Source organism: Aeromicrobium sp. Leaf272 (assembly GCF_001422865.1).
Taxonomy (GTDB): domain Bacteria; phylum Actinomycetota; class Actinomycetes; order Propionibacteriales; family Nocardioidaceae; genus Aeromicrobium.
On record NZ_LMMY01000008.1, the window covers coordinates 1 to 55,272 of the forward strand.

General features: G+C 72.7%; 64 protein-coding genes and 1 riboswitch (1 of these 65 only partly in view). Of the genes, 28 read left to right on the forward strand and 36 right to left on the reverse strand.

What is annotated here, in order from left to right:
• The 3 genes from ASF38_RS00995 to ASF38_RS01005 all read right to left on the reverse strand — a co-directional run.
• The coding region (locus ASF38_RS00995; RefSeq protein ID WP_156366743.1) for a helix-turn-helix domain-containing protein at positions 1–606 on the reverse strand (606 nt) is incomplete at its 3' end.
• Between the two features lie 45 nt (positions 607–651).
• Complete coding sequence (locus ASF38_RS01000; protein WP_200914362.1) at positions 652–1,605, reverse strand: DMT family transporter; 954 nt, start codon at positions 1,603–1,605, stop codon at positions 652–654.
• Between the two features lies 1 nt (position 1,606).
• Positions 1,607–2,266 carry an MBL fold metallo-hydrolase gene (locus ASF38_RS01005; protein WP_055968265.1) on the reverse strand — a complete coding sequence of 220 codons (660 nt, stop codon included), beginning with the start codon at positions 2,264–2,266 and terminating at the stop codon, positions 1,607–1,609.
• Between the two features lie 55 nt (positions 2,267–2,321).
• On the opposite strand from ASF38_RS01005, the gene ASF38_RS01010 reads away from it, so the two are divergent.
• Positions 2,322–3,230, forward strand: a complete 909-nt coding sequence (locus ASF38_RS01010; protein WP_056573118.1) for an alpha/beta hydrolase — start codon at positions 2,322–2,324, stop codon at positions 3,228–3,230.
• Between the two features lie 45 nt (positions 3,231–3,275).
• Positions 3,276–4,070 (forward strand): alpha/beta fold hydrolase, encoded by a 795-nt coding sequence (locus tag ASF38_RS01015; RefSeq protein WP_056573121.1) that lies wholly within the window; start codon positions 3,276–3,278, stop codon positions 4,068–4,070.
• A gap of 4 nt (positions 4,071–4,074) precedes the next feature.
• Here ASF38_RS01015 and ASF38_RS01020 read toward each other — a convergent pair whose 3' ends face one another.
• From ASF38_RS01020 to ASF38_RS01030, 3 genes are read right to left on the reverse strand one after another with little or no spacing between them, the layout of a single operon-like run.
• The gene (locus ASF38_RS01020) at positions 4,075–4,461 is read right to left on the reverse strand and encodes a low affinity iron permease family protein (RefSeq protein ID WP_055968271.1); all 387 of its coding nucleotides are present in this window, start codon (positions 4,459–4,461) and stop codon (positions 4,075–4,077) included.
• A 9-nt stretch (positions 4,462–4,470) separates the two neighbouring features.
• A complete protein-coding gene (locus ASF38_RS01025; RefSeq protein WP_055968273.1) occupies positions 4,471–5,634 on the reverse strand; it encodes an MFS transporter in 1,164 nt (387 codons plus the stop codon).
• On the reverse strand, positions 5,631–6,059 hold the full coding sequence (locus ASF38_RS01030) for a hypothetical protein (protein WP_056554675.1): 429 nt from the start codon (positions 6,057–6,059) through the stop codon (positions 5,631–5,633). The genes ASF38_RS01025 and ASF38_RS01030 overlap by 4 nt, the downstream gene beginning before the upstream one ends.
• 87 nt (positions 6,060–6,146) lie before the next feature.
• Between ASF38_RS01030 and ASF38_RS01035 the strand changes: the two genes are divergently transcribed.
• The gene (locus ASF38_RS01035; protein ID WP_056573124.1) at positions 6,147–8,501 is read left to right on the forward strand and encodes an excinuclease ABC subunit UvrA; all 2,355 of its coding nucleotides are present in this window, start codon (positions 6,147–6,149) and stop codon (positions 8,499–8,501) included.
• On the forward strand, positions 8,494–9,447 hold the full coding sequence (locus ASF38_RS01040; protein ID WP_056573127.1) for a DMT family transporter: 954 nt from the start codon (positions 8,494–8,496) through the stop codon (positions 9,445–9,447). Before ASF38_RS01035 ends, ASF38_RS01040 begins: the two co-directional genes overlap by 8 nt.
• On the opposite strand, the gene ASF38_RS18560 is transcribed toward ASF38_RS01040, so the two are convergent.
• Positions 9,431–11,191 (reverse strand): GNAT family N-acetyltransferase, encoded by a 1,761-nt coding sequence (locus ASF38_RS18560; protein ID WP_056573130.1) that lies wholly within the window; start codon positions 11,189–11,191, stop codon positions 9,431–9,433. The two genes, ASF38_RS01040 and ASF38_RS18560, sit on opposite strands and share 17 nt — an antisense overlap.
• Positions 11,192–11,334: 143 nt before the next feature.
• Here ASF38_RS18560 and ASF38_RS01050 point away from each other — a divergent pair, with 143 nt between their 5' ends.
• From ASF38_RS01050 to ASF38_RS01070, 5 genes are all read left to right on the forward strand, one after another.
• Positions 11,335–12,138: an alpha/beta fold hydrolase gene (locus ASF38_RS01050; RefSeq protein WP_056573133.1), complete on the forward strand. Its 804-nt coding sequence runs from the start codon at positions 11,335–11,337 to the stop codon at positions 12,136–12,138.
• 161 nt (positions 12,139–12,299) lie between these two features.
• On the forward strand, positions 12,300–13,004 hold the full coding sequence (locus ASF38_RS01055) for a hypothetical protein (protein WP_056573136.1): 705 nt from the start codon (positions 12,300–12,302) through the stop codon (positions 13,002–13,004).
• 158 nt (positions 13,005–13,162) lie between these two features.
• Positions 13,163–14,095 (forward strand): GNAT family N-acetyltransferase, encoded by a 933-nt coding sequence (locus ASF38_RS01060; protein ID WP_082480186.1) that lies wholly within the window; start codon positions 13,163–13,165, stop codon positions 14,093–14,095.
• Positions 14,096–14,255: 160 nt separating this feature from the next.
• On the forward strand, positions 14,256–14,795 hold the full coding sequence (locus ASF38_RS01065) for a putative immunity protein (RefSeq protein ID WP_235497338.1): 540 nt from the start codon (positions 14,256–14,258) through the stop codon (positions 14,793–14,795).
• Positions 14,796–14,878: 83 nt separating this feature from the next.
• Positions 14,879–16,150, forward strand: a complete 1,272-nt coding sequence (locus ASF38_RS01070; protein ID WP_056573144.1) for an HNH endonuclease signature motif containing protein — start codon at positions 14,879–14,881, stop codon at positions 16,148–16,150.
• Positions 16,151–16,170: 20 nt separating this feature from the next.
• Here ASF38_RS01070 and ASF38_RS01075 read toward each other — a convergent pair whose 3' ends face one another.
• The gene (locus tag ASF38_RS01075; protein ID WP_056573147.1) at positions 16,171–16,446 is read right to left on the reverse strand and encodes a hypothetical protein; all 276 of its coding nucleotides are present in this window, start codon (positions 16,444–16,446) and stop codon (positions 16,171–16,173) included.
• Positions 16,447–16,686: 240 nt separating this feature from the next.
• Between ASF38_RS01075 and ASF38_RS01080 the strand changes: the two genes are divergently transcribed.
• Genes ASF38_RS01080 through ASF38_RS01100 form a run of 5 tightly spaced genes read left to right on the forward strand, consistent with a single transcriptional unit; the run spans position 16,687 to position 21,724 of the window.
• Positions 16,687–17,409, forward strand: a complete 723-nt coding sequence (locus ASF38_RS01080; protein WP_255353795.1) for an MIP/aquaporin family protein — start codon at positions 16,687–16,689, stop codon at positions 17,407–17,409.
• A gap of 37 nt (positions 17,410–17,446) precedes the next feature.
• Complete coding sequence (gene glpK, locus ASF38_RS01085) at positions 17,447–18,967, forward strand: glycerol kinase GlpK (protein WP_056573150.1); 1,521 nt, start codon at positions 17,447–17,449, stop codon at positions 18,965–18,967.
• Positions 18,968–19,024: 57 nt separating this feature from the next.
• Positions 19,025–19,624 (forward strand): DUF1992 domain-containing protein, encoded by a 600-nt coding sequence (locus ASF38_RS01090; protein WP_056573154.1) that lies wholly within the window; start codon positions 19,025–19,027, stop codon positions 19,622–19,624.
• Positions 19,621–20,538, forward strand: a complete 918-nt coding sequence (locus tag ASF38_RS01095) for a DNA-3-methyladenine glycosylase (RefSeq protein ID WP_056573158.1) — start codon at positions 19,621–19,623, stop codon at positions 20,536–20,538. The genes ASF38_RS01090 and ASF38_RS01095 overlap by 4 nt, the downstream gene beginning before the upstream one ends.
• Before the next feature lie 34 nt (positions 20,539–20,572).
• The gene (locus tag ASF38_RS01100) at positions 20,573–21,724 is read left to right on the forward strand and encodes an MFS transporter (RefSeq protein ID WP_056573161.1); all 1,152 of its coding nucleotides are present in this window, start codon (positions 20,573–20,575) and stop codon (positions 21,722–21,724) included.
• Here the strand turns inward: ASF38_RS01100 and ASF38_RS01105 are convergent.
• Together ASF38_RS01105 and ASF38_RS01110 are read right to left on the reverse strand one after the other, a co-directional pair.
• Entirely contained in the window at positions 21,710–22,423 is a 714-nt protein-coding gene (locus tag ASF38_RS01105; RefSeq protein ID WP_056573164.1) for an alpha/beta fold hydrolase, read from the reverse strand. The genes ASF38_RS01100 and ASF38_RS01105 overlap by 15 nt on opposite strands.
• Positions 22,420–23,040 carry an L-threonylcarbamoyladenylate synthase gene (locus ASF38_RS01110; RefSeq protein ID WP_055968315.1) on the reverse strand — a complete coding sequence of 207 codons (621 nt, stop codon included), beginning with the start codon at positions 23,038–23,040 and terminating at the stop codon, positions 22,420–22,422. Before ASF38_RS01110 ends, ASF38_RS01105 begins: the two co-directional genes overlap by 4 nt.
• Positions 23,041–23,143: 103 nt before the next feature.
• Here ASF38_RS01110 and ASF38_RS01115 point away from each other — a divergent pair, with 103 nt between their 5' ends.
• The 7 genes from ASF38_RS01115 (at position 23,144) to ASF38_RS01145 (ending at position 30,176) form a co-directional block, all read left to right on the forward strand.
• Entirely contained in the window at positions 23,144–23,725 is a 582-nt protein-coding gene (locus ASF38_RS01115) for a winged helix-turn-helix domain-containing protein (protein ID WP_056573167.1), read from the forward strand.
• Positions 23,722–24,969 carry an MFS transporter gene (locus tag ASF38_RS01120; RefSeq protein WP_056573170.1) on the forward strand — a complete coding sequence of 416 codons (1,248 nt, stop codon included), beginning with the start codon at positions 23,722–23,724 and terminating at the stop codon, positions 24,967–24,969. Before ASF38_RS01115 ends, ASF38_RS01120 begins: the two co-directional genes overlap by 4 nt.
• Before the next feature lie 62 nt (positions 24,970–25,031).
• Positions 25,032–25,856, forward strand: a complete 825-nt coding sequence (locus tag ASF38_RS01125) for a phosphoadenylyl-sulfate reductase (protein WP_082480214.1) — start codon at positions 25,032–25,034, stop codon at positions 25,854–25,856.
• 37 nt (positions 25,857–25,893) lie between these two features.
• Positions 25,894–26,832, forward strand: coding sequence for a sulfate adenylyltransferase subunit CysD (gene cysD, locus ASF38_RS01130; protein WP_056573172.1), 939 nt, complete (start codon positions 25,894–25,896; stop codon positions 26,830–26,832).
• On the forward strand, positions 26,832–28,139 hold the full coding sequence (locus ASF38_RS01135) for a sulfate adenylyltransferase subunit 1 (RefSeq protein WP_055968323.1): 1,308 nt from the start codon (positions 26,832–26,834) through the stop codon (positions 28,137–28,139). The genes cysD and ASF38_RS01135 overlap by 1 nt, the downstream gene beginning before the upstream one ends.
• 2 nt (positions 28,140–28,141) lie before the next feature.
• Positions 28,142–29,326, forward strand: coding sequence for a uroporphyrinogen-III C-methyltransferase (gene cobA, locus ASF38_RS01140; protein ID WP_055968325.1), 1,185 nt, complete (start codon positions 28,142–28,144; stop codon positions 29,324–29,326).
• A 31-nt stretch (positions 29,327–29,357) separates the two neighbouring features.
• A complete protein-coding gene (locus ASF38_RS01145; RefSeq protein WP_056573175.1) occupies positions 29,358–30,176 on the forward strand; it encodes a hypothetical protein in 819 nt (272 codons plus the stop codon).
• On the opposite strand, the gene ASF38_RS01150 is transcribed toward ASF38_RS01145, so the two are convergent.
• Genes ASF38_RS01150 through ASF38_RS01160 form a run of 3 tightly spaced genes read right to left on the reverse strand, consistent with a single transcriptional unit; the run spans position 30,146 to position 31,626 of the window.
• Positions 30,146–30,580 (reverse strand): hypothetical protein, encoded by a 435-nt coding sequence (locus ASF38_RS01150; protein WP_056573178.1) that lies wholly within the window; start codon positions 30,578–30,580, stop codon positions 30,146–30,148. The genes ASF38_RS01145 and ASF38_RS01150 overlap by 31 nt on opposite strands.
• Positions 30,573–30,938 (reverse strand): hypothetical protein, encoded by a 366-nt coding sequence (locus ASF38_RS01155; RefSeq protein WP_056554721.1) that lies wholly within the window; start codon positions 30,936–30,938, stop codon positions 30,573–30,575. Before ASF38_RS01155 ends, ASF38_RS01150 begins: the two co-directional genes overlap by 8 nt.
• A 1-nt stretch (position 30,939) precedes the next feature.
• Positions 30,940–31,626, reverse strand: coding sequence for an alpha/beta hydrolase (locus ASF38_RS01160; protein WP_056573181.1), 687 nt, complete (start codon positions 31,624–31,626; stop codon positions 30,940–30,942).
• A gap of 149 nt (positions 31,627–31,775) precedes the next feature.
• Here ASF38_RS01160 and sigK point away from each other — a divergent pair, with 149 nt between their 5' ends.
• The 3 genes from sigK to ASF38_RS01175 all read left to right on the forward strand — a co-directional run bounded on the left by sigK (position 31,776) and on the right by ASF38_RS01175 (position 33,902).
• A complete protein-coding gene (sigK, locus tag ASF38_RS01165; protein WP_055968337.1) occupies positions 31,776–32,372 on the forward strand; it encodes an ECF RNA polymerase sigma factor SigK in 597 nt (198 codons plus the stop codon).
• Positions 32,369–33,073: an anti-sigma factor domain-containing protein gene (locus tag ASF38_RS01170; RefSeq protein WP_055968339.1), complete on the forward strand. Its 705-nt coding sequence runs from the start codon at positions 32,369–32,371 to the stop codon at positions 33,071–33,073. The genes sigK and ASF38_RS01170 overlap by 4 nt, the downstream gene beginning before the upstream one ends.
• Positions 33,074–33,137: 64 nt before the next feature.
• Positions 33,138–33,902 carry an alpha/beta fold hydrolase gene (locus tag ASF38_RS01175; protein ID WP_235497339.1) on the forward strand — a complete coding sequence of 255 codons (765 nt, stop codon included), beginning with the start codon at positions 33,138–33,140 and terminating at the stop codon, positions 33,900–33,902.
• A gap of 13 nt (positions 33,903–33,915) precedes the next feature.
• Here the strand turns inward: ASF38_RS01175 and gcvP are convergent, their stop codons facing one another.
• From gcvP to ASF38_RS01225, 10 genes are all read right to left on the reverse strand, one after another.
• The gene (gene gcvP, locus ASF38_RS01180; protein ID WP_235492988.1) at positions 33,916–36,681 is read right to left on the reverse strand and encodes an aminomethyl-transferring glycine dehydrogenase; all 2,766 of its coding nucleotides are present in this window, start codon (positions 36,679–36,681) and stop codon (positions 33,916–33,918) included.
• A 225-nt stretch (positions 36,682–36,906) separates the two neighbouring features.
• A riboswitch (glycine riboswitch) is annotated at positions 36,907–36,995 on the reverse strand.
• Between the two features lie 52 nt (positions 36,996–37,047).
• On the reverse strand, positions 37,048–37,638 hold the full coding sequence (locus ASF38_RS01185; protein WP_055968345.1) for a MerR family transcriptional regulator: 591 nt from the start codon (positions 37,636–37,638) through the stop codon (positions 37,048–37,050).
• A gap of 178 nt (positions 37,639–37,816) precedes the next feature.
• Positions 37,817–38,278, reverse strand: coding sequence for a bifunctional nuclease family protein (locus ASF38_RS01190; protein WP_055968346.1), 462 nt, complete (start codon positions 38,276–38,278; stop codon positions 37,817–37,819).
• A gap of 4 nt (positions 38,279–38,282) precedes the next feature.
• A complete protein-coding gene (locus ASF38_RS01195) occupies positions 38,283–38,999 on the reverse strand; it encodes a MerR family transcriptional regulator (RefSeq protein ID WP_055968348.1) in 717 nt (238 codons plus the stop codon).
• Positions 38,996–39,430, reverse strand: coding sequence for an FHA domain-containing protein (locus ASF38_RS01200; RefSeq protein WP_055968350.1), 435 nt, complete (start codon positions 39,428–39,430; stop codon positions 38,996–38,998). Before ASF38_RS01200 ends, ASF38_RS01195 begins: the two co-directional genes overlap by 4 nt.
• A gap of 128 nt (positions 39,431–39,558) precedes the next feature.
• Positions 39,559–39,936, reverse strand: coding sequence for a glycine cleavage system protein GcvH (gcvH, locus tag ASF38_RS01205; protein ID WP_055968352.1), 378 nt, complete (start codon positions 39,934–39,936; stop codon positions 39,559–39,561).
• A 61-nt stretch (positions 39,937–39,997) separates the two neighbouring features.
• A complete protein-coding gene (locus ASF38_RS01210) occupies positions 39,998–40,726 on the reverse strand; it encodes a DUF881 domain-containing protein (protein ID WP_056573184.1) in 729 nt (242 codons plus the stop codon).
• A complete protein-coding gene (locus ASF38_RS01215; protein ID WP_055968355.1) occupies positions 40,719–41,051 on the reverse strand; it encodes a small basic family protein in 333 nt (110 codons plus the stop codon). The genes ASF38_RS01210 and ASF38_RS01215 overlap by 8 nt, the downstream gene beginning before the upstream one ends.
• Positions 41,052–41,053: 2 nt before the next feature.
• Positions 41,054–41,866, reverse strand: a complete 813-nt coding sequence (locus ASF38_RS01220) for a DUF881 domain-containing protein (RefSeq protein ID WP_055968357.1) — start codon at positions 41,864–41,866, stop codon at positions 41,054–41,056.
• A gap of 9 nt (positions 41,867–41,875) precedes the next feature.
• Positions 41,876–42,451: a CDP-alcohol phosphatidyltransferase family protein gene (locus tag ASF38_RS01225; protein ID WP_235492973.1), complete on the reverse strand. Its 576-nt coding sequence runs from the start codon at positions 42,449–42,451 to the stop codon at positions 41,876–41,878.
• Between the two features lie 207 nt (positions 42,452–42,658).
• On the opposite strand from ASF38_RS01225, the gene ASF38_RS01230 reads away from it, so the two are divergent.
• Positions 42,659–43,276: a superoxide dismutase gene (locus ASF38_RS01230; RefSeq protein ID WP_055968361.1), complete on the forward strand. Its 618-nt coding sequence runs from the start codon at positions 42,659–42,661 to the stop codon at positions 43,274–43,276.
• A gap of 95 nt (positions 43,277–43,371) precedes the next feature.
• Here the strand turns inward: ASF38_RS01230 and ASF38_RS01235 are convergent, their stop codons facing one another.
• Genes ASF38_RS01235 through ASF38_RS01250 form a run of 4 tightly spaced genes read right to left on the reverse strand, consistent with a single transcriptional unit; the run spans position 43,372 to position 47,119 of the window.
• Positions 43,372–45,330, reverse strand: coding sequence for a cytochrome c oxidase assembly protein (locus ASF38_RS01235; protein WP_055968363.1), 1,959 nt, complete (start codon positions 45,328–45,330; stop codon positions 43,372–43,374).
• Positions 45,327–45,845 carry a copper resistance CopC family protein gene (locus ASF38_RS01240; protein ID WP_162237275.1) on the reverse strand — a complete coding sequence of 173 codons (519 nt, stop codon included), beginning with the start codon at positions 45,843–45,845 and terminating at the stop codon, positions 45,327–45,329. The genes ASF38_RS01235 and ASF38_RS01240 overlap by 4 nt, the downstream gene beginning before the upstream one ends.
• Complete coding sequence (locus ASF38_RS01245; RefSeq protein ID WP_056573190.1) at positions 45,838–46,560, reverse strand: YcnI family protein; 723 nt, start codon at positions 46,558–46,560, stop codon at positions 45,838–45,840. The genes ASF38_RS01240 and ASF38_RS01245 overlap by 8 nt, the downstream gene beginning before the upstream one ends.
• A gap of 52 nt (positions 46,561–46,612) precedes the next feature.
• Positions 46,613–47,119, reverse strand: a complete 507-nt coding sequence (locus ASF38_RS01250) for a hypothetical protein (protein ID WP_156366745.1) — start codon at positions 47,117–47,119, stop codon at positions 46,613–46,615.
• A 58-nt stretch (positions 47,120–47,177) separates the two neighbouring features.
• Here ASF38_RS01250 and rocD point away from each other — a divergent pair, with 58 nt between their 5' ends.
• Together rocD and ASF38_RS01260 are read left to right on the forward strand one after the other, a co-directional pair.
• Positions 47,178–48,389: an ornithine--oxo-acid transaminase gene (gene rocD, locus ASF38_RS01255; protein WP_055968371.1), complete on the forward strand. Its 1,212-nt coding sequence runs from the start codon at positions 47,178–47,180 to the stop codon at positions 48,387–48,389.
• 10 nt (positions 48,390–48,399) lie between these two features.
• Positions 48,400–48,819: a hypothetical protein gene (locus ASF38_RS01260; protein ID WP_055968373.1), complete on the forward strand. Its 420-nt coding sequence runs from the start codon at positions 48,400–48,402 to the stop codon at positions 48,817–48,819.
• 15 nt (positions 48,820–48,834) lie between these two features.
• Here ASF38_RS01260 and ASF38_RS01265 read toward each other — a convergent pair whose 3' ends face one another.
• Positions 48,835–49,647 (reverse strand): spermidine synthase, encoded by an 813-nt coding sequence (locus ASF38_RS01265; RefSeq protein WP_200914363.1) that lies wholly within the window; start codon positions 49,645–49,647, stop codon positions 48,835–48,837.
• Positions 49,644–49,916 (reverse strand): RNA-binding S4 domain-containing protein, encoded by a 273-nt coding sequence (locus ASF38_RS01270; protein ID WP_056554742.1) that lies wholly within the window; start codon positions 49,914–49,916, stop codon positions 49,644–49,646. The genes ASF38_RS01265 and ASF38_RS01270 overlap by 4 nt, the downstream gene beginning before the upstream one ends.
• A gap of 36 nt (positions 49,917–49,952) precedes the next feature.
• On the opposite strand from ASF38_RS01270, the gene ASF38_RS01275 reads away from it, so the two are divergent.
• Positions 49,953–50,321, forward strand: a complete 369-nt coding sequence (locus ASF38_RS01275) for an RNA-binding S4 domain-containing protein (protein WP_056573196.1) — start codon at positions 49,953–49,955, stop codon at positions 50,319–50,321.
• 11 nt (positions 50,322–50,332) lie between these two features.
• On the opposite strand, the gene ASF38_RS01280 is transcribed toward ASF38_RS01275, so the two are convergent.
• The 7 genes in view from ASF38_RS01280 to ASF38_RS01310 are tightly spaced (at most 55 nt apart) and all read right to left on the reverse strand, a layout consistent with a single transcriptional unit that may run on beyond the window.
• The gene (locus ASF38_RS01280; protein WP_235497340.1) at positions 50,333–50,761 is read right to left on the reverse strand and encodes an NUDIX domain-containing protein; all 429 of its coding nucleotides are present in this window, start codon (positions 50,759–50,761) and stop codon (positions 50,333–50,335) included.
• Positions 50,758–51,366 (reverse strand): TIGR00730 family Rossman fold protein, encoded by a 609-nt coding sequence (locus tag ASF38_RS01285; protein ID WP_056554748.1) that lies wholly within the window; start codon positions 51,364–51,366, stop codon positions 50,758–50,760. Before ASF38_RS01285 ends, ASF38_RS01280 begins: the two co-directional genes overlap by 4 nt.
• Positions 51,363–52,136 (reverse strand): inositol monophosphatase family protein, encoded by a 774-nt coding sequence (locus ASF38_RS01290; protein WP_055968380.1) that lies wholly within the window; start codon positions 52,134–52,136, stop codon positions 51,363–51,365. Before ASF38_RS01290 ends, ASF38_RS01285 begins: the two co-directional genes overlap by 4 nt.
• Before the next feature lie 42 nt (positions 52,137–52,178).
• Entirely contained in the window at positions 52,179–52,529 is a 351-nt protein-coding gene (locus ASF38_RS01295; RefSeq protein WP_055968382.1) for a YnfA family protein, read from the reverse strand.
• A 4-nt stretch (positions 52,530–52,533) separates the two neighbouring features.
• Entirely contained in the window at positions 52,534–52,971 is a 438-nt protein-coding gene (locus ASF38_RS01300) for a MarR family winged helix-turn-helix transcriptional regulator (RefSeq protein ID WP_056573199.1), read from the reverse strand.
• Between the two features lie 51 nt (positions 52,972–53,022).
• Complete coding sequence (locus ASF38_RS01305) at positions 53,023–54,249, reverse strand: endonuclease/exonuclease/phosphatase family protein (RefSeq protein ID WP_156366746.1); 1,227 nt, start codon at positions 54,247–54,249, stop codon at positions 53,023–53,025.
• A 55-nt stretch (positions 54,250–54,304) separates the two neighbouring features.
• Positions 54,305–55,272: the 3' portion of an AMP-binding protein gene (locus ASF38_RS01310; RefSeq protein WP_082480201.1), read on the reverse strand. Its footprint extends 487 nt past the window's final position; 968 of the gene's 1,455 nt are visible here — the last part of the coding sequence; its start codon lies off the right edge, out of view — the gene reads right to left on this strand; it ends in the stop codon at positions 54,305–54,307.

Consider the following 55,272-nt stretch of genomic DNA (forward strand, 5'->3'; position numbering starts at 1 on the left):
GTGGGGCTCGACGGTGCGCGTGCCGAGGTCGCAGCCGCCGGCGTAGGGCAGCTCGAACTGCTCCACGCGGTGCATGAGCGGACCGAGGAACATGATGATGCTGCGGGTGCGCCGGGCCGCGGCCTCGTCCATCGCGGCGAGGTCCAGCTCGGCCGGGACGACCAGCTCGAGGTCGCCGTCGTCACCCAGCCAGCGGGTGCGCACGCCGATGGAGGACAGCACCTCCAGGAGCCGGTTGACCTCCTCGATCCGCGCGACCTTGCGCAGGATCGTCGTTCCCTCGTTGAGCAGGGACGCGCAGAGCAGCGCCACACCGGCGTTCTTGCTGGACTTGACGTCGATCGAGCCCGAGAGCCGCGTGCCGCCCTTGACCCGCAGGTGGCTCGGGCCGGACGTGCCGACGCTGACGATCTCGGAGTCGAGCGCCGTGCCGATGCGCGCGATCATCTCGAGGGTCAGGTTCTGCTGGCCCTTCTCGATCCGGTTGACCGCGCTCTGGCTGGTGCGCAGCTGCGTGGCCAGCTCGGTCTGCGTGAGACCGCTGTGCTGACGCGCGTCGCGGATGAGGGTGCCGATGCGGGCGAGGTAGTCGTCTCGTGAAGTCACCTGACCACACTATCTCAGTTGTGAGATAAGACAACGACGGTCAGGTCACGTCCGCGGGGGCCGACGTGCGACGAGCGCCACGACCACGCCGAGCACGGCCAGGACCCCGCCGAGCAGGCCCAGAGGGGACACCGCGACGTCGGGATCGACCACCTCGACGACCTCCGCCGCGACGACCTGGCCGGCGATCGAGCACAGCCCCAGCACGAGGACACCGTGGATCTGCACGGCCACGGCGGAGATCGCGATGAAGCCGACCCCGAGGACGCCGCCGACGTAGTACCACCACTGCGTGGGGAAGCCGTCGATCCGGCCGGGGAGGGCCAGGCTCACCACGAGCAGCACCAGGAGAGCGGCCGTGCCGACGACGAAGTTGTTCCACGTCGTCGCGAGAGGACCGCCGATCGCCGAGACCCGACCGTTCAGCGCCTGCTGCACCGCCTGCAGGCACCCGGCCACCAGCGCCAGGGACGCCAGCAGCAGGGAGAGCCCGAGCTCGGTGCCGTCGAGGTCGCCGAGCACCTTGACCGTGACCGCGGCGACGGCGAACAGGGCGGCGATCGCCCGCGGTCGGGACGCGGCCTGCCGGCCGCCCGGTCCGAGCCCCACGTGGTCGACCACGAGCGACGCCACCGACTGACCGGCCGTGAACGCCACGATGAACAGAGCCACCCCGATGATGCCGACGGCGATGCCTTGGCTCGCCACGAAGAAGGCCCCGCCGAGGCCGCCGAGCAGCTCGACCGGCCGCAGCCTGCGGAGCCGCAGGGCGTCGCGCACCCGCAGCAGCCCGGCCCGTCGGCGCGGGTGCGACAGGACCACCAGCGTGAGCAAGAGGAAACCACTGCCGAAGCTCACGACCGCGGCCAGGGCGCCGGCCCGCAGACCGTCACCGAGCTGGCCGGCGAGCGAGCCGTTGACACGCGACTGCAGCGTGACGAGCGCACCGACCAGCAGCATCAGCGGGACCGTCATGGCCCGCAGGAGGGGGCGTTCCACCTCAGGCGTCGAGGGTGTCGCCGGGGGCGAGGCGGTGCGCCTGCTCGGCGTCGACCCCGCCGTGGTTCACGGCGTGGTTCCAGTACAGGTCGTAGGCGACGTCGGCGATGGTCGCGTCGTGGATGGGCAGGAAGCCGCGCGGCGCGACGCCGGACAGGAAGGCCACCGTGTCGCTGATCCTCGCCCAGGGGGCGCTGAGGGGCAGCGCCAGCAGGTCGACACCGGCCGGGGTCGACTCGTAGGAGTCGCCGGGGTGGAAGAGCGTGGTCGTCCCGCCGTCGCTGCTCGGGCCCTCCACGAGCACGCCGACGTTCGCGACCACCGGGATCGAGGGCAGGATCGTGGCGTGCCGGGCACCGACGCCGGTGAGGGTGATGTCGCCGACCTGCGTGACCACGCCGTCGGCGTGCGCGCGCCACGGTCCGCCCTGCTGCTCGGCGGTCTCGGGATCGGCCAGGAAGACCGCCCCCGGGCTGGCGGCCACGACCTCGGCGGCGCGCGCCGGGTGCAGGTGGTCCGGGTGCTGGTGGGTGACGACCACGGCGTCCAGGTCGCTCAGCTCGAAGGCGGCGTCGAGGCTGAACGCGCCCGGATCGACGAGCACCCTCGCCCCCGACGTCTCGAGCAGGAGGGCGGCGTGTCCGAGTCTCGTGATCCTCACACGCCCATGATGCACCTGCGCCGATCCGGACGCAGCGCGGTGTCGAATGACACACATGGGCTGGTACGCGGACGCCACGGCGCTCCTGATGAACCTCACCGCACCGCTGACGGTGCGCTACGGCGACGCCCTGCAGATCTCCGGCGCCGACGTCGAGGACCCCGAGACCTGGCGGGTGCCGACCCGGCACGGGACCGTCCGCTGCTACGTCTACCGACCCACGGCGGGCCGGCACGCGGCGCGCTCCGTGGACGCACCCTCGGCGCCAGGCGTCTACGTGCACCTGCACGGTGGGGCCTTCCTCATGCGGCACGCGGCGATGGACGACTTCTTCGCCCGGCACGTCGTCGCCACGACCGGTGCGGCCGTGGTGAACGTGGACTACGACGTGGCACCGCGGCACCGGTACCCGGTGGCGCACCACCAGGCGCACGACGTGGTCGAGTGGGTCGCCCAGAACGCCGGGACGCAGGGACTCGACGGACGCCGCCTGGTGGTCGGCGGCTTCAGTGCAGGCGGGAACCTCGCCGCGTCGGTCTGCCTGCAGGCCCGGGACCAGGGGCACCAGCCGGCGCGTCTGCAGCTGCTCGGCGTGCCGTCGCTCGACGTCTCGACCACCCACAAGCCCGCCACGGTCCCGCGACCGATGATCAGCGAACGGACGGTCCGGCTCGTCCGCGCGACGTACTTCAAGGACGCCTCACGCCGCAGCGAGCCGTACGCGTCACCCCTGCTCGCCGACGACCTGCACGGGCTGCCACCGGCGCTCGTCGTCACCGCCGAGCACGACGCGCTGCGGGCCGAGGGGGACGCCTACGCGCGGCATCTCGCCGACGTGGGCATCCCGGTGGAGCACCACGTCGTCCCCGGTCAGGACCACTACTTCCTCGACCCGGCGGACCTGCGCCAGGCGCGTCGCTGGATGGACCTCATGGCCGACGCGATCGCACGGGCACTCGTCTAGGACGGCACGTGCGGACGGTCCTCACCGCCGATCTACCCTGGGTCCGTGACCGACGCCATCTACGCCCGCGAGGTCGGCGACACGGGGGAGCGGGTCGTCTTCCTGCACGGACTCTTCGGCCAGGGCCGCAACTTCACGCAGGCCGCCAAGGCGCTGCAGCCCGAGCTGCGCTCGCTCCTCGTCGACCTGCCCAACCACGGCCACTCCGCGTGGACCGACTCCGTCGACTACGTGGACGTGGCCGACCAGGTGGCGGCGTTCCTGAGCGAGCGGTGGGCGTCGGGGGGTCGCACCCACGTCGTGGGGCACTCCATGGGCGGCAAGGTCGCCATGGTGCTGGCCCTGCGTCACCCGGACCTCGTGGACCGACTCGTCGTGGTGGACATCGCCCCTGCTCCGAGCGACGGCGCCGGGGAGTTCGAGCACCTGCTGGACAGCCTGGCCTCGCTCGACCTCGACACGCTCGCGCGGCGCGGCGACGCCGACGAGCAGCTGCGCGAGCGGATCGACAACGACACGGTGCGCGGGTTCCTCCTGCAGAACCTGCGATCGATCCCCCCGAGCGAGGGCGGAGGGTTCCGCTGGATGGCGAACCTCGCCCTCCTGCGCCGGGACCTGCCGGTCATCGGCGGCTTCCCCGAGATCGACGGGACCTTCGACCGGCCCGTCCTCTGGCTCGCGGGGGAGCGGTCGGACTACGTCGGCGACGACGACGCCGACCACATGCGCACCCTGTTCCCCCGCACCCGCCTCGTGACCGTGAAGGGCGCCGGCCACTGGGTCCACTCGGAGAAGCCGGACGCCTTCGCCTCGGCGCTGCGAACCTTCCTCCTGGCCTGAGCCGTCAGTGCCGGTCCTCGAGACCGACCGCGTCGCGCAGGCGCTGCACCGACTCGCCCAGCCGTTCGTCGTCGCGCGCCCGTGACTCCATCAGGTCGGCCAGCGCCTCGGCGATCACGTTGAGCTTCTCCTGCGACGCCTCCTCGGCCCGCCGCCCGGCGTTCTCCAGCAGGGCGAGCAGGAACAGCGACTGGACGCTCGCGACGGTGTGGATCGCGACCTGCCACGCCTTCAGGTCGGCCCAGAGCGGCAGGCTGACCGCCCACGCCACCACGATGCCGGCGCACACCAGGAAGAACGGAGCCCGGGTGACCACCGACTCCGCCGACTCCACGAAGCGGTCGAAGACGGACCGGTCGTCGCCGCCGCGGGCGGCCTCCTCAGTACCCATGACGGCACGCTAGGGCGTGCGGCGCTCCCGCGCAGCAGGAACGACGAGCGCGGACGGGACCAGCAGGGCGGCCACCACGAGCAGCGCCTGGAGCGTGCCGGAGTGCTCGCCGACGAAGCCGACCAGGGGCGGGCCGGCCAGGAAGGCGGTGTACCCGATCGTGGAGACCACGCTGACCCGGGCCGCGGCGCGGCGTGGGTCGTCGGCGGCGGCGCTCATGCCGACGGGGAACCCCAGCGAGGCGCCCAGGCCCCAGAGCAGGATGCCGACGACCGCGAGCTCGGGGACGGGCGCCAGGACGGTGAGCAGCACGCCGACGAAGGCCAGTCCCATCGTCGACCAGAGCACCGTCACCCGACCGTGGCGGTCGAGCAGCGCCGGGCCCACGACCCGGCCCAGCGTCATCGCCGTGACGAAGGCGCCGAAGCCGAGAGCACCGGCCCAGTCCGGCACGTCGTAGCCGTCGACCAGGGCCACCGCCAACCAGTCGTTGGCCGTGCCCTCGGTGAAGGCGAGAGCCAGCACCATCAGGCCGATGAGCAGCGTGCGCGGCTCCGTCCAGGCCGACGCGGACCGTGCGCCCTGCGGATCCTCGCCGTGGTCCTCGTGGCCGGGCAGGAACGCCCGGACCGCCGCGAGCGCGCCCACGAGACCGATCGTGCTGGTGGCCGCGAGATGGACGCGCAGGTCGAGGTCCAGCGCCGCGGCACCGGCGCCCAGCCCCGCACCGACCACGGTGCCGAGGCTGAAGCCTGCGTGGAAGCGGGGCATCACCGTACGGCCCATGTGCTGCTCGACACGAGCGCCGTGCAGGTTCATCGCCACGTCCCACGCACCGATGCCGAAGCCCATGAAGGCCATCGGCACCGCGGCGGCGAGCGCGACGCCCGACTCCGCTCCGGCGGCCGCGGCGGTCTGCGCCAGGGCGACGACGACCGCGGACACGGCGACCACGCGGGCGGCGCCGAACCGGTCGCACAGGGCTCCGGCGAGCGGGAGGCCGGTCAGCGACCCGGCGGAGATCGCGAGCAGGAGCAGGCCGAGCTGGGCAGGGGACAGCCCGAGCGCGTCACGGACCGCGGGGAGCCGCGCCATCCAGCTGGCGAACATGAACCCGTTGAGGGCGAAGACGACGGCGACGGCGTTGCGCGCCGCTCGGACGGCGGGCGTCACGTGTCACGCCCCGGGCGGGGTCGCGCCGCGCGGGGCCAGGCTCCGCAGGACCACAGCGCCCAGAGCACGAGCAGCGGCTGGAAGAGAAGGCGGACGAGCCGCGCGCGGTCCGTGTCGAGGCCGAACGCGTCGACCCCCTCCACGTACTGCGCGACGTTGCCCGGGAAGACCAGGACGAACAGGGTCGCGACGAGCAGCCCGACGAGCGCCCGCCGTGCCGCCGGTGCCAGCAGCACCGCCAGACCGAGGACCAGCTCCACCGCACCCGACGCGAGCACGGTGAGGTCCTCGTCGACCGGGAACCACGACGGAACCTGCGCACGGAACTCCTCGCGCGCCACGACGTGCGCCACCCCGGCGAGGACGAGGAAGGCGCCGAGCAGCACGCGGGCGACGTGCTGGACCACACGGTGGGGAGTACTCACCGCACGAGGATGCCAGGTGGCTCGCCACGGCTCCGACGCTGGGCGCGGACGGCAACCGGCGGTCCCGCGGATCGCTAGCCTGGGCCCATGGCCCACACCGCCGACACCCATGACGTCATCCGCGTGCAGGGCGCCCGCGAGAACAACCTCCAGGACGTGAGCGTCGACCTGCCCAAGCGTCGGCTCACCGTGTTCACGGGGGTGTCGGGCTCGGGCAAGAGCTCGCTCGTGTTCGGCACGATCGCCGCGGAGTCCCAGCGCCTCATCAACGAGACCTACAGCGCGTTCCTGCAGGGCTTCATGCCGTCGCTCGCGCGGCCCGAGGTGGACCACCTCGAGGGGCTCACGACGGCGATCATCGTCGACCAGGAACGCATGGGCGCCAACCCGCGATCCACCGTCGGCACCGCCACCGACGCCAACGCGATGCTGCGGATCCTGTTCAGCCGCCTCGGCGACCCCTTCGTCGGCCCGCCGACCGCCTTCGCGTTCAACGTGCCCACCCGCACCGCCAGCGGCGTCATGCAGACCGAGAAGGGCGGCCGGGTCGAGAAGCGCGTGGCGCGCAAGGAGGTCTACCTCGGCGGCATGTGCCCACGCTGCGAGGGGATGGGGTCGGTCAACGACTTCGACCTCACGGCCATCTACGACGCCGGCAAGACCCTCGCCGACGGCGCGCTGCTCGTCCCGGGCTACAGCATGGACGGCTGGTACGGCCGCATCTTCGCCGGCGCCGGCCTGCCGATGGACACGCCCGTGGGGGAGTTCACCCAGGACCAGCTGCAGACGCTCCTGCACGGCGAGCCCACCAAGATCAAGGTCGACGGGGTGAACCTCACCTACGAGGGCGTCCTGACCAAGGTCAAGAAGTCGATGCTGAGCAAGGACCTCGAGGCCATGCAGCCGCACGTGCGTCGGTTCGTGGAGCGTGCGGTCACGTTCACGACCTGCCCCGACTGCGGCGGCACCCGCCTCACGCCCGAGGCGCTCTCGTCCCGCATCCGGGGCAGGAACATCGCCGACCTCTGCTCCATGCAGGTCAGCGACCTGGCCGAGTGGCTGCGCGAGCTCGACGAGCCGTCGGTCGCACCGCTGCTCAAGGGCCTGCAGCACCTGCTCGACTCCTTCACCGACATCGGCCTGGGCTACCTCTCGCTGGAGCGCCCCGCCGGGACGCTGTCGGGCGGCGAGGCGCAGCGGACCAAGATGATCCGGCACCTCGGGTCGTCGCTGACCGACGTCACCTACGTCTTCGACGAGCCCACCATCGGCCTGCACCCCCACGACATCGAGCGGATGAACCGGCTGCTCGTGCAGCTGCGCGACAAGGGCAACACCGTGCTCGTCGTCGAGCACAAGCCCGAGACGATCGCCATCGCCGACCACGTCGTCGACCTCGGACCCGGAGCCGGCTCGGGCGGAGGGACCATCTGCTTCGAGGGCGACGTCGCCGGACTGCGGGCCAGCGACACCGTGACGGGTCACCACCTCGACGACCGCACCCGGGTCAAGGACACCGTCCGCCGGCCCTCCGGCCACCTGGAGATCCGCGGCGCCGACACCCACAACCTGCAGGGCGTCGACGTCGACGTGCCACTGGGCGTGCTCTGCGCGGTGACCGGCGTGGCCGGCTCGGGCAAGAGCTCGCTCGTGCACGGCTCGATCGCAGGGCGTGACGGGGTCGTCGTCATCGACCAGGGCGCCATCAAGGGGTCCCGACGCAGCAACCCCGCCACCTACACGGGCCTGCTCGAGCCGATCCGCAAGGCGTTCGCCAAGGCCAACGGGGTGAAGCCGGCGCTGTTCAGCGCCAACTCCGAGGGCGGCTGCCCCACGTGCAACGGCGCCGGCGTGATCATCACCGAGCTGGGCGTCATGGCGACCGTCGAGTCGCCGTGCGAGGAGTGCGGCGGCCGTCGGTTCCGCGCGGAGGTGCTCGAGCACACCCTCGGGGGCAAGGACATCGCCGAGGTGCACGAGATGTCGATCATCGAGGCGGAGGCGTTCTTCGCCGAGGGGGAGGGGCGCGTCCCCGCTGCCCAGAAGATCCTCGCGCGCCTCGTCGACGTGGGCCTGGGCTACCTGACGCTCGGGCAGCCGCTCTCCACCCTCTCCGGCGGTGAGCGCCAGCGGCTGAAGCTGGCCGCGCAGATGTCGGACGCCGGCGAGGTGTACGTGCTCGACGAGCCCACCACCGGCCTGCACCTCGCCGACGTCGAGAACCTGCTCGGGCTGCTCGACCGGCTCGTCGACGACGGTCGCTCGGTCGTCGTGATCGAGCACCACCAGGCCGTCATGGCCCACGCCGACTGGATCATCGACCTCGGTCCGGGCGCGGGCCACGAGGGCGGCCGCGTGGTCTTCGAGGGAACCCCGGCCGAGCTGGTCGCCGCCCGCGCCGGTCTCACCGGGGAGCACCTGGCCGGCTACGTCGATGCCTGACGGCGGACCCCGAGGGCGGGCCGTCGGCGCGATCGTCCTCGCCGCGCTGTGCTTCGCGACCACCGGGACCGCGCAGGAGCTGGCCGATGTGGCCGGGTCGCCCGTCGCCGTGGGGCTGGCCCGCATCGCCCTGGGCGGCACCCTCCTGGCCCTGGGAGCGACGTGGCTGTCCCGGGGCCGGGCGACCGGCGTCGCTCCACCGTCTCCCGCCGGCGCGAGGATGCCCACCTGGGTGGTCGTCGCCGTCGGCGCCGGAGGAGTCGTGGCCTACCAGCCCACGTTCTTCGAGGGCACGGCCCGCAACGGCGTCGCCGTGGGCACCGTCGTGGCGCTCGGGTCCGCACCGGTCGTGACGGGCGCGCTCGAGGCGGTGCTGCGCCGTCGCGTGCCCGGCGTCCGGTGGGGCGTGGCGACGACCCTCGGCATCGTGGGCGTGATGCTGGTGTCGGGCCTCGCGTCGGGGTCGGCGGTCGCGGGCTCCGCGGTGGGGTGGTCCGTCGGAGCCGGCGCCTCCTACGCGCTGTACACGCTCGCGGCGAAGGAGCTGCTCGGCCGCGGCTGGTCGTCGGGCCGGACCATGGGGGTCCTGTTCGGCACGGCCGGCGTCGTCAGCCTCCCCGCCCTCGTGCTGCTGGCCGGTCCATGGCTCTGGAGCGGGCCCGGGCTCCTGCTGGTGCTGTGGCTCGGCGTGGTCACCACCGCGGTCGCGTACCTGCTGTTCGGCTGGGGGCTGGCACGCCTGCCCGCCGCCGACGTCGCCACGCTGACGCTCGCCGAGCCGCTCTGCGCCACGGTGCTGGGTGTCGTCGTGCTGGGGGAGCGGGTCGGCGCCGTCGCGGGCCTCGGCCTCGTCGTGCTGGCGTGCGGCCTCGCGGTGCTCGCCACGGCACGCACCGACCCGTCACGCCCCACCCGGGGCCGGTCCGGTCTCAGAGCGGACGCTTGAGCCCCAGGTGGCTCGCCTCGTATCCGAGGCGCTCGTAGAACCGGCGGGCGTCGACGCGCGACGTGTCGGTCGTCAGCTGGCTCAGCACGGCACCGCGGGCACGTCCGTGCTCGTGCGCCCACTCCAGCAGGGCACCACCGAGCCCTCGGCCGCGCCACGCTGACGCCACCCGCACGGCCTCGATCTGCAGCCGTGTGGCGCCGCCCCGTGACAGCCCGGGGATGACGGTCAGCTGCGCGGTGGCCGCCACCGTGTCGCCGTCGCGCACGACCACGAGCAGCTGGGACGGATCGCGCACCAGGGCGTCGTAGGCGTCCTCGTAGGCGGTCGCGTCGGCCAGCTCGCGTGTCGCGCCGATCGGGTCGTCCGCGAGCAGCGCGAGGATCGCCGGCACGTCGTGCCGCTCGGCCCGTCCCACCTGGAGCAGCGCACCGTCGACCTCCAGCGTCGCCCCGGCGTCGCGCGCAGCGCGGCGGATCTCGTCGACGACCTCGTCCAGCCACCCTCCGACGCTCGCCCGCGCCTGCTCGGTGTCGGGGTAGCGGCACCGCAGGTGCATCCCCGCCTCGTCGAGCACGAACCAGACCATGACGCCGTCGGTGCGCCCGGCCGCGCTCACGTACTGGGCCTCGAGCCCCACGTGGTCGACGTGCACCGGCAGCCGCCGCAGGTCCAGCCACGAGATCGCGAACATCCCCGGCGACTGCGGCATGCCGCCCCAAGGCGCGAACACGTCCTCGAGCGGCCACGAACCGAGTCCGATGGCCTCCTTCACGGCCGCGGCGCACGCCACGGGGTCGGCGTCGGGGGAGTCGAGGACGGCGTTGGTGATGAACCACCCGACCGAGTCGTGCCACGTGTCCTCGTACCGGCTGTGGACCGGGAACACGGCGCGCAGGGGAGCGTCGGCCAGGTCGCGGGTGACCTGGGTCAGGGCCGAGGTCACGAGCGCGAGCGTCGACACGGTGCGGGCGCGCGCCCCTCGCGACAGCCAGGCGAGGGCGTCGACGTCGAGCACGTCGCGCAGCTCGACCCGCTCGGGAACCGGTCGCTCCACGTCGCCCAGCGGGAGCGGGAAGCGCGGCATGGTGTCGCCGCACGCCTCGATGACCTCGTTCCAGCGCTCGCGCACCGACTGCGGTGCGCGCTCACGCTCGACGAGCGCGGCGGTGTGGTCGGCGAACGGTCGCGCCGGAGCCGCGTCGTCGAGGGTTCCGGCGAGCGCGCGCTGCAGGTCCCGCACGACGACCAGCAACGACCACATGTCGACGTGTGCGTGGTCCGCGGCGACCACGACGGTGGGCCGGTCGTGCGACTCGACCACGCACAGCCGGTGCGAGGGCGACGAGAACGGCGTGCAGTGCTCGTCGAGCACCCCACGGATCGCGTCGCTGAGCCGCGTGCCGGGACCCACCGGGTGCTCCCGCCACCGCCCGGGACCCAGCTCGACCTCGTGCAGCGTGGGACCGGTGTCGGGCCCGTCGGAGGGGGCGGGGGAGAAGACCGTGCGGAGCGTGCCGTGGCGCCGGACCACCGACAGCCAGGCCGCCGCCAGCGTGTCGCGGTCCACGTCGGGCGGGCGGAAGGTGATCGCCATCCACGACCCGGCACGGTCGCCCAGGCCCACGTGGCGAGCCTGGTCGAACGAGATCGGCAGCTGCTCGCCGACGGGTCCGACGTCGAGGTCGTAGCCCACGATGCGACCGAACGGCAGCCGGAGGTGGGCCACATGGGTCAGCCGCATGCGGCTCACTCTAGGCCGATCGAGCCACCGGTCAGGGCAGGCGCGTGTCGGCTCGGTCACACGTGGGGTCGCGCCGGCGCTCCGAGCGTCCCGGTCGTCGTAGCCTGGGCCGTCAGGGGAGCCGAGCACGAGGAGCAGCCACCGTGTCGTCGTTCGCGGTACCAGGGGCCACGCTCGACTTCGACGTGACCGGTGCGGACGGGCCTGCGGTGGTGGCGCTGCACGGTCTCACGTCGAGCCGGCACCGCGAGGCGGCCCTGGGGCTCGACGTCGCCGGTGGGCTCGAGGGCGTGCGACTCCTTCGCTACGACGCCCGTGGGCACGGTCGGTCCACCGGGCGCGACCGCATCGGCGACTACTGCTGGCCGCAGCTGGCCGACGACCTCCACCTGCTCGTCGAACACGTGTTCGGTGGGGAAGTGGTGCACGGGATCGGGGCCTCCATGGGCACGGGGACGCTCCTGCACGCCGCCCTCGGCGACCCGGCCAGGTTCGCGACCCTCACGCTGTTGATCCCGCCGACCGGCTGGCGGACCCGCGCGTCGAAGGCGTCGGAGTACGAGTGGGCGGCGCGGCTCGTCGAGTCCAGCGGCGTGGCGGCCTGGATGGCCGCCGGCGCAGGCGCTCCGCAGCCTCCGGCGACCCGAGGACGTCCTGACACCCTGCCCGACGTGCCACCGAGCCTGCTCCCGACGGTGCTGCGCGGAGCGGCGTCGTCGGACCTGCCGTCCAGGTCGTCCCTGACGACGCTGGACGTCCCGACACTGGTGCTGGCGTGGACGGCCGACCCGGCGCACCCGCTGGAGACCGCCGACGAGCTCGGCGCCGTCCTGCCGCACTGTCGCAGCGTCGTTGCGGAGGATCCGGACGACGTGCGCCGGTGGGTGAACGAGCTGGCCGACCACGTCGGCGCAGTAGCCCCGACAGGCCACTCTCGCCCACTCTGACAATGCTCCGATAATGCACATTATGTCAAGTAGTGGACATCTTCCTCGACTTCGGCCCCCAGTGCGCTCCTCCACTCCCTGGCGCACCCCAACCACCCGGCGAAGCCGTGCTCGCTCGTTCCAGGCGGGCCGAGGACCGATCTGGCCCCTAGAGTCGCACGATGCTCAGGACAACGATCACCGTCGCGTTGCTGTCGCTCGCCCTCGCTGGCTGCACCGGGTCGAACGACCCGAGTGGGAGCTCCACGAACCAGCCCGCAGACGATGCGGTCGACCTGCGGTTCGCCTACTCCGGCGTCTCCGACGAGGGAACGATCGACCAGACGCTCACGATCACCAACTCGTCCAGGACCCTCTCCGCAGCTCCGACCCTCTCCTTCGTGGCACTTGACTCGGACTCGGAGCCGATGACCGAGGTCTCGGTGACCACGGTGTTCGGAAGCGATCGAGGTCTGGTCGTCGCGCCGGCGAACTACGAGGTGCTCGACATCCTGCGCTTCGAGGGCCCGGGGTCCGACGACGTGGAGGACGTCGAGGTCACGGTCGAAGGGATGCGCACCGCCGAGGACGCCGGGACGGCCTATCCCGAGGTCGACTTCCTGGATGCCCAGGGAGAGCCGGTCGACCTTCCGTACGAGGCTCGCACGGCCAGGGTGAGCAATCCCGGGAGGAGCGACTACGTGGTCCGCCTCGTCGGGATCACCTGGAACCGCCCCGCCGAGGGCGAGTCGCAACAAGCTCTCACGGTCACCGCTGTCGGCGAGCCGACACGCGTAGCTGGTCGCAGCGATGCCGACGTGCGTCTCGCACCGACGGACATCGGGACGTACGACAGCGTGAAGGTCTTCATCTCCGTCGAGCAGTGAGCTCCGCGAGCCGTCGCACCACCCCTGCCTGTGCTCGTCGCAGGCGCTGCGCCCGTCCGCTCCCCTGGCTCGACACCACTGCTCGGCCCTGGCAACGTCGACCGGTGCGGCAGTAGTGTGAGGCCCCGTCGACAGATCGGCCCGGGAAGGTTCGCGCGATGCGCATCGTCAGGCCTTCGGCCGCACAGCTGGTCTCTGCAGCGGCATCGAGCGGCTTGGCCCACACCGGCCCACCGGTCAGCGAGGTCGAGGCCGAGATCGAGGCCGGCCGCATCCGGCCCGAGTGGAGCGTGCTGGCGGTCGACGGGTCCGGCGCGGTGCTCGGGCGCGCGATGTGGTGGGGGCGAGACCCGGTCACGCCGATCGCGTTGGACGTCTGGGACGTCGACCTGCAGGCACCCGACCGCGGACGTCTGGCCGCGGCCCTTCTCGCTGCGGGACACGAGTCGCTGTCGAGTCGTGGAGTGGGCGTCCCACTCCCGCACACGATGCGACTGCCGAACGACTGGCGCGACGACGAGGCCCTGGTCGCCGAGGTCGACCTGAAGACTCACGCCGCCGCCGACGCGGGCCTGACGCGGGTCAACGAGCGACTCCAGTTCCAGTGGGACGCGGATCGACCCCTGCCGCCCAGACCCGATTCGCTCGAGTTCGCGCCGGCCGGCGACGAGACCTTCGTACGACTGTTCGCCGCCGCCGCCGAGGGCTCGCTGGACGTCATGACCCGCCGCGAGCTCGAGTCGAGCAGTCCCGGCGAACTCGCCCGCGCCGAGGTCGACTACTACCGAGCGTGCCCCGGCGACCGCTCCTGGTGGCACACGGCCACCGCCGCTGACGGCACCGTCGTCGGCGTCGCCATCCCGTCAGCGACCCCGAGGAACCGCAACGTCGGGTACCTCGCCGTGCTCCCCGAGCATCGAGGGCGAGGTCACGTGGACGAGATCCTCGCATTCGTCACCCGTTTCCACGCCGAGCAGGGTACCTCCTGCATCACCGCGACCACGGACGCCACCAACACACCCATGGCCGCGGCCTTCCGCCGTGCCGGCTACCGCTGCACCGAGACGCGCATCGACCTCGAGGGCCCGTGAACTCGGCACCATGCCTCGGTCGGGGCATGTCGCCTACACGTCGTCGACCTCCGACTTCGCTTGCGAGCTCCGGTACGACTCCTCCGGCCAGATCGCCATCGCCCACCGACTCCACTGGCGAGGCGCGCTCACGTGGACACCACCTGGGAGGATGCCTGACGTGGGAACGACGCCCGAGGACCTCGACCTCTCGCTCGAGGACCTGCGCGTCGTGGCCGCCTTCGCGCTCGACTCGGCGAGGCCGCTCCTGCCCCTCTTCGAGTCCGCCTCCCCCGGCGACCCGCGGCCGCGTGCTGCGATCGACGCGGCTCAGGCCTTCGTCGCTGGGGCGCCTCGATCGCGACTGCAGCGGATGACGTCGCTCGACGCCCACCGCGCGGCGGCCGACGCCGGAGAGGGTCCTGCCAGGTACGCCGCCCGCGCCGCCGGGGACGCCGCCGCCGCGGCCTACCTGCACCCGATCGCGAAGGCCTCCCAGGTCGGGCACATCCTGCGTGCGACCGCGTGCGCTGCCCATGCCGCGGCCCTGGCCGCCGACGACCCCGCCGAGGCCGACCGCGTCCTCGACGACGCTCGACACCTCGCCTCCCCCGCGCTCGTGGCGATCCTGCGCCGCTATCCCCCGGTGCCGACGGGTCGCACGCCGGTCGCCCGACTCATGACCCGCCTCGACGTGAGCCTGAGAAGCGCGGGCGGGTAGCTCCACTCCCCCGTCCCGATGCTCCTGGCACCGAGGCGAACGCGGCGAAACTCGATGTCGGGCGTCGAATGTATGTTCGTTGCATGACCTCGACGGACTCTCTCCTCGGCCTCGCGACGGATGCGTCGCGAGCGCTGTGGCGGGCCGAGGCGGCGCAGGCGGCGGCGGTGCTGGCGTTCGTGGACGGCCGACGGTCCGACGCGGTCGCGGCCGGGCGGAGCGCGGCTTCGGCCGAGGACGCCCGGCAGGTCGCGATCCTGGAGGTCACGGTCGAGCTCGAGGTCGCGTCGGGCTTCGTCGCGCACCTGGTCGCGGCGACCAGGACCCTCACGACGGACCTGCCGACGGCGTGGGCCGCGCACAGCGCCGGAGAGCTCGATCGGGCGAAGGCCCGCGCGATCGCCTCGGCCCGGTGGCGCCTGCACGAGGTCGCGTCGGTGGAGCTGCTCGACGAGTCCGTCGTCCCCTACGCCACGACCCACACCCTGTCCCAGCTCAAGGGCTGGCTGCGCCGGTTCGTGACCCGGGTCGAGGCCGACGATGCTGCACGGCGCCGCCGCGAGGCGACCGCCCAGCGCCACGTGACCATCACGGCCATGGACGACGGGATGAGCCTGCTCCAGGCGTTCATCCCCACCCACGACGCCCTGCTGATCGAGCGCGAGCTGTCCCTGGCCGCCAAGACCTCCCGCGCCGGCGACCCCGACGACGCACGCCGCCTCTCCCAGGCCCGCGCCGACGTCCTGACCGACCGGCTCCTCGCCCGCACCACCGACACCCCCGGCCGCGGCCGGTTCCACGTCGGCATCACCGTCCCCCTGGCCACCCTGCTGGGCCTGGACGACGAACCCGCCGTCACCGGCGACGGCCAGCACGCCGTCGACCCCACCCTGGTCCGCGAGCTCGCCACCACCCCCGGCACGCTGTTCAGTCGCCTCCTGACCGACGAGGCCGGCGGCATCCTCGACGTCACCGAGCTCGGCCGCTTCCCCACCGCCCCACTACGCCGCGCCCTCGAGCTCGTCGACGGCGTCTGCGACATCCCCACCTGCGACAAGCCCGCAGAAGCGTGCGACCTCGACCACCAGCGACCCTTCGACCCCGACCGCCCAGACCGCGGACCCACCACCGCAACGAACCTCCACCCACGATGTCGGTCCCACCACGGACTCAAGACCCGCGGAGCCCTCCCCGTCGACCACGACGAGGACGGCACCACCCGATGGCACCTGCCCACCCGCACCGTGCCCGGACGCACCGCCTTCACCCGCACCTGGACGAGGAGGGCCGAACCCGTCGTCGTGCTCGCCGAGCACTACCCCGCCGCGGGGGCCTTCGAGTACGTCGCCGCCTGACGAGGCGTCGACAGCCGACGTCAGCGCCGATGCCGACCGACGCCGCGCCGTGCCCCGGGGCGTGCCGGAGGACCCTCCCCCGGCGACGCTGCGTCCACGACTGCTGGGTGAGCCGTCAGCACGTGGTGCCGAAGGACTGCGACGTCGCTCTCGTCGCACTCCAGGCGCAGCACCAGGACGCCCTCGTCACCCTCGAGCCAGCACAGCTCGACCTCGGGGGCCCGCACGAGCAGTCGCGTCGACACGCACAGGCTCGCCCCGGAGTCCGCAGGCATGTCGAAGGTCAGGACGGGCAACGACGACCTCCTCGCGACCCCCGATCGATGTCATCACCCCCAACGAGCGCGGAACCCCGGAGGTCACGACCCGACGGCTCGACTCCCCCGACCTGGAGCACCCTCCCGGTCCCGGCGGCGCCGCACCCCCACGCGATGTGACGGGGGTCACGATAGGCTCGATGCACACCGACCGAGGCGTCTCGGGGGACGTCCGCACCGAGCGGGCGACGAGTCTGTCGGGTCGGCCGGGGGGACCACGTGCTCACAGACATCTTCCTGCCCGAGGTCATGGGCACCGCCACGCTCCTGCTGCTCGGCTGCGGCGTCGTCGCGAACGTCGCGCTGGCCAAGACGAACGGCAACGCCGGCGGCTTCCTCATGGTCAGCTTCGGCTGGGGCCTGGCGGTGTTCGCGGGCGTCTACGTCGCCTACAAGTCCGGCGCGCACATCAACCCCGCCGTGACCCTGGGGCTCGTCGCGTCCGGCGACGACCTCGGCGGCAACACCGCCGTCAAGGTGCTGGTGTACCTCGCCGCCCAGCTGCTCGGCGCCTTCATCGGCGCCACGCTGTGCTGGCTTGCCTACCGCGACCAGTTCGACGACCCGGAGAGCGATCCGGACGACAAGCTCGGCGTCTTCTGCACCGCACCGCAGATCGCGCGCACGTCCTCCAACCTCATCACCGAGATCATCGGCACCTTCGTCCTCGTGTTCGTGATCATCGCGTTCGGCAAGACACCCACCGAGCTCGGCCCCCTGGCCGTCGCGCTGCTCGTCGTCAGCATCGGCGCCAGCCTCGGCGGTCCCACGGGCTACGCCATCAACCCGGCGCGCGACCTGGGCCCACGCATCGCCCACTTCGTGCTGCCGATCAAGGACAAGCGCGACAGCAACTGGTCCTACTCCTGGATCCCTGTCGTCGGACCCGCCATCGGTGGCATCCTCGGAGGCCTCCTGGCCGCCGCCGCGAACTACGTCTGACCCGCACCCCGACCCCACACAGAATCGAGATTCGAGCATGGCCGACAACACGTACGTCCTCGCCATCGACCAGGGCACCACCTCGACCCGCGCGATGATCTTCGACCACGCAGGATCGGTGGTGGCCGTCGACCAGGTCGAGCACGAGCAGATCTTCCCGCGAGCCGGGTGGGTCGAGCACGACGCGCTCGAGATCTGGACCAACACGCGCGACGTCATCGGCGGCGCCCTGGCCAAGGCGAACTTCAACAGCAAGAACATCGCCGCGGTCGGCATCACCAACCAGCGCGAGACCGTCCTCGTGTGGGACAAGTCCAACGGACAGCCGATCTACAACGCGATCGTCTGGCAGGACACCCGCACCCAGAAGATCGTCGACGGCCTGGCAGCCGACGGCGGGCTCGACCGCTACAAGGAGACGGTCGGGCTGCCCCTGGCCACCTACTTCTCCGGGCCCAAGGTCCGCTGGATCCTCGACCACGTCGAGGGCGCCCAGGAGCGCGCCGAGGCCGGCGAGCTGCTGTTCGGCAACATGGACACCTGGGTGCTGTGGAACCTCACGGGCGGCGCGGAGAACGACGGTGTGCACGTCACCGACGTCACCAACGCGAGCCGCACGCTGCTGATGGACCTCGAGACCCTGCAGTGGGACGAGAGCATCGCCGCCGACATGAACATCCCGCTGTCGATGCTGCCGGAGATCAGGTCGAGCTCGGAGGTGTACGGCGAGTGCAAGCCCGGCATCCTCAACGGCACCCCGGTCGCCGGCATCCTCGGCGACCAGCAGGCCGCGACCTTCGGGCAGGCCTGCCTGGAGAAGGGCGAGGCCAAGAACACCTACGGCACCGGCAACTTCATGCTGCTCAACACCGGCACCGAGGCCGTCCCGTCGGAGAACGGGCTGCTCACCACCGTCTGCTACAAGATCGGCGACGAGCCCACGGTGTACGCGCTCGAGGGCTCCATCGCCGTCACCGGGTCCCTCGTGCAGTGGGTCCGCGACAACCTCGGCCTCATCGGCAGCGCGCCGGAGATCGAGGACCTCGCGAAGCAGGTCGACGACAACGGCGGGGCGTACTTCGTGCCGGCGTTCTCGGGCCTGTTCGCCCCGCACTGGCGCCCCGACGCACGCGGCGCCCTGGTGGGCCTGACGCGCTACGTGAACCGGGGCCACATCGCCCGGGCGGTGCTGGAGTCCACGGCGTACCAGACGCGCGAGGTGCTCGACGCCATGAACGCCGACTCCGGCGTCCCGCTCACCGAGCTGCGCGTCGACGGCGGCATGGTCGTCAACGAGACACTCATGCAGTTCCAGGCCGACATCCTCGGCGTCGACGTCGTCCGCCCGAAGGTCGCCGAGACCACCGCGCTCGGCGCTGCGTACGCCGCGGGTCTGGCCGTCGGCTACTGGGAGAACGAGGACGACATCCGCACCAACTGGGGCGAGGACAAGCGGTGGACGCCGCAAATGCCCGAGGACGAGCGCGAGAAGTACTACCGCAGCTGGAAGAAGGCCGTCACCAAGACCCTCGACTGGGTCGACGACGACGTCGACTGAGGATCGGCCGAGCGGCCGGTGTCGTTCCTCCTGCCTAGAGTGGTGGCAGGAGGAACGATGTCCGACGACCCGCGACGCCGAGCGGCGCACTACCGCCTCGGTGACGACCCGGCGCCCGACACGTCGCGCGCTCCCGACCCGGACGCCGCTGACGAGGGCGACGAGGGCGCGGGCCCCGCACGCGGGCGGCGCCCCGAGGACCAGGCTCTCTACGTCGACGGCCAGATCCGAGCCGCGATCGCCCGCGGCGACTTCGACGACCTGCCGCTGGCCGGCAAGCCGTTGCCGCCCCGGGTCTTCCGCCACGATCCCGACTGGTGGCTCAAGCAGCTGATCGAGCGCGAGAACGTCTCGGGCGTCCTGCCGCCCGCCCTGGCGCTGCGCAAGGAGGACGCCGAGCTCGACGACCTCCTCGACTCCACCGGCTCGGAGGAACGCGTCCGCGAGATGCTCGCGGACTTCAACCGTCGCGTCGTCGAGGCACGACGCCAGCTCCAGGGCGGTCCGCCGGTCATCACCCCGACCCGCGACGTCGACGACGAGGTGCGCGCCTGGCGCGAGCGCCTGCGCCGGCGAGCTGCGGCACGCCCCTCCCCTCCCCCGCCCCGGCGGGTGTCGTGGCGCGATCGCCTTCGCGCCCGACGCGGCGGCGCGTGACCGACGAAGGGCTGCGCCGCACCTGGCGCAGCACCGCACCCCTCGACGTCTGGCGCACGTTGTCGACCCTGCGCCGCGGCCCCGCCGACCCCGCCTTCCGCGGCCGGGGTGCCGAGATCTGGCGCGCCACGCGACCGCCGTCGGGCCCGGCCACGCTCCACCTGCGCCAGCTGGACGCTCACGTCGTGGAGGCCGTGGCGTGGGGTCCGGGTGCGGCCGAGGTGCTCGACGAGCTGCCTGCGTGCCTCGGCGGGGACCAGCCGCACCGCCCTCCCCTGGCCCACCCCGTGGTCGCCGACGCCCATCGACGACACCCCGGGCTCCGGGTACCCCGCACCCGTCGGGTGGTCGAGGCGCTCGTCCCGGCGATCATCGAGCAGAAGGTCCTGGGTGCCGACGCCTTCCTCTCGTGGCGCCAGCTGCTCACACGGCACGGTGAGGTCCCGCCGGGTCCGGCGCCGTCGGGCATGCGGCTGCCGCTGACGGCCGAGGCATGGGCGGCGCTGCCCTCGTGGGAGTGGCACCGGGCCGGGGTAGACCCCAAGCGGTACCGGACGGTGCAGGCCGTCACGCGTCTGGGCGAGTCCCTCGAGCGACTCGCCGACCGCGAGCCCACCGACGCCTCGGCCGCCCTGCGGTCGCTGCCAGGAGTCGGCGTCTGGACCGCGGCCGAGGTCGGCTCGCGGGCCTTCGGCGACACCGACGCGGTGCCTTTCGGCGACTACCACCTGGCCAGCACGGTCGGGACCGCCCTGCTCGGTCACCGGCTCGAGCACGACCACGAGGTGGCGGAGGTGCTGGAGCCGTTCCGGCCCCACCGCTTCCTGGCGCTGCGCCTCATGCAGCTGAGCCCACACGTCCGGGTCGAGCGGCACGGGGCCCGCATGTCACGCGTCGACCACCGCGCCCGCTGAGGGATCTCACCGACGCCGCGCGTAGCGTGGCGTCGTGCCGTCCTGGTTCCGAGCCGCGCTCGCGCTCTTCGCCGTGGGATGGGGCGCGAACCAGTTCGCCGCCCTGCTGCCGGTGTACCGGGAGGTCGACGGAGCCACCGCCGGTCAGGTCACCGCGCTGTTCGGCGCCTACGCGGTGGGGCTGGTCCCCGCCCTGCTGCTCGTGGCCCCGGTCTCGGACCGGATCGGACGCGGCCGCGTCCTGCGCCCGGTGCTCGTGCTGTCCTTCGTCGCCACCGTCGTCCTGATGGTGGGCGGGCACTCGCTCACCCTGCTGCTCGTCGGTCGCCTCCTGGCCGGCGTCGCGAGCGGCGCCGCGTTCGCACCCGGCACCGCGTGGGTCAAGGAGCTGTCCGACGCCGCGCCCGGCACCGGTGCGCGCCGGGCGGCGATCGCGCTGTCGGCCGGGTTCGGCACCGGTCCGCTCGTCACCGGGGTGCTGGCGCAGTGGGCACCGGCGCCCACGGTGCTGCCGTACGTGCCGCACCTGGTGCTCACCGTCGCGGTCGCGGTGCTCCTGCGTCCGGCGCCGGAGCCCGATCCGGACGACGTCGCCACCAGCGATCCCGACGCCGCGACCCTGCGTCAGGTGCTCGGCTCGCGCCGGTTCCTGACCCAGGTCGTGCCGACGGCCCCGTGGGTGTTCGGCACGGCGACCCTCGCCTTCGCCACGCTGCCTGCGGTCGTCGACGTCCCCGGCCCGGCCTACGCGCTGGTCGGGGCGCTCGTCTTCCTGACCCTCGGCACCGGGGTCGCGCTGCAGCCGTACGGCCGCAGGCTCGCCACCGGCGTCACGCTCGCCGTGGGCATGGGAGCGGGTGTGGCCGGGTTCGGCGTGGGGGCGCTCGCCGCCACCACCGGCGCGTCCTGGCTGGTCGTCCCGGCCTGCATGCTGCTGGGCACGGCCTACGGCTTCGTCCTGGTGGCCGGACTCCGGACGGTCGAGACGATCACCCCGGCACGGGACCTGGCCACGGTGAACGCCGTCTTCTACAGCCTCACCTACGTCGGCTTCGCGGCGCCGTACCTCGCGACCCTGCTGCTGTCGTGGCTGGACGGCACGCAGACGATGCTGCTGCTCGCCGGTCTCACCGCGGCCTCCGCGCTCGTCGCAATCGTCGGTCGACGCACCTCAGCGACCCGCTGAGCGGGCGATCCTCACCAGCTCCTCGGCGAGCTCGCTCGGTCGGGTCAGGGCGTTGAGGTGACCGCCCGGCACCTCGGTCACCCCCAGGCCGAGCCGCTCCTGTGCGACGCGTCGTTGGAAGTCGGGCGGGAAGAGCCGGTCGTCGTCGGCGACGAGCACGACCGTGGGGACGTCGGGCCAGGCGTCGGCCGGCCAGACGGACCCGAAGGAGGCGTCGGACTCGTCGCGGTCCTGGTCAGCGACCTCGGTCAGCACGTCGTCGGCGGCGTCGTGGAAGAAGACCGCGAGCGGGTCGAAAGGAGCCTGAGGATCGCGACCGGCCGCCGCCTCGGCCTCGCGCCGGGCGCCCGAGAGGCCCACGGCCGACCACCACGCGCCGCCGGACTCGCCCGGGGACGGGATCATCGCGTTCAGCAGCACCAGCAGGTCGACCGGCTCCCGCGCGGCGGCCGCCGACGTGCTGAACCCGCCGAAGGACTGACCGACGAGCACCACGGGTCCAGGCGTGTCCCGCGCCGAGTGGATGGCGTCGACGACCAACGCCACGTAGCCGTCGAGGTCGACCGTCGGGTCCGGACCGGGGAGGTCGACGACCACGCACCGGTGGCCGGCGGCCTCGAGCAACGGGGTGAGCCGGCTCCAGCTCCACGGTGCCCCTCCCGCGCCGGGGACGAGGACGAAGGTGGCCGGTCCGCTCATCGGAAGCGGTCGGGGTCGCCGGCGCCCTCGCGGACGATCTCGGGGACGCCGTCCACGAAGTCGACCACCGTGGTGGGCTCGGCGACCACGTCGCCGGACTCCACCACCGCGTCGACGAGGTGGTCCAGCTCCTCCTTCACCAGCCACCCCTCGGTCATGGGCTCGTCGTGGTCGGGCAGGATCAACGTGCTCGACAGGATCGGCTCCCCCAGCGACTCCAGGAGCGCGCGCACGACCACGTGGTCGGGGATCCGCACGCCCACCGTCTTCTTCTTCGGGTGCAGCATCCGCCGGGGAACCTCGCGGGTGGCCGGCAGGATGAACGTGTACGGGCCGGGCGTCGCGCTCTTGACGGCACGGAAGATCGCGTTGTCGACGTGCACCAGCTGGCCGAGCTGGGCGAAGTCCTTGCACACGAGCGTGAAGTGGTGCTTGTCGTCGAGCCGACGGATGCTGCGGATCCGGTCCAGGGCCTCCTGGTTCCCGGGCGCGGCGCCGAGGGCGTAGCCGGAGTCCGTCGGATAGGCGATCAGACCGCCGTCGCGCAGGATCGCGGTGGCCTGCTCGACCGCGCGGGGCTGGGGGTTCTCCGGGTGGATCTCGAGGTAGCGCGCCATGGCTCGACCCTACGAGCCCGGTGCCGTCCGGTCACCCCCGTCAGGTCGACCAGAATCGCCAAGAGATCTTTGCAAAGACTCCTTTGTGATCTAGCCTCGCGTCATGACCGACGAGTGCGACGCCCCGACCGCCGACAGCGTCACCCCGTCCCCGACGGGACTGCGAGCCCTCAGCCACCCGCTGCGCCTGCGCCTGCTCGGTCTGCTGCGGCTCGAGGGACCCGCCACCGCGTCCGAGCTCGCCGCGCGGACCGGGACGTCGTCGGGAGCGACCTCGTACCACCTGCGCCAGCTCGCGGTGCACGGCTTCGTCGAGGACGCCGGCGACGACGTCGACGCCCGGACCCGGCGGTGGCGTGCCTCGCACCGCAGCACGTCGACCGGCAGCCCCCGCGATTCCGACGAGCTCGCAGCCGTCGACGCCTTCGCCCAGGCGGTCGCGGTCGTGCACGCCGAGCAGATGCAGCGCGCCGTCGAGGAGTTCTCTCTGCTGCCCCAGGCCTGGCGCTCGGCCTCGACCCTGAGCGACTACGTGCGGCGCCTGCGCCCCGAGACGGCCCAGCGGCTCGTCGAACGGCTGGAGGCGGTGCTCGAGGAGGTGCAGGACGAGGACCACCCCGAGGCCCGTCCCGTCGTGGTGCGCCTGCACGCCAACCCCTGGCCCGGGAGCGTGACGGGAACGTGACCGGGCGTCCGCTCACCGACCGGGGTCGGCGGGTCCTGGCCGCCTGGCTGCTCGCCGACGCCCTCGCGCTCACCGGGACGCGGCTGGCCGCGGTCGCCCTCCCCTGGCTCGCCCTCACGACCACGGGATCCGCCACCGCGGCGGGCGTGGTGGCCTTCGCCGAGCTCGCTCCCCTCGTCGTGGCGAAGGTGCTGTCAGGGCCGGCCATCGACCGCCTCGGCGCCCGGCGCGTGGCGGTCGGCTGCGACGCCGCGAGCGCGTTCACGGTCGCCGCCATCCCCGCGCTGCACCATCTCGAGGCGCTCTCCTTTCCCGCGCTCCTCGTGCTCGTCGCCGCCACCGGCGCCCTGCGCGGTCCGGCCGACGCCGCCCGGCACAGCCTCGTCCCGGTGCTCGCGGAGTCCACGCGACAGCCCATGGAGCGCGTCACGGGGCTGGCGTCCACGGTCGAGCGCACCTCGAGCCTCGTGGGCGCGGCGCTGGCAGCGGGCCTGGTCGCCCTCGTGGGCGCCGCGGACGCCCTGGCCGTGAACGCCGCGGGGCTCGCGCTCGCGGCGGTCGTCCTGGGCCTCGGAGCCCGCTCGGTCGGCCGTGGCGTGCCGGCCGACGACGATCCTCACTCCTACCTCGCGCGGCTGCGCGCGGGGTGGCAGTTCCTGCGCCGCGACCCCGTGATCCTGGCGCTCACGGTCATGATCGCGTTCACCAACCTGCTGGACGTCGCGTTCACCGCGATCCTCCTGCCCGTCTGGGCCGTCGAGACCGGGTCCGGGGTCGGCGCGGTGGGACTGCTGCTCGCGGTCATGGCGGGGACGTCGGTCGTCGGCTCGCTCGTGGCGGCCGCGTGGGCCGACCGGATGCCCCGGTTCGCCGTCTACGTCGTCGCGTTCGTGGTGTGCGGCCTGCCCCGGTTCGCCGTGCTCGCCTGGTCCGACGTCACCTCGGCACCGGTGGTCGTCATGGCCGTGGCCGGACTCGCCTCCGGGTTCCTCAACCCGGTCGTGGGAGCCGTGTTCTTCGAGCGCATCCCGCGACACCTCGTGGGCCGGGTCGGCGCGATGTCGACCGCCGTGGCCTGGGGCCTGATGCCGTTCGGGGGTCTCGTGGGCAGCGCCCTGCTCGCCCTGCTGGACCTGCGGGCCGCCCTCCTGGTGGCCGGCGTGCTCTACCTCGTGACCACGCTGGCACCGGTCGTGGACCGTCGCTTCCGGGCCATGGACCGCGTGACCGTCGAGGTGTCCTAGCGCACCTGTCCACGATGCGGCGACCGCTCTCACCGCTCGGGACCGCCGCCTACGCTGGGACCATGTCCGAGACCATCCCGCCCGCGGGACCGACGCTCGCCGAGCGTCGCGCCCGTCAGGTCGCCCACGACGAGGCCCGCGTGGAGCACCACCGCACCCGCGAGGCCGTGCTCGGCCCGCGACGCGACCCGGCCTCCCTGCGCGCCGTCGCCGAGCAGGCCGAGGCCCGGTTCGCCGACCAGCCGGCCGGCCCGGACGGCACCCGCGCGGTGCTCGCCTGGGTCGCGGAGGAGTTCGGGTACCGCACGGCAGTCGCGTGCTCCATGGCCGACGCCGTGCTCCCCCACGTGGTCGCGCAGCACCTGCCCTGGGTCGACACGCTGTTCCTCGAGACCGGGTACCACTTCGCCGAGACGATCGGCACCCGCGACGCCGTCGAGTCGTCCATGGAGCTCACGATCGTCGACGTCAAGCCGCGCCAGAGCGTGGCCGAGCAGGACGCCGAGCACGGCAAGGACCTCTTCGCCCGCGACCCGGGCCTGTGCTGCCACCTGCGCAAGGTCGAGCCGCTCACCCGCACCCTCGGCGCGTACGAGGTGTGGATCACGGGCGTCCGCCGCGACGAGGGCCCGACGCGTGCCGACACGCCGCTCGTCACCTGGGACGAGAAGAACCAGCTGGTCAAGGTCAACCCGCTCGCGGCGTGGACCTTCGACGAGGTGCTCGCCTACGCCGACGAGCACGACGTGATCGTCAACCCGCTCGTCAACGACGGCTACCCCTCCATCGGGTGCGCGCCGTGCACGCGGCGGGTCGCCCCGGGCGAGGACCCCCGCGCCGGCCGCTGGGCCGGCGTCGACAAGACCGAGTGCGGCCTGCACACGTGAGCGCCCCCGCACGACCGCCGAGATCGAGAAGGAACGCATGACCGTCGTCGACGACGCGCCCGGCACGGCCGGCCGCCCGACCTACCGGCTCGACCAGCTCTCCTGGTTGGAGTCGGAGGCCATCCACATCATCCGCGAGGTGGCGGCGGAGTTCGAGCGGCCCGTGCTGCTCTTCTCCGGCGGCAAGGACTCGGTCGTCATGCTGCACCTGGCCACGAAGGCCTTCTGGCCGGCGCCGGTGCCGTTCCCGGTCATGCACGTCGACACGGGCCACAACTTCCCCGAGGTGCTCGCCTTCCGCGACGCCACGGTCGAGCGGCTCGGCCTGCGCCTCGAGGTCGCGTCGGTGCAGGACTACATCGACGACGGCCGTCTTCGCGAGCGCAGCGACGGCACCCGCAACCAGCTGCAGACCCAGCCGCTGCTCGACGGGATCACCGACCACAAGTTCGACGCGGTCTTCGGCGGCGGCCGTCGCGACGAGGAGAAGGCCCGCGCCAAGGAGCGGGTGTTCAGCCTGCGCGACGAGTTCGGCCAGTGGGACCCCCGCAACCAGCGCCCCGAGCTGTGGAACCTCTACAACGGCCGCCACCGTCCGGGTGAGCACGTGCGGGTCTTCCCGCTGAGCAACTGGACCGAGCTCGACGTCTGGCAGTACATCGCCGCCGAGGACATCGCGCTGCCGGAGCTCTACTACGCGCACGAGCGCGACGTCTTCGAGCGCGACGGGATGCTCGTCAGCGTCAGCGACGTCTCGCAGCCGCGGCCCGGCGAGACCGTCGAGCGCCGACTGGTCCGCTACCGCACCGTCGGCGACATGTCCTGCACCGGTGCGGTCGAGAGCGACGCCGCCACCGTCGACGACGTCGTCGTCGAGGTCGCGGCCACGCGTCTGACCGAGCGGGGAGCCACCCGGGCCGACGACCGCGCGTCCGAGGCCGCCATGGAGGACCGCAAGAAGGAGGGGTACTTCTGATGCGCACGCTGCCCACCAAGACGCTGCCCACCAAGACGCTGCTCCGCCTCGCCACGGCCGGCTCCGTCGACGACGGCAAGTCGACGCTCGTCGGTCGGCTCCTCTACGACTCCAAGTCGGTGCTCGCCGACCAGTTCGACGCCGTCGAGCGGGTCAGCCGCGACCGCGGCCTCGCCTCCGCCGACCTGGCGCTGCTGACCGACGGCCTGCGCTCGGAGCGCGAGCAGGGCATCACGATCGACGTGGCCTACCGGTACTTCGCGACCGCCGAGCGGTCGTTCATCCTCGCTGACTGCCCCGGGCACGTGCAGTACACGCGCAACACCGTCACCGGCGCCAGCACCGCCGACGTCGTGGTGCTGCTCGTCGACGCCCGCAAGGGGCTGCAGGAGCAGACCCGTCGACACCTCGCGGTCGCGTCGCTGCTGCGGGTGCCGCACGTGGTCGTGGTCGTCAACAAGATCGACCTGGTCGGCTTCGACGAGGCCACCTACGAGCGCGTCGCGCACGAGGTCGTCACCTCGGCGGCGTCCCTGGGTCTCACCGACGTCACCACGATCCCGGTGTCCGCCCTCGACGGCGACAACGTGGTGGAGCGGTCGGTGCGCACCCCCTGGTATGACGGACCGAGCCTCCTCACGTTCCTGGAGACGCTCTCGCCCGCGGGCGAGCCGCACTCCGAGCCCCTGCGCTTCCCCGTCCAGCTCGTCATCCGGCCTCAGGCGGCCGGCGGCGAGGAGCACCGCGACTACCGCGGGTACGCGGGGCAGATCGCGTCGGGTCTCGTCCGCCCGGGCGACCCGGTCACGGTGCTGCCGAGCGGCCGCACGAGCACCGTCGCCGCCATCGACACGGCCGACGGCGAGCTGACGGAGGCCTTCGCACCGCAGTCGGTCACCCTGCGGCTCACCGACGACGTCGACGTCGCGCGCGGAGACCTCATCGTCACCTCCCGCAGCGTCCCGTCGCTCACCCAGGACGTGGACGGCACGATCGCCTGGCTCGCCGACCACTCGCTGGCGCCGCGGACGAAGGTCCTCGTGAAGCACGGCACCAGGACGGTGCAGGCGATGGTCACCGAGATCACCGGCCGGCTCGACCTCGAGACCGCCAGCCTCGACGCGGCCGACCGCCTGGAGCTCAACGACATCGGCCACGTGCGCCTGAGGCTGGCCTCGCCCGTCCCGGCCGAGGAGTACCTGCACGCCCGCGCAGGTGGCTCGTTCCTGCTCGTCGACGCCCAGGACGGCACGACCCTCGCGGCCGGCATGGTCGGCGACGCGTTGCTCGCGACCGCCTCGGTCTGATCATGCCGCTGCCGCTGACCCTGCGCCCCGAGGGACGCCGTGTGGTGGTCGTCGGGGGTGGCAACGTGGCGACCCGACGGGTCCACGCCCTGCTGGCGGCCGAGGCCGACCTCGTGGTGGTCTCCCCCACGGTGAGCGCACGCATCCGGGAGCTCGCGGTCGAGGGCCGACTGGCCTGGATCGAGCGTGGGTACCGCCCGGGCGACCTCGACGGCGCCTGGCTCGTGCAGACCGCCACCGACACCCCGGTCGACGACCAGGTGGCCGCCGACGCCGAGCAGGCACGCGTGTGGTGCCTGAAGGGGGGCGACCCCGACGGGGCGACCGCCTGGATGCCGGCGGTCGCCGCGGTCGACGACGTGCACGTCGCGGTCAGCGGCGGTGGCGACGCCCGTCGAGCCTCCACGCTGCGCGACGCCGTCGCGGCGGCCCTGCAGTCCGGCGACCTCCCGCTGCGGCACCGGACCCACCACCCCGAGGGCTTCGTGGCCCTCGTGGGCGGGGGCCCCGGCAGCGCCGACCTCCTGACCACGCGCGGGCGGCGTCTTCTCGCCGAGGCCGACGTCGTGGTGGTCGACCGGCTCGCCCCGCTCGACGTGCTCGCGGAGCTGCCGGCCGACGTCGAGGTGATCGACGTGGGCAAGCTGCCCGACCACCACCCGGTCCCGCAGGACGAGATCAACCGGCTCCTCGTCGAGCACGCCCGCGCCGGCAAGGTCGTCGTGCGGCTCAAGGGCGGGGATCCCTACGTGCTCGGTCGCGGCGGCGAGGAGCGCCTGGCGTGCGAGGCCGCCGGGGTGGCCGTGGAGGTCGTCCCCGGGGTCACGAGCGCGATCGCCGTGCCGGCGGCTGCCGGCATCCCCGTGACCCATCGCGGCGTGGCCACGGGGTTCAGCGTGGTCACGGCCCACGACGAGCTCGGTGAGCTGCCCGTGTCCCCGGGCCACACGATCGTGATGCTCATGGGCGTGCGCCGGCTCGCCGAGAGCGCGCACAGCCTCGTCGCGGCGGGGCACGCGCCCGGCACACCGGTGGCGGTGGTCGAGCGTGGCTTCGCCCCCGACCAGCGCACGACCGTCGGCACCCTCGGCACGATCGCCGACCTCTGCGTCCAGCGGGGAGTCCGCTCCCCCGCCGTCACCGTCGTGGGCGAGGTCGTGCGGCTCTCCCCCGACTGGGCCTCCTGACACGACCCCCACCACACGTCACCATGACGACATGAGGTCCGCCCGCGTCGTCTTCGGTGGCGTCGCGCTGCTCGCCGCGCTCCTCCCGGCCTGCAGCCCTGACCCGCAGGACGCTCCACTGCCCGACGGCGTGAGCGCCCTCGTCGACCAGGGCCGCATGCAGCGTCAGGACCGTGGGGCGTTCGTGCGGATCAGCAACCGCAGCGACCGCGACCTGGTCGTCTCCGACCTGGTGCTGACCTCCAGCCGCTCCCGCGCCGTCGTCTGGACCGGCACCGAGACGGTGGGAGCGGGGTACGACACCGACGTGGTCGTCACGCTCCCCCGTGGGCGGTGCGGTGGCACGACGCGTTACACCGTGACCCTGACCTACCGGGTCGGTGACGACGGCGAACGACGATCCACCCTCGCCGTCGAGGACCGCTACGGGGCCGTGACGCGGGTCCTGGACGGCGACTGCGCCCGCGCGACGCTGGAAGGAGCCGCGCGGCTGGACGTCGGCCTGCCGGTGGAGGACGGCGGTGCACTGCGCATCCCGGTCACGCTCACGCCGCGCGATCGGGCGAGCGCGGTCCGGATCGTGGGCTACCGCCCCACGCCGCTCGTCCGGCCCACCCGTGGGTCCGCGACCGACGTGGCGGTCGGTGGCGCTCCGGTACGCGCCGACCTCGTCCTCGAGCCGGCGCGCTGCGACCCGCACGCGATCGCCGAGGACAAGGTGGGTCGCCTCGTCCCCGTCGAGGTCTCCGCTCCCGGTCTGCCCGACGGGACCACCTTCGTCCTGCCGCTCGACCGCCAGCGCCGGACCGCGATCCTCGACTACGTGCGGTCGGCCTGCGGCCTGGACTGAGCCTGGCCCGCGGTGCGGTGCAGCCACCACAGGCCCACGAACGGCAGCACCAGGGGGATGTACCCGTACCCGGCACCGAAGTCGGACCACACCGTCTGGTCGGGGAACAGCGCACCGTCGACGAGCGACAGCACACCGACGCCGAGCACCCCCACCAGCTCGAAGCCCACGGCGGCGACGGCCAGCCGGTGCCGGTCCGTCGCGAGCGCCACGGTCGCCACGACGTAGACGACGCCGGCGACGGCGGAGAGGGTGTAGGCCACCGGGGCCTCGTCCGCCTTCAGGAGGAGCTGGTAGACCGACCGTGCCGTGGCCGCGACGGCGAAGACCGCGTAGACGGCGACGAGGGCGCGGCCCGGCCCGGTGGACGTGCGACCCGGCGACGGGGCGGACGACTCAGACATAGGTTCCCTTCCAGATGCCCAGGAGCCGCACCATGAGGGCGGCCACGGTCAGGAGCGCCACCACGACGACCCCCGTGCCCCAGCGACTCTTCTCGGCGATCCCCCAGAGGACGGCCGCCGGCGGGATCACCACGACGGTCACGAGGTAGGAGACGAAGAGCCCACCCGCGACGTCGCGGTCCGTGCCGGCCAGCGCCACGAAGGCCCCGACCATCACCACGAGGAGCACGACCTCAAGCACGGCGACGGCGTAGAAGAGCGGGTTGCCGAACGGGGCGTCCCGGACCGTGTGGCCCGCCGCGAACACGGCCACCACGGTCGCGAGGAGTGCCACGCCGTAGGCGATCGTGTCGGTCACGTCAGGCTGGTCCTCTGGTGGCGTCGTCGTCGTGGTCGTGGCGGCCGTCCGCCCGTGCGCCGACGATCCGCAGGACCGAGTCTTCCACGAACGCGTTCCAGGCCCGCACCCGCCGGAACATGTAGTGCCCGGCGCCGGCGAGCGACTCCCAGGTGGCCTCGGTGGCCACCCGTCGAGCACGTTCCACGAAGTCGGCGCTGAGCCGTGCCGACGTCCACCGGTCCATCGTGCCGTGCAGGACGTGCAGGGCACGTCCGGAGAGCGCGCCCGCGGGCTCACCCTTCGGCAGCCACGGCGCCAGGGCCACGACACCGACCACCGAGGGGTCGTCGGCCGCGCGGCACGCGGTGCGCCCACCCATCGAGTGCCCGACGAGGACGACCGGCAGGTCGCCGTGCCGCTCGCGGAGCTCGGAGAGAGCCGAGCGCGCGTCGGCCACGGGCCACGGGCGGGCCGCGTCGTTCCATCCGCGTGCGCGGTACTGCAGCAGGTGCACCGCCAGGTGCTCACGGCGAGCGGTGCGCGCGAACGCCTTCGACAGCAGGGCCATCCGCCACCAGCTCGCGTGCCGGTTGCGCACCGGCTCCTCGCTCTGCTGCCGGCCTCCGTGCAGCATCAGCACGACGGCCCTCGGCCGCGGGGGGACGTGCACGTCGTCCAGGCGACCCGATCGCTGCTCGGCGTCCATGCGTCCACGGTGGCACAGCGGGACCACAGTCGCAGGGCGAGCAGAGGGTCCCGCCTAGGATGTTGTGAGAACTCCTCCCCTGCACCACCCATCCGACTCGAAGGCAGCCGCGAATGGCACGTAGAAGCTTGTTCGGGAAGGAGTCGCGCATGAGCCAGTCAGCAGCCGATCGGCTCGCCGCCGTTCCCGAGTCCCAGGAACCCGTCGAGCCCGACGACCTCTTGGTCCTCGTCGCACGAGGGGACGAGACGGCCTTCGCCGCTCTCTACGACGCCCTGGGTGCCACCGTGTTCGGGATGGCCCGCCGGGTCATCCGCGACCCCGCGCGGGCCGAGGAGGTCGCCCAGGAGGTCTTCCTCCAGGTCTGGCAGACCGCCGCCCGCTTCGACCCGGCCCGTGGCAGTGCCAAGAGCTGGGTGCTGACGCTGGCCCACCGCCGCGCGGTCGACGCCGTCCGGCACGACCAGGCCGCCACCAACCGCGAGAACAGCTATGACTGGTCCCCCGGCGTCGACCACGACCAGGTGCTCGAGACCGTCACGGTGCGGCTGGAGCACGAGCAGGTGCGTCGCTGCCTGGAGGGACTCACCGACCTGCAGCGCGAGGCCGTCAACCTCGCGTACTACCAGGGATACACGTACGCGGAGGTCGCCCAGGTGCTCGACGCCAACCCGGCCACCGTCAAGACCCGCATGCGCGACGGGCTGATCCGCCTGCGCGACTGCCTCGGGGTGGAGGCCTCATGACCACCGATCTGCACGGACTCGCCGCGCCGTACGCGCTCGACGCCCTCGACCCCCACGAGCGGGGCCGCTTCGAGGCCCACCTCGACCAGTGTGCCGAGTGCAGGCAGGAGCTCCGCGGCTTCCACCTGACCGCTGCACGCCTGGCCGAGGCCGAGGCCGACAGTCCGCCGCTCGCCCTGCGCGACCGGCTCCTGGCCGAGGTGGCCACCACCGCCCAGGAGCGGCCGGTGGTCACGTCGATCGCCCAGCACAGCCGGGTGCGGCGAGCCGTGCCCCGTCTGCTGGTCGCGGCGTCCTTCCTGGTGGCCGCGGTGTCCGTCGGTGGGTACCTCGTGGAGCACGACCGGGCCGAGGAGCTGCGGGCCGACACCGCAGGCATCAGCGCGGTCATGGTGGCCGACGACGCGACCATGCTGGACGGGAGCGTGCGCACCGGGGGCACGATGCGCATCGTCGCCTCCCCGTCGCACGACGCGGCCGTCGTCATGGGCACCGATCTCGAGACGCTCGACGACGACCACGTCTACCAGGTCTGGGCGATGCACGACGGGATCCCGCGCTCCGTCGGCGTCCTCGGACGCGGAGCCGGGATGATGTACGCGAAGTCGATCAGCGGTGCCGACGCGTTCGCCGTCACCGTCGAGCCCGACGGAGGGTCGCCGGCCCCGACGACCGACCCGGTCGCCGAGATGGACGCCTGAGGCTCGACGCCGCTGCTCGACCCTGGCGGTCGGCCGGTCGGCGCGGTACGTCACGATGACGTTCGTGTCCGACCCGATCGTGCTCGTCTCCCCCGCCATGGCCGTGCCGTCGCGCTTCTACCGGCCCCTCGTCGCCGCCTTCGAGGACGTGGGGTGGCAGGCGCGCGCGCTCGGCCGACGAGGTTTCGAGCCGGACACCCCGGTCGCCTCCCGCTCGGCCGACTGGTCCTACGGTGACGAGATCGCCGACCTCGCCGACGCGGTCTCGGCCGCGCGACGTGAGGACCCCGAGCGCCCCGTCCTGCTGATGGGCCACAGCCTCGGGGCCCAGCTCGCGATCGGCCTGCAGGGCAGCGCCGACCCCGGACGCACGGCCGACGGCCTCGTGCTCGTCGGCGCCTCCGTCCCGCACCACCGGTACTACCCCTACGGAGGGTTGCCGATGCTGGCGTTCGCCTCGGCCATCCCCGTCCTCGCCCGGGTCATGGGGCACCTGCCCAAGCCTGCGTTCGGCGCACCCGGTGCCGCCACGCTCATGCGGGAGTGGGCGCACTTCGTGCGCACCGGCGAGCCTCCGTTCGACGCCTCGGCCAGGGTGTCGACGCCGACCTTCGTCGTGCACCTCCAGGCCGACGCCTACGCCGTGTCGGCGGCCAACAAGCGCTTCATCGAGCTGTTCTGCGAGCCGTCGGCGGTCACCCGCTGGGTGTACACGCAGGACGCCACCCCCGAGGGCGGGACCACCGACCACGTGCAGTGGGTGCGTCACCCCTCCGTCGTGGTCGACCGGGTCGTCCGCTGGTGGGACGACGCGGCCGACCGACGCTGAGGTCCGGGCACCGTCAGGCGAAGGCCTCGATCGGCGGGCACGAGCAGGCCAGGTTGCGGTCGCCGTAGGCCTGGTCGATGCGGCCCACCGGCGGGAAGTACTTGTCCTGGGTGCTGCCGGTCGGGAACACGCCCGTGGCGATCGGGTAGGCGTGCTGCCAGTCGAGCAGCTCACGTGCGGCGTGCGGCGCCTGGGCGAGCGGGTTGTCGCCCTCGGGCCACTCCCCTGCCGCGACCTGGTCGATCTCGGCGCGGATCGCGAGCATCGCGTCGCAGAAGCGGTCCAGCTCGGCCAGGTCCTCGGACTCGGTGGGCTCGACCATCAGGGTGCCGGCCACCGGGAAGCTCATCGTGGGGGCGTGGAAGCCGTAGTCCACGAGCCGCTTGGCCACGTCGTCCACGCTCACCCCGGTCTGCTTGGCGATGCCGCGCAGGTCGAGGATGCACTCGTGGGCCACGAGCCCGGACCGTCCGGTGTAGAGCACCGGGAAGGCGTCCTTCAGCCGTGCGGCGACGTAGTTGGCCGACAGCACGGCCACCGACGTGGCGTCGGTCAGTCCCTGCGCCCCCATCATCGACACGTACGCGAACGGGATCGGCAGGATGCCGGCCGACCCGTACGGGGCGGCACTGATGGCACCGATCCCCTCACGGCGTGCCGCGACCGGGTGCAGCGGGTGGCTCGGCAGGAACGGGACCAGGTGCTCGGCCACCGCGACCGGGCCCACGCCCGGTCCGCCGCCGCCGTGCGGGATGCAGAAGGTCTTGTGCAGGTTCAGGTGCGACACGTCGCCACCGAACGTGCCCGGCTCGGCGTGGCCCAGCAGGGCGTTGAGGTTGGCGCCGTCGACGTAGACCTGGCCGCCGGCTGCGTGGACCACGTCGCACAGCTCGGTGATGCCGTCCTCGTACACCCCGTGGGTCGACGGGTAGGTGACCATGATCGCGGCGAGGTCGTCCGCGTGCTCGGCACACGTGCGGCGCAGGTCCTCGAGGTCGACCTCGCCCACCTCGGTGGCCTTGACGATGACCACGCGCATGCCGGCCATGACGGCCGAGGCGGCGTTCGTGCCGTGGGCCGAGCTCGGGATCAGGCAGACGTCGCGGGCCTCGTCGCCGTTGCTGCGGTGCCACGCCCGGATGGCCAGCAGACCGGCCAGCTCGCCCTGGGACCCGGCGTTCGGCTGCACCGAGACTGCCGCGTAGCCGGTGACGCTCGCGAGCCAGGACTCGAGCGTCTCGACCAGCTCGATCATGCCGGCGGCGTCCTCGGCCGGCACGAAGGGGTGGAGGTCGGCGAAGCCGGGCCAGCTGATCGGCTCCATCTCGGCGGTGGCGTTGAGCTTCATGGTGCACGAGCCGAGCGGGATCATCCCGCGGTCGAGGGCGTAGTCGCGATCGCTCAGCGTGCGGAGGTAGCGCAGCAGCTGCGTCTCGCTGCGGTGCTCGGAGAACACCGGGTGCGTGAGGATCGCGTCGTCGCGCAGCAGGGCGTCGGGCAGGGCTGCCGGGGCGGGCGCCGTGTGCGAGGTGTCGGCCCCGAAGGCCCGCCAGACGGTCTGCAGGTGGCCGAGGGTGGTCACCTCCGACGTGCTCACCGCCACGTGGTCGGTGTCCACGCGGCGCAGGTGCAGCCCCTCGGAGCGAGCCCGGCCCACGACGGCGTCGGCCTCGCCCGGCACACGGGCCACGACCGTGTCGAAGAACGACTCGTGGAGCACCTCGACGCCACCGGCCACCAGACCCGCCGCGAGCGTGGCAGCCGTGGTGTGCACGTGGTCGGCGATCCGCCGCAGGCCCTCCGCGCCGTGGTAGACCGCGTACATCGACGCCGTGACGGCGAGCAGCACCTGGGCGGTGCAGATGTTCGACGTCGCCTTCTCCCGGCGGATGTGCTGCTCACGCGTCTGCAGGGCCAGCCGGTAGGCGGGTCGGCCCGCCTTGTCGACCGAGACTCCCACGAGTCGCCCGGGCAGGTGTCGCTCCAGGCCGTCGCGCACCGCCATGAAGCCAGCGTGCGGTCCGCCGTAGAACATCGGCACGCCGAAGCGCTGGGACGACCCGACGACGACATCGGCACCCAGCGACCCCGGCGAGCGCAGCAGGACGAGCGCGAGCGGGTCGGCCACGACGACGGCGAGCCCTCCGGCGGCGTGCACCGCCTCGATGGCTCGGCTGGGATCGGTCACGGCACCGTCGGCCGCCGGGTACGCGATGATCGCGCCCGCCACGTCGGCCGGCACGTCGTCGACGCCCAGGTCGACGTCGAGCAGTTCGATGTCGAGCGCCTCGGCACGCGTGCGCACCACGGCGATCGTCTGCGGCAGCAGGCGCGAGTCGAGCACGAGGGGCCGCAGGTCCTTGCCCCGAGCGGCGCGGCGCACCAGCGTCATGGCCTCGGCGGCGGCCGTTCCCTCGTCGAGGAGGGAGGCGTTGGCCGTCGACAGACCCGTGAGGTCGGCGACCATCGTCTGGAAGTTGAGCAGCGCCTCGAGCCGTCCCTGCGAGATCTCGGGCTGGTAGGGGGTGTACGCCGTGTACCAGGCAGGGTCCTCGAGGACGTTGCGGCGGATCACGGCCGGGGTGACGGTCGGGTGGTACCCGAGCCCGATCATCGAGACGCCGGGGTTGTTGCGCGTCGCGAGGGCCTTGAGGGTCGCGAGCGCCTCCGGCTCCCCCAGGGCCTCGGGCAGCGCGGGCGGAGCCGAGGCGCGGATGCTCTCCGGCACAGCGGCCCGCATGAGCGAGTCGAGGGAGTCGTGGCCGATCCGGGCCAGCATGGCCTGCTGGTCGCTCGCGCGCGGTCCGATGTGACGGTCGACGAAGTGGTCGGTGTCGCGGCGCAGGGCCGCCGGGACCGACGGCGGCCGGTCGGGGGACGCGGTGCTGTCGAGGGCGGGGCTGTCGAGGGCGGGGCGGTCAGAGGACATGAGAGGGCTCCAGGGGTCGTCGACTGGGTCCCTCCCCACCTGTCACCCCCGATGGAACGGGTGCTTCAGGGTCGCCTTGTCCGCGTGGTCCGTGGTGCCTGAGAGGTTCCGGGGAGGAATTGCCCCTTCGGCGCCGCCTGGGCGATCTCTCCCACGCGTGCTCGACAGCACGCTCACGGTACCAGCGACGGCACGGGTGAGCGGCGAGGTGGGCCCTCAGCTGGTCAGACGGGCGCGGCGACGCGCGGCGAGCTCGTCGGCCGCGGTGTCGTCGGAGACGGAGACCTCGCTCGGCAGCTCGTGCAGCGTGCCCTCGATCTCCTTCCAGACACCACCGATGGCGATGCCGAAGACGCCCTGGCCACCCTGGAGAAGGTCGATGACCTCGTCGGCCGAACGGCACTCGTAGACGCTCGCGCCGTCGCTCATGAGCGTGACCTGGGTGAGGTCGTCGGTCCCGCGCTCGCGCAGGTGCTCGACGGCCGTGCGGATCTGCTGCAGCGAGACACCCGCGTCGAGCAGTCGCTTGATGATCTTGAGCAGCAGGATGTCCTTGAAGGAGTACAGCCGCTGCGTGCCCGAGCCGGTGGCCGACCGCACGGTCGGCTCCACGAGCTTGGTGCGTGCCCAGTAGTCGAGCTGGCGGTAGGTGATGCCGGCGGCGCTGCAGGCCGTGGGGCCGCGGAACCCGGTGTTGCGGGGCAGTGGCTCGAGGTCGTCGGTGAACAGCAGACCCTGGTCGCCGGCCTGCGCAGCGGCCTCGGCGGCCTCCGCAGCAGCCGGGGCGTCGTCGCGTCGCTCGATCATGGGTCTGGCCTTCCAGATGGGGAGAAGAAAGACCACCTCGGCGAAACTACAACGGTGTTCGCTTGCGGCAGTGGTCTCACGGTAGGCCCGCGGGTGCCCCCGGTCAATCACATCGGCGTTCACCGGCGTGTCGCAACCCTCACGCGAGGGTTGAGAGTTCATCCGGTCGTCCGACCGCTCAGGCGAAGTCCTCGGGCTCGACGTCGTCCAGGAACGCACGGAACCGCTCCACCTGCTGGTCCTCGTCGGTGGTCGAGGCGATGCCGGCCTCGTCCAGCACGTCCTCGGCACACACGATCCGCGCACCCGTCCGCAGGGCGAGCGCGATGGAGTCCGACGGCCTGGCGTCGACCGTCGCGCCCGAGCCGAAGACGAGCGAGGCGAAGAACACGCCGTCCTGCACGTCGGTGATGCGCACCTCGTCGAGCTCGTCGCCCAGCACCTCCACCACCCGCTGCATCAGCTCGTGCGTCAGGGGGCGGGGCGTCGCGTCACCCTGCTGGGCGAAGGCGATGGCCGACGCCTCGACGGCACCGATCCAGATCGGCAGGTAGCGCACGCCGTCGCTCTCGCGCAGCAGCACGAGCGGCTGGTTCGTGGGCATCTCCACCCGGACGCCGACCACGTCGAGCTCACGCACGGCGTCAGTCCCGGAGGTGGTGGCGCAGGAGAACGGTGTGCAGGCGCATGGTGAGGGCCGCGAGCTCACCGAGCTGCTCGGCAGCGGCGGCCTTGTCCTCCCGCCGACGACGCTCAGGCACCACGCGGGCCAGCAGGTCGGACTCGCGCTCGGCGGCGGTGACGACCGCGCGCAGGTGGCGCGGCTCGACCCCGAGGGCCGCCAGCCGGACCACCGCGTCGACGACGACGAGGTCGTCGCCGTCGTAGGCGCTCTGGCCGGGTCGGCGGGCCAGCAGCCCGTGCTGCTCGACCTGCTCGAGCAGCTCCTCGGTGGCGCCGGAGCTCTCGAGCACCTCCGCCCGGCTCAGCCGCACCCGGCTGCGTCCCTCCAGGAACGCCGCGGGCGTCGGCAGGCCGTCGGCGTCGCTCGAGACGTCGGGCACGCGGATGTTGCCGTCGATGTCGGTCTGCGGGACCAGACCTCGGTCCATCTCGTCGAGGGCCTGACGGATCGCGCTCAGGGGCCAGTACCGCTTCTGCTGGCGCAGCACGAAGCGCAGCCGCTCCACGTCGTCGAAGGAGAACTTGCGATAGCCCGACGGGGTCCGCTCGGGCTCCAGCAGACCCTCGCGCTCGAGGTAGCGGATCTTGCTGATCGTGAGCGACGGGAACTCCTCGCGGAGCTCGGCGAGGACCTTGCCGATGCCGAGCCGCGCGAGCTCGGGCAGCGGCTGGGTCACGCCTGGCCTCGCTGCGCGCCGGCGAAGTAGATGAGCCGGTACTTGCCGATCTGGACCTCGTCGCCGCCGCCGAGCGTGATGTCGCCGTCGATGCGGTCGCGGTTCACGTAGGTGCCGTTCAGGCTGCCGAGGTCGCTCACGACGTAGCCCTGGCCCGCGCGGGCGAACACGGCGTGACGCCGCGAGACGCTGATGTCGTCGAGGAAGATGTCGCTGTCGGGGTGACGCCCGACCGAGACCTTCTCGGTGTCGAGCAGGAACCGTGCACCGGCACCCGGACCACGCTGGACGAGCAGCATCGCGCTGCCCAGCGGCAGGTTCTCGACCGCGGCGACGTCGGTCGACGACATCTCCTCGGTGTCGGCGTCGATCAACGGGATGTGCGTCGTCTCGTCCGGGATGTTGCCGTGCTCGGGACCGGGCGAGGACATCGGATCACTCCTGGCTGTACGTGTGCTGGGCGTGGGCTGGACGGGGGGACCATGTCTGACCCCGAGGTCGAGGTTCAGGTGTCCAACCTAGCACCCGTGGACGGTCGCCCAGGGCCCCTCCGCGAAGGTCAGGACGAGACGAGAGCGGTGTACTGCTCGGGGCCGAGCAGGGCCTCGGTGGGGTCATCGTCGGCGGGGCGGACCTTGAACAGCCAGCCCTCGCCGTAGGGATCGGAGTTGATGACCTCCGACGCCCCGTCGAGGCTCTCGTTGCGGGCCACCACCTCGCCGTCGACCGGGCAGAAGATGTCGCTGACCGACTTCGTGGACTCGAGCTCCCCCACGACGGACCCGGACTGGACGTCGTCGCCGACGTCGGGGAGGTCGACGAACACGATGTCGCCGAGCTGGTCCTGCGCGAAGTCGGTGATCCCCACGACGAGGACGTCGCCCTCGACGCGCACCCACTCGTGCTCTTCGCTGTAGTACAGGTCCTCAGGGATCACGCGTCGCTCCTGGTCAGTGCTGTCGTGGTGGGGTGGGGTCGTGAGATCAGCTGGGGCCGGTTCACGAGCCGCCGACGTCGGGACGAGCGTACTCGGGGGTCTTCACGTCAGCCAGGGCCGTGATGGTGATGGTGTCGCGCCGGGCCACCGAGGCCTGGGCGCCGCGGGCGCGGAGGATGTCGATGATGCCGCCGCGGAACGACGCCGCCTCGTCCAGGGTGCCGGGATCCCCGATGACGTCGATCACGTACGGGCTGGTGACCTGGCGACCTCCGATGCGCAGGCCGTCCTCGTCGTCGAGCACGTAGGTCTGCGCCACGACGCGGGCGGTCTCGTTCACGACGATCGCCTCGGCCCCCGCCTCGCGCAGCTCCTGGAGCACGTCGAGCACCAGTCCCGCGTCGACCACGCCGTCGGCGTCGTCGATGCTGAGCCGGACGCCGGGGCCCGTGGCACCGATCGAGCCGGCGAGCACGGCGAGCTCCTCGGCCCGCTGGCGCGCCACGTCCTCGGCCTCGCCGGAGTCGCCGCGCGAGCTCAGGAGCCGGTCGCGGGTGGCGGTCAGGTCGTCGATCTGGGCCGCGAGGCGCTCGTTCGCGACGTCCACCGACTTGAGCAGCTCGACGAGCTCGATCCCCCGCAAGGACCCGAAGTCGGTCGAGTCGTCCTGACGGACCTGGACGGTGACACCGAAGGCGAGGGCGCCCACGAGCAGGGCCACCACGGCCTGCGACGCGAACCGGTTGCCGGACTCCTGGGCGACGGGCGCGGCGTCGTCGGACTCAGGCATGGAAGATCCTGCGCCGGATGGCCGCCGCGTTGGCGAAGATGCGGATGCCCAGCACCACGATCACGCCGGTCGACAGCTGCGAGCCCACGCCGAGCTGGTCGCCGAGGAAAACCATGAAGCCGGCGATGAACACGTTGGAGATGAAGGAGACCACGAAGACCCGGTCGTCGAAGCGTCTTTCCCCGAGCGCGCGCAGGGCGCCGACGACGGCGTCGAGGGCGGCGACGATCGCGATGGGCAGGTACGGCTGCAGCCACAACGGCACCTCCGGCTGCAGGAACAGCCCGAGCGCCACGCCCACCACGAGTCCGAGCACCGGGATCATGCTCAGCCCTCCCCTCGCGCGTCGTCCGCCGACGCCGGCAGTGGCTCGGCGCGGCGCAGGCCAGTCTGCTCCTCGGGCGCGGACGGCACCTCTTCGTCGTCCGATGGTGCCATGCCCACGGAGATGCCGACGCTGTCGGCCCGACCTGCGAGGTACCGTCCCGCCGGGTTGGACTCCAGCCGGGAGCGCAGGGAGGCCCCGTCGCCCAGGGCGACGATGCGCACCGGGACCTCGATGCGCGAGAAGTTGACGGTGAGGTTGCCGTCGATGCTGCTGATCGCCGACTCCGACGTGAGGCGCTGGCCACCCACCGAGATCGCCTCCGCGCCGGCGTACCAGAGCCCGTTCACCACGGTCAGCAGGTCCTGCACCGTCAGACGACCCGCGCGCTCGCCGTCCGGGCTGCCCGCCATGGTCACCACGAGCGCCGTGCCGCGCAGCGCCCTGCCCCCGGCGAGCACCGTGTCGGAGGCGACGTCGGTCGACGTCTCGGGGCCGGCGCCGCCCTGGAGCGCTGCGACCTGGTCGCGCAACGCCTCGGCGGCACCCTGGCGGGCGGCCAGGACGTCACGCCGGTCGGCCACGTCGGCGGCGAGGGTGCGCCGCTCGAGGTCGGACCCGGGCCGGTCGTTCTGCGTCTGGACCGCCGTGATGGTCAGCAGCGCCGCGAGGACCGCCACCACGACACCGACCGCGGGTGTCGTCGCGGAGCGGTCGCCGTACGGCTCCCCCGCCCGCACGACGTAGTAGTCGTCGTCGAGCGCGTTCTCGGCCACCTGCTCCAGCAGGTTCTCGGCGGGACGGACGGCGGACACGCAGCGACCTCAGCGCGGGACGCGCTCGGTGGTGGCCAGCAGCCGGCGCACCTGGAAGGCGTACAGCACCCCGCCCCACCAGTAGAGACCCACGCCCCAGATGGCGAAGGCCCAGCCGAAGACGTCGGCGAGGTCGGCGACCGTGCCGCTGCCGTCGCCCAGCAGCAGGAGCGGGAAGGCGTAGAGCAGACCCGCCGTGGCGGCCTTCCCGAGGAAGTGCACCGGCAGGGAGCTGTAGCCCCGGGTGCGCAGGAACGGCACGAGGCTGAACAGGAAGACGTCGCGCAGGGGCAGCATGACCGCCAGCCACCACGGGATGATGTCGCGCAGCGCGAGCCCGACGACCACGGCGAGGATGTAGAGCCGGTCGGCGACGGGGTCGAGGATCGCGCCGATCTTCGAGGTCTGGTTCAGGCGCCGGGCGAGCTTGCCGTCGAGGTAGTCGGTGATGCCGGAGACCACGAGCACGAGCAGGGCCAGCACGTCGGCCTCGGGCACGAGCACCAGCCAGAGGAAGACCGGCAGCAGGACGATCCGAACCACGCTGAGCAGGTTCGGGATCGTCAGGACCCTGTCCTCACCCACGTCGATCCTCCTGCTGCTCCGTCATCGCGGGGATCAGCCTAGGGCATCGCACCGCACGGACGGGGACGTCCCGGACCGGCGCGACGAAAGCTCCCCGCGTCCGCATGGCGGGCCGCTCTTGCGTGTGCGGGAGCGACTGACAGACTGAACGAGCACGACCAGATTCGAAACCGCGGGCACCACGTGTGCCCCGACCTAGGAGGACGCGTGGCCGACTACACCCTGCCCGAGCTGCCCTACGACTACGGCGCACTCGATCCGCACATCTCCGGCAAGATCATGGAGCTGCACCACAGCAAGCACCACCAGAACTACGTGAACGGCCTCAACACGGCCCTCGAGAAGCTCGAGGAGTCCCGCGCGGCCGGGTCGTACGACACGATCAACCTGCTCGAGAAGAACCTCGCGTTCAACCTCGGTGGTCACATCAACCACTCGATCTTCTGGAAGAACCTGTCCCCCGACGGCGGCGACAAGCCGACCGGCGAGCTCGCCGCGGCCATCGACGACAACTTCGGCTCGTTCGACGCCTACCGGGCGCAGTTCGAGGCCACGGCCCTGGGCATCCAGGGCTCGGGCTGGGCCATCACGGCCTGGGACACGCTCGGACAGAAGCTCGTCATCGTGCAGCTGTACGACCAGCAGGCCAACATCCCGGCCACGCTGATCCCGGTCTCCCAGCTCGACATGTGGGAGCACGCGTTCTACCTCGACTACCTCAACGTCAAGGGCGACTACGTCAAGGCGTTCTGGAACATCGCGAACTGGGCCGACGCCCAGGAGCGCTTCACGGCAGCCACGAGCGGCGGCCAGGTCATCTTCTGAGGACCTGTTCCCCCTCGTCACCGGGGCCCCGCACCGAGTTCGGTGCGGGGCCCCGGTGCGTGCAGGACGTGGGCGTCCGGGCCGAGGGCGGGCCGTCAGGCGTCCGGGTCGCGCCGCTTGCCGTGGGCGGCGAGGTCCTGGAGCCGGGCGTTGTACGCCGCGAGCTCGGCGTCGCCATCGCGGTCGGCCGCTCGGTCGAGGCGCCGGGCCTCCCGCTGGTCGGAGCGGAACCACTGCGCGAGCAGGGCGATCATCACCAGGATCAGCGGGACCTCGCCGAGCGCCCACGAGATGCTGCCGCCGAGGTACTGGTCGGCCAGCAGGTCGGTGCTGTAGGGCCGCTCGAGCGTCGTCCAGTACGACTGCGCGAGGACGGTCGCCGACGACATGATCGCGATCGAGAAGAACGCGTGGAACGGCAACGTCACGAGCATGACGCCGAACCGCGCGAGCGGCGGGAGGCGTCGCGGCGAGGGGTCGACGCCGATGATCACGTAGTAGAACAGCGAGCCCACCAGCAGGAAGTGCACCTCCATCGCCGTGTGGCCCCAGTGCTCGCGCATGAGGAACCCGAACAACGGGGTGAAGTACAGCGCGTAGAGGCTGCCGACGAACAGGGCCGGACCCACGACGGGGTGGGTCAGGAACGCCATGAGCCGTGAGTGCAGGAACGACGTCAGCAGGGTGCGCGGCGAGACGTCACCCGGCTGGCGCGGGCCCGGGAGGGTGCGCAGGGCGAGGGTCACCGGCGCGGCGAGCACCAGGAAGATCGGCGCCACCATGGAGAGCAGCATGTGGGAGACCATGTGGGCGCTGAACAGCACGTGCGAGTACTCCCCCAGTCCACCGACGGTGCTCCAGGCCACGACGAGCAGCCCGACGAACCAGGAGATCGTGCGGCCCACCGGCCAGTGGACCCCACGACGGCGCAGCGTCCACAGACCACGGAGGTACAGCGCGGCGCCGAGCGCGACGATCGTCAGTCCGAGACCGTTGGCGGACCACCCCCAGGCGAGGCGCAGCGCGTCGGGAGCCGGCGGCAGCGGTCCGCCGAGCAGCTCCTGCGCCGGGGAGGTCAGCACGTCGCCGACCGGGGTCGGGGTGCGCGACAACGCCACGGCCAGCCCGATCGTCGCCGCCATCAGCAGCACCTCGGAAGCGGCGATCGGCAGGAAACCCGCGTCGCGGTCCGCGAGGCGTCGCCGCTGGACCCAGCCGAACCAGCCGAGCAGCACGAGTGCCACGACCTTGGCGATGACGAGCTGCCCGTACCCGGTGCCGACGACGTCGGAGACGCTGCGCAGGCGTACGGCGGCGTTCACCACGCCCGAGACCCCGACGATCACGAAGGCCCACAGCGCGAGGCTGGAGAAGCGACGGAGCGCGGGCGTGAGTCGTTTGCTCCCCCGCCACGCCACCCAGGTCAGGGCGACGAGGCCGCCGACCCACAGGCAGACGCCGACCAGGTGGAGCAGCAGGCTCAGGGCCGCGAGGTCGTGGGACCCCGACTGCGCCGAGTGGCCCGCGAAGGAGACGGGCACGAGGGAGGCGAGGACGATGCCGAGGCCGACCGCCAGGGCACGGACGGAGATCGTCCACCGCAGGACGCCCCAGGCCACGGCACCGACCACCACCTGGAGCAGGACCACGCCGCCCGTGGACGTGGTCGCCAGCTCGGTGAGCAGAGGGAAGGTGATCGACCCGATCGTGCGGGCGAACACGTCCGCGACGGTGAGGACGTACAGCGCGACACCCACCACCGACCACGCCGCGGCTGCGCGGGCGGCCCCACGGACGGCGTCGACGCTGAGGCCCTGCACGACGTCGCTCGACGACGGCAGGAGGAACACCGCGGCGAGCAGCAGGCCGATGAGCACGACCAGCAGGGCGTCGGAGACGACGCTGAGCAGCGGCAGGCCCCACCCGACCAGCTGCCCGGGGTCGGGCAGACCCTCGGGCACGGGCTGGGGCGCGCCGCCGCCCAGGCTCAGGGCGGCGACGCAGGCCGCGGCGGCGACGAGGAAAGCCGCCGCGCTCGACCGCACGACGCTCACGAGTCGACCTCGCTGCGTCGACGGACGAGTGGCCACAGGATGAGCCCGACGGCCACCAGGCCACCACCGACGGCCCACCAGAGGTGCTCGGCGTGACGGTGCAGGAACGACTCGTCGTCCTGCGCCTGGTCCACCTGCTCGACGGCCCGGCCCGACGTGGTCTCGAACTCCGACGTCCCGGCGATCGGGTGCCCGTCGGCCGAGACCACGCGGAACGCGATCGTGTACGTGCCGCGCTGGGCCTCGGCGTCCGCGCCGACGCTGCCGGTCACCTCGCGGTCGCGCGCGGACACCTCGAGGGGCACGCGCGACCCGTCGGGCGCGGTCAGCACGAGCTCGGAGCGGGTCACCGGCTCGTTGAACTCGAGGGTGACCGACGCCGGCGCCGTCTCCAGCACGGCTCCGTCGCGCGGGTCCGTGCCGACGAGCGCGGCGTGCGCGCTCGCCGGCAGGGGCGCCGCGACCACCAGGGCCGCGACGAGCACCGCGAGGAGAGGACCGACAGATCTACGCACGGCGTCGATCCTGCCGCACGACACCCAGCAGGGCGAGCGCGGCGACGGCGAGCGCTGCAGCGGAGAGCACCCTGCTCAGGGTGTCGGAGCCTCCCTGGTCGTCGCTCGCGCTCGAGGCCTCGTCGGCGTCTGCACCCGCCCCGTGGCCACCGGAGCCGTGGCCGTCGGCGGAGGCCGCGAGGAGGGTGAGGGTCGGTGCGGGCTTCTCGGGCTCCTCGTCGCCCTGCTGCACCTGGTCCCAGTCGACGACCTCGCCGTCGTCGTACGTCTGCTCGGCGGCGAACCGGACCGAGTCCGCGTCGGGGAAGGGGCCGCCGGAGAGCGCGAACTCGTCGAACTCACCGGGTGCGATGCCGTCACCCTCGGCGGTCCAGGTGACCGTGCGGACGGCCTCGGTGATCTCGGTGCCGTCGACCTCCACGGGCTCGGGGAGCGGGCCCTCCTGCATAAAGACCTTCCACCCCGGCTTGGGCTGCGCGGTGAGGTGGAGGAACGGGGTGTCGGCGGGGAGGGTGACGACGAGCTTCGTGGTGTCGGCCGTGTCGGACTCGGTGGGGACGCGGAACACGACCTTGCCGTACCCCTCGCGCGCGGCGTCGGGCGAGGAGACGGACACGTGGGCCGAGGCCGGTCCCGCGAGGGCGAGGACGGCGGCGACGGTCAGGAGTGGAGCGGCGGTCAGCCGGGCAGGCAGACGCGAGTGGTGCATGGACATGAAGGAACCTCCGGGTGGTGCAGGAACGGGTGGTGCAGGACGGTCGGGTCGGTCACGCCGCCGAGGGCGGCGCGCGACTCCTGACCGTCCGGACCACCCGACGACCGCGGTGGACGGTCGCCGTCACCCGGACGACGTGGTCGACGACAGGCACGGGCACGACCTGCGGGACAGCCAGCACGTCGCCGACGGCGTCGGCCAGACGCCACCAGAGGTCCTCGGCGTGGCGCAGCGCCAGCAGGCTGATGCCCGTGGCCACCACGTGCGTGAGGACCATCGAGGCGTCGTGCGGACCCGATCCGGACCCCAGGACGTGCAGACCCACCTGGCCGAGCGCCAGCAGACCGACGAGCTGGCCGGTCGTGAGCCGCCGTCCGGCCAGGAGTGCGGTGGTCGCCGAGGCGACGACCGCGACCGTGAGCAGGGCTCCTGCCCCGACCTCTCCCCCGGCACCCACGTGCGCCGTGGCGCCGCACAGGGCCACGGTCAGGCCCACCAGCACCGACCGGAGCGCACGCACGGCGGCGCCCCGCGGGCTGACGGTGGGCATCATCGACACGGCACGACCCTAGGCCAGGGGCATCGGCGACCTGGCGGCGGCCGTTACCGTGGTGGCCATGTCCGACACGCAGACCACCGCAGGGATCATCGCGCTCGACGACCAGTGGGGGGCGCACAACTACCACCCGCTGCCCGTCGTGATCGCCGAGGCCGAGGGCGCCTGGGTCACCGACGTCGAGGGCACGCGCTACCTCGACTTCCTCTCCGGCTACTCGGCTCTCAACTTCGGTCACCGCCACCCCGACCTCGTCCGGGCCGCGCACGAGCAGATCGACCGGCTCACGCTCACCTCGCGGGCCTTCCACAACGACCAGTTCGGGGCGTTCTGCCGCGAGCTCGCCCAGCTCACCGGCACCGAGATGGTGCTCACCATGAACACGGGCGCCGAAGCGGTGGAGTCGGCCATCAAGGTGGCCCGCAAGTGGGCGTACGAGGTCAAGGGAGTGGCCTTCGACGCCGCCGAGATCATCGTGGCCACGAACAACTTCCACGGTCGCACCACCACGATCGTCTCGTTCTCCGACGACCCGGCCGCGCACGACAACTACGGTCCCTTCACCCCCGGCTTCGTCACGGTGCCCTACGGCGACGCCCAGGCGGTGCGCGACGCGATCGGCCCGAACACGGCGGCCGTGCTCATGGAGCCGATCCAGGGTGAGGCCGGCGTCGTGGTCCCGCCCGAGGGATTCTGGGCCGACGTCCGCGAGGCGTGCACCGAGAACCAGGTGCTGCTGATCGCCGACGAGATCCAGTCGGGCCTGGCCCGCACCGGACGCCTGTTCGCGCTGGACCACGAGGACGTCCGCGCCGACCTCTACACGCTCGGCAAGGCGCTCGGCGGAGGGATCATCCCGGTCTCGGCCGTGGTCGGCCGCGCCGACGTCCTGGGAGTGCTCAAGCCCGGCCAGCACGGCTCGACCTTCGGCGGCTACCCGGTGGCCTGTGCCGTCGGGCGCGCCGTCGTGCAGCTGCTGGCGTCCGGGGAGTTCCAGGAGCGTTCCGCCGACCTCGGTCGCCACCTGCACGACCGCCTGCAGGCCCTCGTCGGCCAGGGCGTCGCCGAGGTCCGGGGCCGCGGACTCTGGGCGGGCGTCGACATCGACCCGATGGCCAAGACCGGACGCGAGGTGTCCATGGCGCTGCGCGACGAGGGCGTGCTGTGCAAGGAGACGCACGAGCGGACCCTGCGCATCGCTCCCCCGCTGGTCATCACGCGCGACGAGATCGACCACGCGGTCGACGCGCTCGAGCGCGCGCTCAAGGCCTGAGCGGACCGGCATGGACGTCCTGCTGACGGTGCTCGGCCTGGTGGCGGGTCTCGTCCTGCTGCTGGTCGCGGCGGCCGTCGTCCGCGTGGTGCGTCTGCGCCGCCAGCACCGGCGTCGGGTGGCCGAGCTCCGCCCCGAGCACACGGAGCAGGCCGTCCTCTTCGCCGTGGCGTCGGACCGTCAGACCCAGGTCCGTGGCATCGGCTCGCTGCTGCTCGGGCCCGAGCACCTGGCGTTCGTCACCCTCGTGGCCGGCCGCGACGTGGTGGTCCCGCGGGACACCGTCACGTCCGCGTCCGTCTCACGGACGTTCATGGGCCGCTCGTCCGGCCAGGACCTGCTGGTGGTCACGTGGGAGCGCGAAGGGCTCGGCGACGCCGCCGCCTTCCAGGTGGGCGATCCCGCCGCGTGGCGCGAGCGGCTCGTCTGAGCACTCCTCGGGGCGTCAGGAGAAGAACGTCGCCCCGCCGGGCGGTGCGGGTGAGGGCTCGGTGCGCTCGTCGGTGAAGGCCTCTCCCCCGGCGAGCCTGTCCCGGACCTGCGCGGTGTCGAGGACCCGGTAGGGGAACGGCGAGCTGGCCGCACGACGCGAGAGCGGGCCCGGATCGACCGGGCACCGGGACGCGACCACCAGCACGTTGCCGTGGCGTCGTCCCTTCAAGGTGGCCGGCTCGGCGCTCACGAGCAGGTGCGGGAGCGATGTCTCGATCGCCCGCAGCGCGTTGCGCACGAAGCCGAACGGAGCCCGGTCGGCGAGGTTCAGCAGGACGATCCCGCTGGAGCCCGCCACGCGCGCGACGTCGGCGTACCACTCGCGGGTCACCAGGTCGGCCGGCACGCGGGCGCCGTCGAAGGCGTCGACCACCACCAGGTCGTAGGCCTCGTCGCGCAGGCTGGCCACGCCGGCGCGACCGTCCTGCGGCCGCACGCGGATGCCGCTGCGCTCGGGCAGCGGCAGCTCGCGGCGCACCAGCTCGGTGAGGGCGGCGTCGGGCTCGAGCACCAGCTGGCGCGAGCGGGGGCGGGTGACGGCCACGTACCGCGCGAGCGTCATGCCCGCTCCCCCGACGTGCAGCGAGCGCACCTGCTCGCCGGCCGGCCACGAGGTGTCGACGACGTCGGCCATGCGACGCACGTAGTCGAACTCCAGGCGGGTGGGATCGTCCAGGTCGACGTACGACTGCTCCGTGCCGTCGACGCGCACGGTGGCGGCGCCGGGCCGGTCCCGGTCGGCGACGACCTCCACGGTGCGGCTCACCAGGGCACGTCGACGTCGCCGTCGCCGGAGCCCGTCTCGACACGCAGCACCCGCGCACCCTGCGGGGTCGCGATCGTCACCACCGAACCGGCGTGCAGCTGACGTCCGCGCCGGGTCTCGACCTCGCCGTCGACGCGCACGTCGCCCGAGGCGACCAGCTCACCGGCCTGGGCCCCCGACTCGGCGACGTCGGCGAACTTCAGCAGCTGCCCGAGCCGGATCATCTCGCCGGCGATCTCGATGGTCTCCGCCTCGTCGGGTCGTGTCATGGCTCCAGCCTAGATCCCGGGATCTACGCTGGACGGGTGGAGCCGACGAGCGTGCGCGCCGACGTGTGGGTGTGGTCGGTGCGGTTGTTCGCCTCGCGGTCGGCCGCCACGACCGCCTGCAAGGGCGGCCAGGTGCACGTCAACGGCAAGCGCGCCAAGCCGTCGCAGGCCGTGCACGTCGGTGACCGCGTCGAGGCCACCACGCCCGGCGGTCCCCGTGTCGTCGTGGTCCGCAGGGTGCTGCTCAAGCGGGTCGGTGCGGCCATCGCCGTCGAGTGCTACACCGATCACTCGCCTCCCCCTCCGCCCCGCGAGGAACGCCTCGTGATGCCCCGACGTGAGCGAGGGGCCGGTCGCCCGACCAAGCGTGAACGTCGCGAGATGGACCGCTTCCGGGGCCGGTGAGACCGACCGGCTCAGAGCCCCCGGACCAGCCACGGCAGGAGGTGGTCCGAGGCCAAGGGAGCGAGCGCGACGTCCGGGTCGGCGGGGTCGACCCACCGCGCCTCCTCGATCTCTGCGGCCGCAGCGTGCCGAGGATCGTCCAGACGCAGCGTGAAGCAGTGCGCGAGGAGGTCGTGACCGGGCTCGTTGGCCGCCACGGTGCGGATCGTGGCGAGGGGAACGAGGTCGCCGGCGGCCACGTCGAGGCCCAGCTCCTCGGCCAGCTCGCGGCGCAGTGCCGCCACGTGCGCCTCACCCGGCTCGGGCTTGCCGCCCGGGTTCATGAACAGACACGTGCCGCGCTTGCGCACGAGCAGGGTACGGCCGTCCGGACCGCTCACGAGCGCCGCGACGACCTCGATGACGGGTCGGTCGGGCGGTGACGGAGACAGGTCGCTCACGGCGTCGGGGTCGGCAGCGCGCCGCCCCACTTGTCGGTCCAGCCCGGCGGCTCGGCGAGGCGGGCGAGCAGGCGCTCCAGGTCGTCGTCGACCGTGACGATGTCCTGCTGCTCCGGGCGGACGAAGCCCTCGGCGACCATCCGGTCGAGCATCAGGCGGATCGGGGACCAGAAGCCGTTGACGTCGAGGAAGCCGCACCGCTTCGCGTGGATGGTGAGCTGGGCCCACGTCCACTGCTCGGCGATCTCCTCGAGCGTGCCGGCGCCGCCGGGGAGGGCGAGGAACGCGTCGGCCAGCTCGGACATCCGCAGCTTGCGCTCGTGCATCGTCTCGACCACGTGCAGCTCGGTGACGCCCGTGTGCGCGAGCTCTCGCGCGTGCAGCGACTGCGGGATGACGCCGACCACCCGGCCACCGGCGGACAGCGCGGCGTCGGCCACGACCCCCATGAGTCCCACCCGTCCACCGCCGTAGACCACCGTGACGCCGCGCTCGGCGAGCGTGCGGCCCACCTGGGCGGCCGCGTCGCCGTACGCCGCGTCGGACCCGAGGCTGGATCCGCAGAACACCGCGACGGCTCGCTCCGCACGGGCCCCGGCCGTCACGGCGCCGCCTCCAGCGCGTCTCGGAGGGCGGTCACGCTCCGGCGCCCACCGGCCACCGACCAGGTGAGCCCGTCGACCGCCACCTGCTCCGCCACGCCACCAGCACCCCTGACGAGCGCGGCACCGGGCAGCCAGTCCCACGCGGGGGTGCTGTGCTGGAACCAGGCACCGAGTCGTCCGGTCACCACGCCGACGAGGTCCATCGACCCCGAGCCGTGCATGCGCAGGGTGGCCGGGAGCGCCGCGGCACGCAGGAACGGGTCGCGCACGTGCGCGTCGCCCACGTTGCCCGGGTGCAGGTAGGTGGCCGCGCCGACCAGGCGGATCTCGTCGTCGGCCATGGGTCCGACCTCGCGACCGTTCCAGGTGGTGGGCGTCCCGGGACCTCCGACGAGCACCCCGTCCCGCGCGTGGGCCACCGCTCCGAGGAGCAGCTCGTCGCCGTCGACGAGGGCGACGGCGGAGCACCAGTAGTCCGAGCCACTGGCGAAGTTGTAGGTGCCGTCCACGGGATCGATCACCCAGCGGCGGCCGGACGAACCGGTCTCGTCCGTGCCCTCCTCGCCCAGCAGCCCGTCGTCCGGCCGCTCCGCCCGCAGCGCCTCGACGACGAGCGCCTCGGCGGCGTGGTCGGCCGCCGTGACCACGTCGGAGACGGAGGTCTTGCTGCGCACGTCGAGGTCGGAGCCCGCCCGCATCCGGGCGGCCAGCGCGGCGGCCTCCGTGACGAGCCTGACAGCGAGGTCTGCATCGGCGGCGAGTTCACTCACGCGACCATCCTGCCGTCCGACGCCGCCCGGACGCGGCGCGGGTCAGGCTTCGCGGGGTGCGTACATGATCACCGCGACCCCCACGAGACAGACCGTGGCACCGAGCACGTCCCAGCGGTCGGGCCGGAAGCCGTCGACGAGCATGCCCCACAGCAGCGAGCCGGCCACGAACACGCCGCCGTACGCGGCGAGGATCCGGCCGAAGTTCGCATCGGGCTGCAGGGTCGCCACCAGGCCGTAGATCCCCAGCGCGACGAAGCCGGCACCGATCCACAGCAGGCCGCGGTTCTCGCGGACGCCCTGCCACACCAGCCATGCACCGCCGATCTCGGCGACGGCCGCCAGGACGAAGAGGACGACGGACCGGACGAGGTCGAGGCGCTCGGGCTCCATGCGCTCAGGCTCCCGCGGCCGCGCTCAGGCGCTCCCGCACGGTGCCGACGAGCCGCCGCAGCGTCACGAGGTCGGCCTCGCTCATGTCGAGGATCTCGGCGCCGTGGGCGTAGATGCGCGCAGCGAGGGGCCTCAGCGCGGCGCCCTCCTCGGTGAGGGTCACGAGGGTGGACCGCTCGTCGGCGGGGTTGCGCGCGCGCACCACGCGTCCGTGCGCCTCCAACCGCTTCACCAGCGGCGACAGCGTGCCGTAGTCGAGGTGCAGACGCGCCGCCAGGTCCTTGACGCTCTGTCCGTCCCGCTCCCACAGCGCCAGCAGGACCAGGTACTGGGGGTACGTCAGGTGGTGCTCGTCCAGGATGGGCCGGTACGCGGCCGTCATCTGGCGCGAGGTGGAGTACAGGTCGAAGCAGAGCAGGTCGGACACCGTGGGATCGGTCATCGGGCCAGATTACATCGCGGACGATGCAATATGGGCCGTGCGCGCGCTCCGTCAGTCGAGCGAGACGCGCACCAGCACCGGGTTGTGGTCGGAGACCAGCGGCGCGGCGTAGCGGGTCCCCGCCATCGGCGCCGCGTTCTCCCAGCGGCTCACGACCGACCGACCGGGCACGACCCACACCTTGTCGACGTGGTCGCCCCAGGTCACCGACGTGGTCGGGGAGGTCTCCCAGTCGTTGTAGCTGTTGTGGTGCTGACGGCCCACGCTGCGGGCGAGGTCGAAGGCGTCGCGATACCCCGCTGCGCGGAGCACCGAGGCCTGCCAGTCGTTCGACCGGTTGCGGTGGCTGTTCCAGTCACCCGCCAGCACGACGGGCAGACCGTCGGGATTGGCCTTCGCGACAGCGTCGACCAGCCTGGTCACCTCGGTCCGGCGCGTCCTCGCTGCCGCGTCGCTCTTGCCGCTCGTGAGGTGCACGCTCACGTAGATCACGTGCTGGCCCGTGGCCAGGTCCTCGACCTCGGCCCACACCGCGTACTTGCCTCCACCGAGCGAGAAGCAGCCGTACCGTCCGTCGTCGGCCTCGCGGCACTCGCGCAGAGTGCCGTCGATCTCGTCGCGAGTGGCATCGCCCTTGGTCACCACGCCGTAGACGGAGGAGTCCAGGAACAGGGACTTGCTGGAGTAGTAGGCCGCGCGCGTGTAGTCGGGCACGGCGGTCGGACGTCCGGAGGCGAGCACCTTGGACTCCTGGAGGGCGATCACGGACGGCTTGCGGGCCTTCACGAAGGCCTGGAAGGCCGCCTGGCGACGTGACCACGCTCCGCCGCCGGAGACGCAGCCCGACTTCTCCGTGCACAGGTTCCAGGTCGTCACGCTCCGAGGCGCGTGGGCACCGGATCCCTGCGAGACGATCGTCGTCCGTCCCACCCGCGAGGCGCGGGCACCCTTCGTCGAGCCGTTCACGCCGCGGACCGTGATGAAGTACGTCGCGCCCCGCTTCAGTCCCGCGAGGGTGATCGACGTCTTGCTGGTGCGCTTGTAGACCTTGGCCTTCAGCACGCCGCTGTAGGACGGCGAGATGAACAGCTCGTACGACCTGGCGTTGCGGGCCGCGGGCCAGCGCAGCGTGAGCGACGCCTTGGTCCCGCTGAGGCTCGCACCCGTGAAGGTGATGAGCCCGACCTTCGACGGCTTGGCGGCCGCCTCCGCGGGCGCGCCGAGCAGTCCCACCACGAGCACGGCGCCCACGACGGCAGCGCTGACACGACTCCACACGATGATCTCCCGTGACGCCTCTCCCAGTGCCTCCCAGCACGACGTCGGTGCGAGCCTAGGCGATGGTCCCGGCCTCCGAAGGACTTTCGTCACTTTCGCCGCGACGGTCGCCCCGATGCGCCCCCGCGGTGACGTACCGCTCCCGCCAGTCGCGCCGCCGCACCTTCCCGGTGTCGGACCGGAGCGACTCCGTGACGACCTCCCATGAGCGTGGGCGCTTCTCCCGGTCGAGCCGACCGGCGACCCACCTGGTCAGCTCCGCGACGCTCGCGGTGGTCTGCACGACGGCATGCACCACCTCGCCGCGCTCCTCGTCGGGACGTCCGACGACCACGGATCCAGCCACGTCCGGGTGGGCATCGAGCACTTGCTCGACGTCGGCGGGCTGCACCGGTCCCCCGGCCGTCACGATGACGTCGTCCAGGCGGTCGCCGACGTAGAGGTACCCGTCGGCGTCGAGGTGGCCGCTGTCGCGCAGGGTGTGCCAGCCGTCGCGCACCTGCGGTCGGGCGCCGACGTACTCGTACGTGGGCGCGTCCCGACGCATGACGATCTCGCCGACCTCGCCGGGGTCGCAGTCCGACCCGTCCGGCCGGACCACGCGGAACCGGGAGCCGCCGCAGCCCCGACCGACCGACCCCGGGTGGTCGAGCCACTCCCGTCCCGAGATCGTCGCGATCCCCTGGGACTCGGTCCCGGCGTAGACCTCGACGACCCGGTCGGGCCCCAGCCAGTCGATCCAAGCGCGCTTGAGCCAGGGCGCACACCGCGCCCCGAGGTGCAGCACCGAGTCCAGCGACGAGACGTCGGCGGCGTCGAGACGGTCCTGACCCAGTCGGTGGATGCGGTGCATCATCGTCGGGACGAGCATCCCCCAGGTCACCCGGTGCTCGGCGACGAGGGAGAGCCACGCGTCGGGGTCGAAGCCCGACATCAGCACCACCTCGTGACCCGTCATCAGGCCCCGCATCGCGTAGACGAACGGGGCGGCGTGGGTCAGCGGGCCGGCGACCAGCTGCACGG

Coding starts and splice junctions, on each gene's coding strand:
- ASF38_RS01010 (WP_056573118.1), top strand. CDS start 2,322: ATGGGCTGGTACGCGGACGCCACGGCGCTCCTGATGAACCTCACCGCA.
- ASF38_RS01020 (WP_055968271.1), bottom strand. CDS start 4,461: ATGGGTACTGAGGAGGCCGCCCGCGGCGGCGACGACCGGTCCGTCTTC.
- ASF38_RS01035 (WP_056573124.1), top strand. CDS start 6,147: ATGGCCCACACCGCCGACACCCATGACGTCATCCGCGTGCAGGGCGCC.
- ASF38_RS01040 (WP_056573127.1), top strand. CDS start 8,494: ATGCCTGACGGCGGACCCCGAGGGCGGGCCGTCGGCGCGATCGTCCTC.
- ASF38_RS18560 (WP_056573130.1), bottom strand. CDS start 11,191: ATGCGGCTGACCCATGTGGCCCACCTCCGGCTGCCGTTCGGTCGCATC.
- ASF38_RS01055 (WP_056573136.1), top strand. CDS start 12,300: ATGCTCAGGACAACGATCACCGTCGCGTTGCTGTCGCTCGCCCTCGCT.
- ASF38_RS01060 (WP_082480186.1), top strand. CDS start 13,163: ATGCGCATCGTCAGGCCTTCGGCCGCACAGCTGGTCTCTGCAGCGGCA.
- ASF38_RS01070 (WP_056573144.1), top strand. CDS start 14,879: ATGACCTCGACGGACTCTCTCCTCGGCCTCGCGACGGATGCGTCGCGA.
- glpK (WP_056573150.1), top strand. CDS start 17,447: ATGGCCGACAACACGTACGTCCTCGCCATCGACCAGGGCACCACCTCG.
- ASF38_RS01090 (WP_056573154.1), top strand. CDS start 19,025: ATGTCCGACGACCCGCGACGCCGAGCGGCGCACTACCGCCTCGGTGAC.
- ASF38_RS01105 (WP_056573164.1), bottom strand. CDS start 22,423: ATGAGCGGACCGGCCACCTTCGTCCTCGTCCCCGGCGCGGGAGGGGCA.
- ASF38_RS01110 (WP_055968315.1), bottom strand. CDS start 23,040: ATGGCGCGCTACCTCGAGATCCACCCGGAGAACCCCCAGCCCCGCGCG.
- ASF38_RS01115 (WP_056573167.1), top strand. CDS start 23,144: ATGACCGACGAGTGCGACGCCCCGACCGCCGACAGCGTCACCCCGTCC.
- ASF38_RS01125 (WP_082480214.1), top strand. CDS start 25,032: ATGTCCGAGACCATCCCGCCCGCGGGACCGACGCTCGCCGAGCGTCGC.
- cysD (WP_056573172.1), top strand. CDS start 25,894: ATGACCGTCGTCGACGACGCGCCCGGCACGGCCGGCCGCCCGACCTAC.
- ASF38_RS01135 (WP_055968323.1), top strand. CDS start 26,832: ATGCGCACGCTGCCCACCAAGACGCTGCCCACCAAGACGCTGCTCCGC.
- cobA (WP_055968325.1), top strand. CDS start 28,142: ATGCCGCTGCCGCTGACCCTGCGCCCCGAGGGACGCCGTGTGGTGGTC.
- ASF38_RS01145 (WP_056573175.1), top strand. CDS start 29,358: ATGAGGTCCGCCCGCGTCGTCTTCGGTGGCGTCGCGCTGCTCGCCGCG.
- ASF38_RS01150 (WP_056573178.1), bottom strand. CDS start 30,580: ATGTCTGAGTCGTCCGCCCCGTCGCCGGGTCGCACGTCCACCGGGCCG.
- ASF38_RS01160 (WP_056573181.1), bottom strand. CDS start 31,626: ATGGACGCCGAGCAGCGATCGGGTCGCCTGGACGACGTGCACGTCCCC.
- sigK (WP_055968337.1), top strand. CDS start 31,776: ATGAGCCAGTCAGCAGCCGATCGGCTCGCCGCCGTTCCCGAGTCCCAG.
- ASF38_RS01170 (WP_055968339.1), top strand. CDS start 32,369: ATGACCACCGATCTGCACGGACTCGCCGCGCCGTACGCGCTCGACGCC.
- gcvP (WP_235492988.1), bottom strand. CDS start 36,681: ATGCTGGCCCGGATCGGCCACGACTCCCTCGACTCGCTCATGCGGGCC.
- ASF38_RS01185 (WP_055968345.1), bottom strand. CDS start 37,638: ATGATCGAGCGACGCGACGACGCCCCGGCTGCTGCGGAGGCCGCCGAG.
- ASF38_RS01200 (WP_055968350.1), bottom strand. CDS start 39,430: ATGTCCTCGCCCGGTCCCGAGCACGGCAACATCCCGGACGAGACGACG.
- ASF38_RS01210 (WP_056573184.1), bottom strand. CDS start 40,726: ATGCCTGAGTCCGACGACGCCGCGCCCGTCGCCCAGGAGTCCGGCAAC.
- ASF38_RS01215 (WP_055968355.1), bottom strand. CDS start 41,051: ATGATCCCGGTGCTCGGACTCGTGGTGGGCGTGGCGCTCGGGCTGTTC.
- ASF38_RS01245 (WP_056573190.1), bottom strand. CDS start 46,560: ATGTCCATGCACCACTCGCGTCTGCCTGCCCGGCTGACCGCCGCTCCA.
- rocD (WP_055968371.1), top strand. CDS start 47,178: ATGTCCGACACGCAGACCACCGCAGGGATCATCGCGCTCGACGACCAG.
- ASF38_RS01260 (WP_055968373.1), top strand. CDS start 48,400: ATGGACGTCCTGCTGACGGTGCTCGGCCTGGTGGCGGGTCTCGTCCTG.
- ASF38_RS01270 (WP_056554742.1), bottom strand. CDS start 49,916: ATGACACGACCCGACGAGGCGGAGACCATCGAGATCGCCGGCGAGATG.
- ASF38_RS01295 (WP_055968382.1), bottom strand. CDS start 52,529: ATGGAGCCCGAGCGCCTCGACCTCGTCCGGTCCGTCGTCCTCTTCGTC.
- ASF38_RS01300 (WP_056573199.1), bottom strand. CDS start 52,971: ATGACCGATCCCACGGTGTCCGACCTGCTCTGCTTCGACCTGTACTCC.